Source organism: Paenibacillus elgii NBRC 100335 (genome assembly GCF_004000865.1).
GTDB lineage: Bacteria > Bacillota > Bacilli > Paenibacillales > NBRC-103111 > Paenibacillus_G > Paenibacillus_G elgii.
Genome location: NZ_BIMB01000060.1, coordinates 1 through 43,245, shown reverse-complemented (window position 1 = coordinate 43,245; position 43,245 = coordinate 1). Strand labels below are relative to the sequence as shown.

Here is a 43,245-nt window from a genome sequence, read left to right as displayed (position 1 = left end):
ACAAAAAAAGAACCTCAGTTTGAGGTTCTTTTTTTGTGCTTTCTTTTAGCTGTTGTAGAAAATTGTCGAAGGCGCGATTCATGTGACTCGAAATAAAATTTTACTAGAAATATATTTATTGAAATTATATTTCCAAGCGTCTATAATGAGTTGAGATTGATCGTTTGTCATTATGTGGAAGTTGTTTTGTTTCCAAAACTTAACACGTACATAACGTGGAATGGGGAGGGATTCAGAGCGGACCGAGAATAAAATTCGACGATCACAAGGAAGTTCGATTCATTATCAGGGTGCGGAGGGGATTCGATGAAAGGTAAAGGCCTTTTAATAAGTAAAAATGGAATCGCTTACATAATTATTTTATTGCTCGTTAATATGATGTTTCCTGCGGTACATGGGGATACTAATTTTGCTTATGCGGAAGAGATGAACGGAGCTGCGTCTCTAACGACCAGTTCCTCTGTATCGATTGAGGATTTCGAGAACGGGGCAAACCTTTATGCCTCTTCGGCGAGGGCGAATGCGGTCACTTTGACGATGTCCGGGAGACCGGGGCCCGTGAGAAACGGATACCAATCCGGGGCGCTTGCTTATGATTTTACCGGGACTCTTGGCACCTCTGCCGCCTATATTAATTTCAAAGATGCTGATGGCTCAGCCGGGCGCACGCTGGAAGGGTCTCCACTAAAGCTCGGCATGTGGGTATACGGGGACGGAAACAATCACTGGCTGCGTGCCCAGCTTCAAGATGCTTCCGGTAAAAAGATAACAACCGATTTTACGGGAAGCGGCGGGTTAAGCTGGACCGGCTGGAAATACGTCACGGCATCCGTTCCTGCGGGTATGCAGCAGCCTATAAAGCTAACCCAAATCTATATCGTCGAAACGAGCGACAATAATAAAAACGGCGGCACTTTGTATTTTGACCGGTTGAGCGCTTTTTATACAGACTTAAGTATGTATGCGCTGGATTTGCGCGGCCTGCCGCCGATGAAAAATGGAGATAGCATGCAGGCTAAGGTGTACGGAACGTATAGCGGAAGTACGGAGCCGGTTGAAGTTACGGGCGGGGTCGTTTATGCGAGCAGCGATCCAACCATAGCGACGATCGACGAGTCCGGTTTGGTCAAGGCGCTGCAGCCCGGGTCGACGATGATCTCGGCTACAGCAGCTAACGCGCCGCAAGCACTGTTCACCCTGACGGTGACGACGGAGACTCCGATGCCGCGAAGCATTGAGCTATCGGCGTCCGGCACGTTGGCGGTTGGCGATAGCGATACGGTTAAAGTATTTGCCGCGTATCCTTCTAACAGCGAGCCTATAGAGATCGTCAGCGGCGTTTCCTACCTAAGCAACAATCCTCAGGTAGCAACGATCGACATGACCGGGAAGCTCAAGGCGATGAAGGACGGGGAAGCCGTCATTACGGCAAGCTTCGGCGGCCAGACCTCGAACTACACGCTTACGGTGAAAAAGCCGGTGCCTATTTTGCAAAAAATCGAGCTGGCCGAAATGAAGGCGATGAACGTAGGACAAACGCAGCAAGCCAAAGTAAGCGCTACCTATTCCTTAATGAATGAGCCGGTCGACGTTACAGGCAGTTCGACCTATAAGAGCAGCAATCCCGATATAGCGCGGGTCGATTCGAACGGTACTGTAACGGCATTGAAAGTAGGAGCCACGCGAATTACGGCCAGCTACGGCGGGAAATCCAGCGATAAAATGCTCGTCGTCAACCAACCGACCGCTATGCCGAAACGGGAGCTGAGAGCCGCTTGGATTGCCTCAGTGGAAAATATCGACTGGCCGAAAAAAGGAGTCGTCACACCAGAAGAGCAGAAGCGCGATTTTGCCAAGATGCTGGATGAGCTTCAAGCCCTTGGAATGAACGCCGTGATCGTACAGGTGAAGCCGACGGCGGATGCGTTTTACCCGTCGAATTATGGACCATGGTCGGAATGGCTAACCGGCGTTCAAGGTAAAAATCCAGGGTACGATCCTTTAGCTTTTATGGTTGAGGAAGCTCATAAGCGGAACTTGGAGTTTCATGCCTGGTTCAATCCTTACCGGGTCAGTATGCAGGACCAGATCGATAAGCTGGTGGCGGACCATCCGGCCCGGCAGCATCCGGATTGGGTCGTCGCCTACGGCGGAAGGCTGCTGTATAACCCCGGGATTCCGGCGGTGAAAGACTTTGTCATCGGAAGCGTGCTTGAGGTGGTGAAAAACTACGACATCGACGGAGTTCATATGGATGACTATTTTTATCCATATCCTGCAGCCGGCGTCGATTTTCCCGATGAAGACACGTATCGGCAGTACGGTGGAGGATTCGACAATAAAGCCGATTGGCGGAGAAACAATGTCAATGGACTTGTACAGCAGTTGAGCTCGGCCATCCACCGTGAAAAAAGTCATGTCAAATTCGGCATCAGTCCTTTTGGAATATGGAGAAATAAAGCGGATGACCCTACGGGCTCGGACACGAACGGCTTGCGGAACTATGACGATTTGTATGCGGATACACGAACGTGGATACAGCAAGGCTGGTTGGACTATATCGTTCCCCAAATTTACTGGAACTTCGGTTATTCGCCGGCCGCCTATGAGAAGCTGATCGATTGGTGGACCAAGGAAACGCAAGGGAAGAACGTACACCTGTACATCGGGCAGGCGCCTTACCGGATCGGCTCGGCGGACCCGACATGGCAGAAGCCGGATGAACTGCCTAACCAGCTTGTGTTTAACCGCAACTTTGAAACGATCCGCGGCAGTATGTTTTTCTCGGCCAAAGATTTGCTTGCCAACCCGCTCGGGTTCGGAAACCGCCTGAAGCAAGACGTGTACCCGTATCGGGCGCTCATCCCCGCTATGCCTTGGCTGGATGCACAGGCGCCTGCAGCGCCGGTTCTGCAAGCTGCCGTACGCCAAGAGGGCGGAGTGGAGCTGACCTGGGAAGGCGGAGGTTCACGGGATGAGGCCTATTATGTGGTTTACCGCTTCGAGGGGAAGGAAGTCCCCGGACTGGAGCATCCCGAGGCGATTATGGCGTCGGTACGCAAGGCTGGAAATGCCGCTGTGCAGAAGATCATAGATCCAGTAGCGGCTGACGGAAAAACGTACACTTACGTGGTCACGGCCAGCGACCGATTGCATAACGAGAGCACAGCAAGCAATAAAATAACGGTAGCCAACGAGAAGGACAGGGAAGCGCCTGTCACGACGGCGACGTTGGAAGGGGAGCAGCGCAATGGCTGGTTTATATCCGATGTAACGCTGAAGCTGACAGCAATAGATGAACAGTCAGGCGTTGAACGAACGGAATACAGCCTGAACGGCGGAAGCCAGTGGCAGCTTTACCGGGACCCGCTGCTCATCAGCAAGGAAGGTTCGCACACGGTGTCGTTCCGTTCAACCGATAAAGCAGGCAATACGGAGCTGCCGCAATCGGTTGTCGTCTCGATCGATAAAACGCCGCCGGTTGTACAGTGGACCGGTGCAGGCGAGTATACGGTCGATCAACGGGTACTGGTCGTTTGTACGGCGACGGATACGGTATCCGGCGTCGTGTACAGCTCTTGCGGCGGGCCGCTGGTCGATCAGCCGGGATATATGCTCTCGCTTGGCACAGGTACCGTGACGGCCACGGCCCAGGATCGAGCGGGCCATACGACGGTCACCGCCGCAACGTATACGGTACGGGTTACCTATGGGAGCCTTGGGAACGTGACGCGCCAATTGGTGACAGGACCGGGCGGCCATGGCGTCGTCAATTCGTTGGTGAAAAAGCTCGAGCATAAGCAAATTGACGCCTATATCCATGAAGTTTCGGCGTTACAAGGAAAGAAAATCCCGGCAGAGCTCGGCGATCTGCTTATTCGTTTGGCGCAAGCTTTAAATTGAAAAACAAGGGCATCCGGCATTCAAGAGCTGGGTGTCCTTCCTATTTCTGGGCCTTGAGGGTAGCGAAAAATGTGTTCAATGACCCAGACATAGTTCATTCTGCAGGGAGGAGCGCCTGGGCTTATTTTTTTCCAAATTGCTCAATCTATTGGGTGTTTTTACCTGTAGTCAATCCAAAGTCCCAAAATCGACCAAATTTTGTATTCCAAATATAGCCAAAAGGGTGAGGGTCATATTTTTTTAAAAATCCTCGCGAGCCTTTTGATGAAAGAGCTTTTCTCCATTTTCATGAAAAACAAAAACGCTTTCATTCTTTAAAAAACTATGAATGTAAATTTATGTATATATTAAATAAAGTTTATGCAATAGGTTACATTTAATGGGTAAAACATTTTTAAAATTGTATCTTTTATTACATTAAGAGCCTGTTAAATCCTGTATCCATAAATGAAAAATAATCATTTTTAACTAATCAAATACACAACTCTGTTCCCTCATCGTTCGCTTTGAAAATGTGCCATAATTTATCATAGTCGGGATAAGCGGGAGGAAGCAGACATTGATCGACATACATAGTCACGTTCTTCATGGTTTGGATGATGGTCCTGCCAGCTTGGAGCAGTCGCTTGAGCTCGCTCGCTTGGCTGTTCAAGAAGGAATTTCGACGATTATCGCCACGCCTCATCATCGAAAGGGCAGCTATTATAATCCTGCACAAACTGTCGAAACGGCGGTGTCGTCGCTGCAGGAACAGCTTGTACGGCACCAGATCCCTTTAACGATTTGCAGCGGTCAAGAGATCCATACTCACCCGCAGTGGCTTGACGATCTTTATGCCAATCAATTGTTGACTCTGAACGGTTCGTCCTACATCTTGATCGAATTCCCGTCGTCCAAGCTTCCCGAACGGGTCGAGGAAATCTTTCACGAGCTGTCGATTCGACATCTGACGGCGGTCATCGCCCATCCGGAACGCAATAAGGAAATCGCGGAGCAGCCGGATAAGCTGTTGAAACTGATTGAATATGGTGCTTTGGCGCAAGTGACTTCCCATTCCATAACGGGTTATTTCGGACCTCAGGTCCGCTCGGTTGCTTTAGAGCTATGCCGAAGAAATCTGATACATTTTATCGCGTCGGATGCGCATGATGCCGTTCGCCGCCCGTTTCATTTGCAGCGGGCCTACGGCATCGTGACTGAAAAGCTCGGAGGTGATTATGTGAAGTATTATCAGCATAATGCGGAATCCTTGCTCAAGGACCGGAGCTTTGAAATTTGGAGGCCGGTTCGGCAAGTCCGCAGGAGCTTTTTCTTTACCCAACTACCGCGTTTTTTTAGGAGGAATCGTTCGTTATAAAGAACAATCGGAAAATTCACATCAAACGAAAGCGAGGATCTGTATAACGTGACCATGGATTTCGATTTAAAAGCGGTGATGAGCGTATTGCGCAAGCGTCTGTGGCTGATTGTTCTCGTCGTCGCAGTTAGCTGTACGGCTGCTGGTATCGTGAGCTATTTTTTCATGAAGCCCGTGTATGAAGCTTCGTCGAAGCTGATTATTAACTCATCGCCCGATCAGGCCGGTGTTGTGAAATTGGACTTAAACTCCGTAAATACGAATATTTCGCTTGTCACGACTTACAAGGAAATTATTAAGACCCCGGCCATCATGGACATTGTGGCGAAGGATCATCCCGAGTTCGGGATGACCTCCGAGCAGTTGATCAGCAAAATCAAGCTGAGCTCGGTGAACGAGACCCAAGTGCTCACCATCTCGATTCAAGATTCGTCCTACGAGAAGGCGGCTCATATCGTCAATGCCGTGTTCCAGGTGTTCCAAAGCCAAATTCCGAAGATCATGAAGGTCGATAACGTGATTTTGCTGAACCAAGCCGATCCGGCCAAACAGCCCCGTCCCATTAAACCGGACCCATTGTTAAATATCGCGCTTGGCTTTCTCGCTTCGCTTATGCTTTCCGTCGGACTCGTCTTTTTACTGGAATATATGGACGATACGGTCAAAACGGAAGAGGACGTCCAACGTTATCTGGGCTTGCCGACGCTTGCTTTAATTACCCAAATCGACGAACAGGACCTGGAAACGAATAAAGGCTCCCTGTCTTCCGAGCGAAAGGTCGGTGAACTATCCAATGTCCAAGTCCGCTAAGCGGCGTCCCGTCATTGCACACAGTCATCCGAAATCGCCCGTCTCCGAATCGTATCGGACGCTGCGTACGAATATCCAATTCTCATCCGTCGACCGGCTGTGCAAGACGTTGATGGTGACGTCTTCCAGCCCGATGGAAGGGAAATCGACGACAATCAATAATCTGGCTGTCGTATATGCCCAATCGAATAAGAAGGTGCTGCTGATCGACGCCGACCTGCGCAAGCCGACGGCGCATCATACGTTCCATCTATCCAACCGGTACGGATTGACGGATATGCTTACCTCACAATGCACGCTTGAGATGGCCGTCAAAGTAACGGATATCCCGAACCTGGAAGTGATGACCTCGGGCTCCATTCCTCCGAATCCGTCGGAGATTCTCGCTTCGCAGAAAATGACCGGACTGCTTGAGGAGCTCCAGCAGCGTTATGATATCGTGCTGCTCGATACGCCCCCGGTGCTTGCGGTCAGCGACGCGCAAATTATCGCAACCAAATGCGACGGCGTCATTCTCGTAGTCGATTCCGGGAAAGTCAAACGGGACTTGGTGCAGAAAGCCAAAAATTCGCTGGAGTTCGTGCAGGCTAACCTCCTGGGCGTCGTACTAAACCGAATAGCCCGGCCATCCGGCAATGCCTATTATTACTATGGCAACGAATAAAACCTAAGGGAGGAAGAACGATGAATTATTCCAAAAGAACGGGAATTTTGGTCGCAATCGATCTCGGTATGGTATGGCTTAGCGTCTACTTTGCCTTTTACTTCTCGTATAAAAGCTCCATTCCCGCCGATCAGGTGCAGCTGTGGCTGCTGTATGGGACGATTTCTTCCATCGTCAGCACGGCGTTTATGTTTCTCTTCAAGCTGTACAACCGGATCTGGCAGTATGCGAGTGTCGGCGAGCTGATTTCGATGACGAAAACGGTAGCGGTCAGCAGCTTGGTATCTTACTTGGCGACGAATGCGATCTCGGCCCAGCCGGTTTCGTTCACGATAGCCCTGCATACCGCCGAAACGATGCTGCTGCTGCTCGGTGGAAGCAGGTTCGTGTGGAGAGTGTTCTGCGACAAGTTCGGCGGCAAGCGGCAAGCGCATGGGGCCGACGAACCGAAGAAGGCGCTCATCGTCGGAGCCGGAAGCTGCGGAACGCTGTTTGCCAAGGAGCTGAAGAGCAACGAGGCTTACGACACGATGCCGTTTGCTTTCGTCGATGACGATCCTTATAAGCAAAAGCTTCAAGTGTACGGTCTTCCTGTACTGGGCGGTCGCGAACAGATTCCGGCGATTGTCGAAAAACACGGCATCGACGAGGTCATTATTGCGATGCCTTCGGTGTCCAAGACGCAAATCACGGACATTATCAACATTTGCAAGCAAACGAAAGCCCGCCTGAAAATTATTCCTCATCTGCAGGAAATTATCGCAGGCAAAACGACCTTGAACCAGGTACGCGACGTGCAGGTGGAGGATTTGCTCGGAAGAGATCCGATCAAGACGGATTTGGATGGCATCGCCAATTACGTGGAAGACAAGATCGTCCTCGTTACGGGCGCCGGCGGCTCGATCGGTTCGGAGCTGTGCCGGCAAATCGCTCCTTTCCGCCCCCGGAAGCTGCTGCTGCTGGGACATGGTGAAAACAGCATTTATACGATTGAGATGGAGATGCGCCGGCTCGCGCCGGAGCTCGAATTGGAGACGGTCATTGCCGATGTGCAGGACCGGACGAGGCTGGAGGAAATGTTCAGCCAACATCGCCCGCAGGTCGTTTTCCATGCGGCAGCTCACAAGCATGTGCCGTTGATGGAGCGGAATCCTTCGGAGGCGGTCAAGAATAACGTATTCGGCACGAAAAATGTCGCCGAGTGCGCCGATCAGTTCCAGGCGGAGCGGTTCGTTTTAATCTCCACGGACAAGGCGGTCAATCCGACAAGCGTGATGGGAACGACGAAGCGGATCGCCGAAATGTTCATTCAAAGCTTGGACAAGCAGAGCCAAACGAAGTTCGTCGCCGTCCGCTTCGGCAACGTGCTGGGCTCCCGGGGCAGCGTTATTCCCCGGTTTAAAGAGCAGATTCAGCGAGGCGGTCCGGTGACGGTAACCCATCCGGAGATGGTGCGCTACTTTATGACAATCCCCGAGGCGGTTCAGCTTGTCATTCAGGCGGGTGCCTTTGCCAAGGGGGGCGAGGTGTTCATTCTCGATATGGGCGCGCCCGTGAAGATTTACGATCTGGCGGCCGACTTGATCCGCTTGTCCGGCTTCGAGCCGAATGTCGACATCAACATCGAGTTTACAGGCATGCGGGAAGGCGAGAAATTGTACGAGGAGCTGTTAACGAACGAAGAAGGCATCACCTCGACGATGCATGACCGGATCTTCATCGGCAAGCCGATGAACATCAACCGGACGGAGCTGGAATTCGAGATCCGCAAGCTGGAGAGAGTGCTCGGCAAAGGGCAGCAGGAAATTCGCGAGGTGCTCAAGCATCTGGTGCCTACGTACAGCAACGTTTCCTAATCGGTTCGGAAACGACCGTAGACGTTCCCGGGATTCAGACTAACTGAAGAAGAAGGTATGTATGAAACAGACGACGTTACATCGGACGGAAACGAACGTTTCCCGAATTCTCGCGAAAAGCGGCTCCATCTCGTTCATGATGAATGTGGCCGGCGTCGGGCTTGCCGTGTTGATGCAGGTCGTGTTGGCCAGGCTGCTCGGAGTCGTCAGCTACGGATATTACGCTTTTGTGATGACGGTCATCACCTTCGTAGCTTTTCCCGCCAACCTCGGCTTCGATACGGCGATCGTTAGGTTCGTGTCTTCTTACAAGGCGGACCAGCTATGGGGCGAAGTCAAAGGCTTGCTGCGCCGGGCGAACCAACTGACCTTGCTTGTATCGCTCGTGCTAATGGGAATTAGCGGTGTGGTCATTTATGTGATGTACAGGAACAGCGGAGGCGAGTTCTATTACACCTTTTTGACTAGCTTGCTGATTATCCCATTGATGGCGACGGCGACGTTAAGGCAAAGCTCGCTGCTGGCGCTCAAGGAAGTGCTCGTTGCCCAGCTGCCGGAGAAGGTACTGCGTCCCGTTTTTTGCATCGTCATTTTGTATGCTTACACGGTTCTATTTCACGTCAAAGCTGGCGCATTTGAAGCGATGGTCATCTTTGTCGGGTCGATGCTGCTGTCGTATCTATTCGGGGCCTGGGTGCTTAACCGTAAGCTGACGCCGCATACGAAAGGGCATCCGCACCGGTTCCAAACGAAGCATTGGCTGTCGGAATCGACGTCCTTGATGGTGAATTCGGGCATGTATCTGATTCTGGGTCAGCTTAGCGTCGTCATGATCGGTATGATGCACGGCACGAGCGAGTCTGGTATTTTCTCGGCAGCCGTACGGATCGCGACGATGGTTTCGTTTGCGATCACGTCGATCAATATGATTGCGGCCCCGATGATTTCGGAATCCTATGCCAAAGGCGACATGAAGCAGATGCAAAAGGTATGCACGCTGTCCGGCCGATCGGGGTTTGCCTTCGCCGGTCTGGTGTTCCTGACGATTCTGCTGCTGGGCCAATGGATTCTGGGATTGTTCGGAGAAGAGTTCAAAGCGGGGACAACCGCACTCATTCTGCTGTCGCTGAGCCATCTCGTTCATTCGTATTGCGGGCAATCCGGAACGGTCATGACGATGACCGGGCAGCAGCGCGCGTCCAGCCGGATCTTGATGATTTCGACCGTGCTGAATGTGGCGTTTAATCTGCTGCTGATTCCGAGTCTCGGCATGATCGGTGCAGCCTTGGCGAACTTGCTGTCGACGGCGTTCTGCTATTTCAGCATGATGTTCAAGGTCAAGCGGTCCATGCAGATCGTGACCGGCGTGTGGATGCCGGGACGTACCGGAAGCAAATCATAGCCAAAGGATACAGTCATCCGGGAGGGTAAGATGAGCGCGATTAAAATATTGCATGTTGTCGGAAAAATGGACCCCGGCGGTGTCGAGACACTGCTGATGAACATTTACAGGAACATCGACCGGGAGCGGTTCGAGTTTCATTTCGCGGTCCAGTTGGAAGGCGAAGGGTTCTACGATCGCGAGATTCGCGAGCTTGGCGGGAAAATATTGCTGCAGCCGCATCCCCGGAAAGGGCTTGGCCCGTTTCGGGAGCAGTTCCTGCATAATGTGAGAGAAAATGGTCCTTATTCCGCCATTCACAGCCATATTTTCCAATTCAGCGGGTATGTGCTGAAGCTGGCCAAGGAGATCGGCGTTCCGGTTCGCGTATGCCACAGTCATACGGTGAATGCCGAACAGCGGACGACGCTGTTCCGCACCTTGTACCGCCATTATATGAAATCGCTGATTTTAAAGCACAGCACGCATCTGATCGGCTGCTCCAGGCCGGCGTGCGAATCGCTCTTCGGGGCCCGCTGCTGGAAGGATACCCGCACGGAGCTGCTGCCCAATGCGATCAATCTGCTGCCATACGAGCAGCTGCCCACAGATCGGAGCGGGCTCAGGCAGCGGATCGGCGTGACCGACCCGTCGATACCGGTTGTGGGGCATATCGGCCGGTTCAGCGAAGAGAAGAATCACCGTTTTCTACTGGAGACGTTCTCCTTACTGGTTAAGGAGGTCCCTGAGGCGCAGCTCGTGCTGGTCGGGGACGGAAGATTGCGCGAGGAGATGGAGCGGCTTGCCGAAACGATGGGCATCCGGCGACAGGTCCGTTTCCTGGGCGCCCGCAAAGATATTCCGGAAATTATCGGCGCTTTCGATGTGTTCCTGCTGCCGTCGTTATTCGAAGGTTTAGGCATTGTCGTCATCGAAGCGCAGGCCGGCGGCGTGCCCAGCCTCGTGTCGGAGCATGTACCGGCGGAAGCCGACCTGAGCTTCGGCATGGTGGAGCATCTGAAGCTGCAGCCCGAGGTATGGGTCGACAAGATTACGGGAATACTGGGACGTTCGGCTGCGCCGGATTGGCCGACAAGGCATCGTTTCTTGAAAAAGCACGGCTACGATATCCGCGAGAGCATCCGGCGGCTGGAGAACATTTATCATGCTTGAGCGGAAGGTTAACCTGTCGCCTGCAAGGGATAACCCCTTCGTGCAAACGATGCTGCTCTGGATGTACGCCGTCCTGCTGATGCTGACGACCAAATGGATAACCCAGTGGAACCTCGATGTCGGGCTTGTCTTTTTCTTTGTTTTGCTGCTTCCCTTTTTCGTCATGCTGAAGTGGCCGAATCAACCGGTCGTGCTCTACATCGGGCTTATGGTGCTGCTGATCGGGAAATGGATCTACGCCCTGACGACAGACCCTTTATTCGGTCCGGATGCCAGGGGCTATTTCCGGCAGGTGACGTTTTATCCGCAGCTGGACGATTTTATCCGTTATGCGACGGAGCACATTACGACCAATTGGCTGAATTCTTCGGCGTATCCGGTGTTCGGGCTCATGTACATGCCGTTTTATAAATTTCTGGATTTAGCCGATCCGCTGGTCATCATTACGTTTAATTCCTTTTTGCTCGTGCTGTGCTGCAATATGACGTACCGGCTGAACGACAAGTTTTTCGCGTACGAGCTTTCGGAGCCGGGCAAACGAACGTATAACGCGGTGCTGATTATCGGGCTGCTCGCAAGTCCGGCGCTGATGTATATGTCTTCCGTGTTCGGCAAGGACATCACGTGCGCCTTCCTGGGGCTGCTGTGCACCCAGCTTTTATTAAACCGGCGATACCTTTTGTTTATCATCGTCTTGTTCTACACGTCCATGCTCAGAGATTATTCGATCGTGTATATTTTATCCTTTTGCTTGCTGTTCCGCCGGAACTTCAAAATCGCTTTGTGCATGCTCATCGGTGCGCTGGGCGTGGTGTTCTTGAAGGTGGGGCCGACCGGGCTTCTGAATTCCTTCATGCTGACGGTCTTTCTGTTCATCTCTCCGAATCCGTTCAAAGCGTTCAATTGGGATATGGAGTTTGTGATGCGTACGGCGGAGGCGGTCTATATGATGATTTCGTTCGGGCTGTCCGTGAAGGTGTTTTTGCGCCATAAGGAAACGCGTTCGTTTTTTGCGATGTGCCTTGTTCTGCTGTTCACCTTCGGCTGTACGCTGGTGCTGGTCGGCTTCGTCACCGTGACCGAGCGGAATCTGGAGTACGGGGTCGGGACGATCGGGGATAACATGGTCCGGAAAAAGGTGCCTGTCGTACCCATTCTCTACATGATGAACGCGTATACGCTCGCGTGGCTATTCAGGCCCAAAGCGGCTCATTCCAAGAAAGGAGAGGCTTGCCATCCGAGGAAGAGACAAATTCCATCGCTACAAAGGATTTCTGACCCTGCTTACGGCGCTGTTCTCGATCGTTCCGAAGCCTCTGCTCAAGAGCACGTGGCACGCGACCGATTTGCTGCCGGAGCCCTTGGGGCTCGCAACGCGCTACTGCCTTCTCAAGCGGTTGATTCCGAAGTGCGGCGATAACGTATTCGTCGGCCGGTCCGTTGAGATTAAGCAATGGGAGAAGCTCTCCATCGGCAGCAATGTAAGCATACATAAACAGTGTTATCTGGATGCGGGGGGCGGCATTACGATCGAGAACGACGTGTCGATCGCGCATCAGACCTCGATGATTTCATTCGAGCACGCTTGGGATGACGTCGCCCTGCCGATTCGCGATAACACGGTCAAATACGCGCCGATCACGATTCAGTCAGACGTCTGGATCGGCTGCGGCTGCCGCATTCTGGCGGGCGCGAACATCGGCAGCAGGGCGGTGGTGGCCGCCGGAGCGGTCGTAACCAAGCCTGTGCCACCGCATACCGTTGTCGGCGGAGTCCCGGCAAAACCTATTAAATCTATCTGAGAGGGTCGAGGACCATGAAGGTATTATGGGCGCATGACCATACGTTTTACTTTAACGATTCCGGGAAATTTTTTTCCAGCGGAAAGCTCCCCTACTCGGTGTGGGAACGGTATTTGACCGTATTTGACGAAATTACGGTAGCGTCCCGGGCGAAAAAAATATCTTCGGAAACGGAAATTGTGAATAAAAGCTTATCAAGCGGCAAAAATGTGGAGTTTGTCGTGCTGCCTTCCCTCAGCAATCCGGTGAACAAGCTGACGAAAAAAGGCTATATCGAGCGTGTGCTGACCGAATCGATCGCGCAGTCGGATGCGGTGATCGCACGGCTGCCAAGCGAAATCGGCTCGGAAGCGGTGGCGATCGCCAAGAAGCTCAAGAAGCCTTTTGCCGTGGAAATGGTTGCCTGCGCTTGGGATGCGTTGTGGAACTACGGCAATCTGCAAGGGAAGGCGTATGCGCCCATTGCGACGCTGAAGACGAAAGCGCAGGTGAAGGAAGCGCCGTTTGCGATCTACGTGACAAAGCAATTCTTGCAGCATCGGTATCCGAATACGAGCGGGTATACCGAAGGCTGCTCCGATGTGGAAATTCCGGATCTGTGCCCTGAGGTGCTTGACCGTCGGCTCCGCAAGATCGAGGCCGGGGCAAAGCCCGTTATCCTGGGGCTAATCGGCAATCTGAACGGCAAAACGAAAGGCATCGCGACGGCGCTGGAGGCGTTGGCCCGGGTGAAGCCGAAGCTGCCGGCCTTCGAGTTCCGGGTGCTCGGCGGAGGCGACAAGGAGCCGTGGGAAGAGCTGGCAGCCAAATTCGGCTTGCAAGAGCACGTCCGGTTCGACGGCGTTCTGCAGAGTGGCGATGCCGTATTCGAGTGGCTGGATCAAGTGGATCTTTACTTGCAGCCGAGCTTCCAGGAAGGCTTGCCGAGAGCGACGGTCGAGGCGATGAGCCGGGGATGTCCGGTGATCGGGTCGACAGCCGGGGGCATTCCGGAGCTTATCGATCCGCGGTATCTGCATAAGCCCGGCAATGACAAGCATCTGGCCCGGCTGATCGAGCAATATATCTCCGATACGCGCTGGATGGCCGAGCAAGCGCAAGCAAACTACCGGAAAGCGGGGAATTACACGAAAAACCAGCTGGATCAGGAACGGCAGGAATTCTGGGAGAAGTTTTCTCAATTCGTAAAAGAAGGGAAGACGCAGCGATGAAAATTTTAGTCACCGGGTCCGCAGGTTTTATCGGGTATCATCTATCGGCGAGGCTGCTTCAGGAAGGCTTCTCGGTGGTAGGAGTAGACTGCTTGAACGATTATTATGATGTCAGGCTGAAGGAAGACCGGCTCAAGGGATTGCTCGAGTATGACGCTTATGCTCATTACAACTTCGACCTGCAGGATCAAAAGTCGCTCGATGCGTTGTTCGCTTCCCATGATTTTGCGGCGGTCGTTCATCTTGCAGCCCAAGCGGGCGTGCGGTATTCCATGGTCAATCCGGGGGCGTACATCGACTCTAACATTACCGGCTTCATGCATATGCTGGAGAGCTCCCGCAAGCATCGCATTCCGCATCTCATCTATGCGTCCTCCAGCTCGGTCTACGGGGCGAATGTGAAAATGCCATTCTCCACGACGGATGCGGTCAATCATCCGGTGAGCCTGTATGCGGCCACGAAAAAAGCGAACGAGCTAATGGCCCATACGTACAGCCATCTGTACGGATTGCCGACGACGGGCTTGCGCTTCTTCACGGTGTACGGGCCTTGGGGCAGACCGGACATGGCGTATTTCTCGTTCACGAAGGCGATTATGGAGGGCAAGCCGATTCAAGTGTTTAACGAGGGCCAGATGATGCGCGACTTCACTTACATTGACGATATCGTGCAAGGTATCGTGCGTCTGCTCTTCCGTCCACCGGTGTACAACGATAACTGGAACCGGATGGAGCCGGACCCGTCCTCCTCGTACGCGCCCTATAAAATTTATAATATCGGCAACAATCGGCCGATTCCTTTGATGAAGTTCATTCATACGATCGAGGAATGTCTCGGCAAAGAGGCAGTGATCGAATTCAAGCCGATGCAGCCCGGCGACGTGCAGGCGACGTATGCCGATATCGACGAGCTGGCGCGCGAAGTCGGCTTCACGCCCAAGATCAGCATCGAGACTGGAATTAAGGCGTTTACCAATTGGTATTGCCAATATTATCGAGAGGTAACCGTATGAAGAAGGTCGCTCATATTTGCACAAGCGCCATCTCCCATAAAATTTTGGCGGACAAGATGGCGGTGCTGCAGAAGGCGGAATATGAGGTTCATCTAATTTCGTCTCCCGACGGCTATGACGAGGAGTTCATGAAACGATACCGCCTGAAGCTCCATTTCGTGCCGATGAACCGGAAAATTCATGTTTTGGATGATCTGCGTTCGATCCTTCAGATGCGTTCGCTGCTTCGGCGCGAGCGGTTCGATATCGTTCATACGCATACGGCAAAAGCCGGACTGATTGGCCGGGTGGCCGGGTGGTTGGCCCGGACGCCGATGATCCTGCATACGAGCCACGGACTGCCGTTTTTCGACGGACAGAAATGGGTGACCAGCTTCATCTACCGCAGCCTGGAGAGGCTGGGTGCGCTGTTCTGCGACGCGCTTTCCTCGCAAAACCGCGAGGATATGGAGAAGCTGCGGGAACTGGCGCCGGGCAAGCCGGTCTACTACGAAGGGAACGGCGTCGACTTGAACCGGCTGGACGAGTTCCGCTACCGTATCGATCAGGCCGAGCTGGACCGGGTGCGGCAGGAGGCGCTCATCCCCGAAGGAAAAAAAATCATCCTGATGGCGGCCCGGCTGGAGCCGGTAAAGGATCATGCCTTTCTGCTGGAATCGCTTCGACTGTTAAAAGACAAGCATGGGGACGACTTCTGTTGCGTCCTGGCCGGGAAAGGTCCGCTCGAGGCGGAAATCCGAAGGAAGATCATGGAGCTGGGTCTCGAGGAGGACGTGAGGCTGATCGGGCATCAGAGCTATATTTACCCTTGGATCAAGCTGGCGGATATCGTCGTGCTCTCTTCCGAGAAGGAAGGAATCCCCCGCTTTCTAATGGAAGCGATGGCTTTCTCCAAACCGGCGATAGGCAGCGACGTTCTCGGAACGAGGGAGCTGGTGAAGCATAACGAAACCGGATTTTTGGTCCCTTATAAGCAGCCCGAGCCGTTTGCTGACGCTCTGCACAAGCTGCTCGGAAGCGACGAGCTGCTGAAGCAATTCGGCAGTGAAGCGCGCAGCGTGATCGAGCGCGAATTTACGGAGCAGGCGGTCGTTGGGCGGCTGCACCGGATGTACGGGGAGATCGAGCAGAAGAAAACGGCCCGTAAACGAAAATCCGTACAGCGCATCAAGCGCGTGTTCGATTTCACCGCTGCTCTGACGGCGGTCATCGCGTTCGCTCCTTTGTTCGTTCTTGTCGCGCTGCTGGTCCGCCTGAATCTAGGCTCGCCGGTGCTGTTCCGACAGCAGCGTCCCGGGCTTCACGGCAAGCCGTTCCACGTGTATAAGTTCCGCACGATGAACGACCGCAAGGACAGCAAGGGCGAGCTGCTGCCGGACGCTGAACGGCTGACCACCTTCGGCAAGCTGCTGCGCAAAACAAGCATGGACGAGCTGCCTCAGCTGTTCAACGTGCTGCGCGGAGATATGAGCCTGATCGGGCCAAGACCGCTCCTGATGGAATATTTGCCGTTATATACGGAAGAGCAACAGAAGCGGCATTGGGTCCGTCCCGGCATTACCGGCTGGGCTCAGGTGAACGGAAGAAACGCGATCTCCTGGGAAGAGAAATTTGCGCTGGACGTATGGTACACCGACCACCCGTCGCTGATGCTGGATGCAAAAATCCTATGGATGACGGTGAAAAAAGTATTCCGTGCCGACGGCGTTCAGCAGGCGGGACATGCCACGACGACCAAATTTACAGGCAACCGGAAGGTGGAGGGATTCTAGCATGAAGAAGCTCGTCCTGATCGGCGGAGGCGGTCATGGAAAGGTCGTCCTCGATGTGATGCGGGCCCAGGGGGAATATGAACTGGCCGGAATCGGCGACGACAAGTATACGCACAGCTTTAGGCAGGACGGCATCCTTCACGGTCCGGTTGCGGACATGGCGGAGCTGTTGCGGGACGACGATTGCCGGTTGTTTATTGCCATCGGCAACAATCGCACTCGCCGGGCCGTCATGGAACGGATCGGGTACTCCGAATCCCGCTACGCGGTGTTGATTCATCCGAGGGCGACGCTCGGAAGCGGGGTGACGATCGGCGGCGGTTCGGTCGTCATGCCGGGTGCCGTCATCAATCATGGTGCCAGGATCGGCGCCCAGTGCATCATCAACACCGGCGCCGTCGTCGAGCACGAGAACGTTCTCGGAAGCTTCGTGCATATTTCCCCAACCGCAGCCTTGGCCGGGGATGTCACGGTAGGGGACGGAACGCATATCGGGCTTGGTGCGAAAGTGATCGAAGGATTAACGATAGGTGGCTGGACCACGCTCGGAGCGGGAGCGGTTGCCGTTCACGACATTCCGGCTCAATGCACGGCTGTAGGCGTACCCGCCAAACCAATCAAATACGCTGATCAACCGGATCAGCTTGCTCAGAGGAGGGCGTAGCGAAATGTCGCTGAATCAAAGGATTTACCTGTCTCCCCCGCATATGGGGCAAGAAGAGCAGCAATGGGTGCAGCAAGCTTTCGCCACCAACTGGATCGCGCCGTTAGGGCCGAACGTCGATGTCTTTGAGAAAGAGATTGCCGGGTATGTCGGAGCCAGCGGAGCTTTGGCACTCAGCTCGGGTACGGCGGCCATCCATCTGGCTTTGCGCTTGCTTGGAGTCGGCGCCGGAGATACGGTGTTTTGCTCAAGCCTAACGTTTGTCGCCAGCGTAAATCCGGTGGTGTATCAAGGGGCGGAGCCGGTCTTCATCGACTCCGAGCCGGAGAGCTGGAATATGTCTCCGCAAGCGCTGGAGCGCGCGCTGTCCGAAGCCAAGCGTGCCGGGAAGCTTCCGAAGGCGGTCGTTGTCGTCAATCTGTACGGGCAAAGCGCAGATATGGACCCGCTGCTTGATTTATGCGACCAATACGGCGTTCCCGTCATCGAGGATGCCGCCGAATCGCTGGGCGCGACGTACAAAGGGCGGGCGAGCGGAACGCTGGGCAGGTTCGGGGTCTACTCGTTCAACGGCAACAAAATCATCACGACCTCCGGCGGAGGCATGCTGGTGTCGGACGATCTCGAAGCTTTGGAGAAGGCCAGATATTGGGCGACCCAGGCCCGGGACCCCGCACCGCATTACGAGCACAGCGAGGTCGGGTTCAATTACCGGATGAGCAACGTGCTCGCAGGCATCGGCATCGGTCAGCTTCATGTGCTTCCGGAGCGAGTCGAAACGAGACGCGCCATCTTTGCGGCCTATGCCGAAGCGTTGGGCTCCATGGAGGGCGTCGAATTTATGCCGGAGGCGTCCTTCGGTTCAGCGACCCGGTGGCTGACGACACTGACCGTCGACCCGCAAATTGCGAGAACGACGTCGGGGGACATCATCCGGGCGTTGGCGGAGGCGAACATCGAGTCTAGACCGGTGTGGAAGCCGATGCATCTGCAACCGCTGTTCCAAGGCTGCGCCTATTATCCGCATCAGGAGGGGCATAGCGTATCCGACCGGCTGTTCGAGCAGGGAATTTGCCTGCCTTCCGGCTCCAGCCTGACCGAAACCGAGCAAGCGAAAGTGATTGAGATCGTCAAAACACTCGTATGCGGAGGTATGACTCATGAAATTGCGTAAAGCGATCATTCCTGCAGCGGGACTGGGAACGCGCTTCCTGCCTGCAACCAAAGCTCAGCCGAAAGAAATGCTGCCGATTGTGGACAAGCCGACGATTCAATACATCATCGAAGAGGCGATTGCCTCCGGGATCGAAGATATTCTGATTATTAGCGGGCGCGGAAAGCGGGCGATCGAAGATCACTTCGACAAGTCGTTCGAGCTGGAAGAGACGCTGTCGAAGAAGGGAAAGAACAAGGAGCTTGAGCAAATTCAAGCGATATCCGAGATGGCGAATATCCACTATATCCGCCAAAAAGAGCCGAAGGGTCTCGGTCACGCGATCTGGTGCGCACGCAGCTTTGTCGGCGACGAGCCGTTTGCTGTTCTGCTCGGCGACGACATCGTGCAGTCCAGCGAGCCTTGCCTGAGCCAGCTCATTCGCGTGCATTCCCGGTATTCTTCTTCGGTGGTCGGCGTGCAAAAGGTGAACGACGAGGACGTGTCCAAATACGGGATCATCGCTCCCCGGGGCTCGTCGATCGAGCCGGAGGTGTTCTTCCTGGAGACGCTGGTCGAGAAGCCTTCGAAAAAAGCAGCTCCTTCCAACTATGCGATCATGGGCCGGTACATTTTGACGCCGGACATTTTCGATATTCTGGAAAGTCTCCCGGCCGGTGCGGGCGGCGAAATCCAGCTGACGGACGCGCTCAAGCGGTTGAACGAGAAAAGACCGGTCATCGCCTACAATTTCCAAGGAGCCCGGCACGACGTTGGGGACAAATTCGGCTTTATCAAAGCGACGCTGGACTTCGCGCTGCAGCGCGACGATTTGCGCAATGACGTGATGAACTATATCCGGACGCTCTATGAAAGCGAACCTTCATTTTATAGTAAGGTGGCGAAATAAGTTATGCACAATATAACAGTGATTGGTACGGGATACGTTGGTCTGGTGTCGGGAACGTGCTTTGCCGAAATGGGCAACCGCATCATCTGCTGCGATGTGAACAAGGACAAAATCGCCATGCTGCAAAACGGCGAGATTCCCATCTACGAGCCGGGCTTAAAGGAGCTTGTCGCGAAGAATGTGGCGGAAAACCGCCTCTTCTTCACCTCCGAAGTCGGCGAAGCCATCGAAGATTCCGACATCATTTATATTGCGGTCGGCACGCCGATGGCGGAGAACGGCGAAGCGGATATGCGCTACGTGAAGGAAGTGGCCAAGACGATCGGTAAGCATTTGAACACGTACAAAATTATTGTCAACAAAAGTACGGTGCCGGTCGGTACGGGAGAGCTTGTGCGGACGATCGTCGCCAATAATAGGGTCAATGAGCGCATTCATTTTGACGTCGTGTCCAACCCTGAATTTCTGCGCGAGGGCTCGGCGATTGCGGATTGCATGAACATGGATCGGGCGGTCATCGGGGCGACGAGCGACAAGGCGGCCAAGGTCATTGCGAAGCTGCATGAACCGCTACAAACCAAAATTTTCATTACGGACCTGCAAAGCGCGGAGATGATCAAATATGCGGCCAACGCCTTTCTGGCCACGAAAATTTCGTTTATCAACGCTATCGCCAATCTGTGTGAACGGGTTGGGGCCGATGTGACCCAGGTGTCGGAAGGCATGGGGATGGACAGCCGGATCGGCGGGAAATTTTTGCAGGCCGGTATCGGCTACGGCGGCTCCTGCTTTCCGAAGGATACGTTTGCGCTCGCCCATATGGCGGACCAGGCCGGGTATGATTTTACGCTGCTGAAATCCGTCATCGCGACCAACGAGGCGCAGCCGTACGTGATGCTGAAGAAGCTGCAGGATTTGTTCGGCGACTATGCCGGAAGGCGGATTGCGGTGCTCGGGCTTGCTTTTAAACCGAATACGGACGATATGCGCTGCGCTCCGTCGCTAGTCATTATCGACGAACTAGTGAAAAAAGGCGCAGTCGTGCAAGCGTACGATCCGATCGCCATTCCGAACGCCCGGGCGCTGCTGCCTGCCGAGGTGACCTATTGCGACAGCGTCGAGGCGGCGGTGACGGATTGCGACGTCTGCCTGATTTTAACCGAGTGGGATGAAATTGCAGGCATGGATCTTGCTTCCGTTCGCAAGCTGCTGAAATATCCGTTCCTGATCGACGGGCGCAATTGCTTCTCTTTGCAGGAAATGTACGAACACGGCTTTGTTTACCATTCGGTTGGCAGGCCGGCAGTATTGACGGCTAGGAGTGAATCCCATCCGGTCAATTACTAAGCTCCTTTCCCTAGTTCCTGTGTTGCTGTGGACGCTGCTTATTTTTCACTTCTCTTCCCAGTCTTTCCATGAGCAGAGTATACAGCCAATTTTACATAAATGGTTCACGAAGGAGGGGATGCTTAGCGTCGTACCTGAAATGACCATTCATTATCATCATTCTACGATTGTAGCCAGGAAGCAGCCGTTTGAATTTGTCGAGTTTTTGTTTCGAAAAGGTGCGCATTTGTTCATGTACGCGATGCTGGCGGTTTGTGCTTTGTTCGCGTTCGTTCAAGCCCGATGGAAGCTTGGCTTCAAGATTTTACTTGCGATCGTTTATGTGATTGGCATAGCTTCGGCGGATGAATGGAATCAAGCGAGAAGTGTAGAGCGTACCAGCGCAATGCAGGATATTGTATTGGATTCAATCGGCGGATTCCTTGGTTTAGTGGTTCTCATCCTATGCCTGGCGATGTTCCGCAAAATCAGACGGAACATTACGCTGCGAAGAGGGGAGGTTCCATGAAGGCGAGAATGAAGAAGGCTTTAGTAGTCGGGACGGTGGTTATATTGCTGCTGCTTGCCGGCGGGTATTGGGCGCTTCATATGGTGCAGGAACGGATGATGGCGGCTCTTGCGAGTCTGGCAGAAGAAGCGCCGGCGGGGAAGCGGCCGGTGAACAATCCGGAGAAGCGGACGGAACCGGCGCACCAGGCTCCGGCCTCCGAGCAGCCTCCGGTACCGCAGCAGAAGCGGGTGGACGCCTCGAAGCCAGCCTCTGGGCAGGATGCCGTCAGGACGCCGGTACCGTCGGGGAAAGCTGAGCAGGCTCAGACGCCGACACAGACCCCGGCCACAGTTCCGCAGGCAGCAGACAAGCCGTCCGACCCGAAGTCGGGCAGCAGCACAGGCTATAAGGCGGAAATATCCGCAGGCAAGGCGAAGGAAGTGCAGGACCAAATTTCGCTGACCGAGCAAGTCAAAGTTACAACTGTGCTGCTTAAAAAATTAGATGGAAATGATTTAAAACAATTACAAAATATGTTCGATAAAGGCGTTTCCTTGGAGGAAAAAAGGAAGGCCAAGGCCACGATCTTGGAAAAGCTTTCGGAAGAGGAATACGACGAGCTGATTGCGATTGCTTCGAAATACGGTTTAAGCAAGGGCAAAAGCTACGAGGAGTCTCTTCGGGAGAAAAAATGAGCTCTGCATAACTTTATAAGACTAAAGGAGAGAAAGCTATGAACAAAAGGAAAACCATGTCGAAGTTTCTTGCGGTCGTGATCGCGGCAGCTTTGACGACACCGGTACTGTCTGCGCCGAAGGCCGAAGCGGCATCGCTTACGTTCGAGAACCAGTCGCCGCTGGTTAACTTCAACGGACCTACCGTGGTCAATCTGAATGTGTTCCTCGGCGAACAGTTCAATCTGGACAAATGGTTCGAGACGAATTTTGGCAACTGGGGCACTCCAAAACCGCCGAAGAAAGATAAGGACAAGGATAAGCAGGAAAAGGAACGATTGGAGAAAGAAAAGCAGGAGCAAGAGAAGCAGGCGAAAGAAAGACTGGAGAGAGAGAAACAGGAAAAGGAACGGTTAGAGAAAGAGAAGCAAGAGAAAGAAAAGCAAGAGAAAGAAAAGCAGGAGAAAGAGCGGTTAGAGAAGGAAAAGCAGGAAAAAGAAAAGCAAGAGAAGGAAAGACAGGAGAAAGAGAAGCAAGAGAAGGAAAAGCAGGATAAAGAGAACGGTAAGGGCAATGGTAACGGAAACGGTAATGGCAACGGTAATGGGAACGGCAACGGAAATGGTAATGGCAACGGAAACGGCAATGGCAACAAAGATAAAGAGTATAAGGAAATCACGAAAAATGCGACTCAGCAGCTCATCCATCTCCGCAATGAAAGCAAGCAGGAATTGATGGGGATCGCCATTCAAGCCAAGATGGCGAAAAACTCCAAGGAAAGAGCAAGACTGTACCAGCAGGGAGAAAGCACGTTCAACGCAAAAACAGCGCAATTCAACGCCATTATTGACAATGTAAGAAGTGAGCTGGAATCCAAAGGCTTCAGCACGGATATCGTCAACGAATATCAAGACGAGTTCAACAAAGAAGTTCAATTGGGACAAAGCTTGCTGCAAAATCTCGCGAAATAAGATTCGGGAAACCGGCGATTGCCTTCGGGCGTCGCCGGTTTTTTTGCCTCCTGTTGGAAAACAGCCTCATCTTAGGTATGAAATGTCAATGGGAACTGCATACTACAGGTAGTTCACGATAAGGAGGGAATTACAATGAGCCAAGTGAATGATCATGCAGGTAACGCCGAACTGGAGGATCTGGGCACTCATGCGGCTGGGGCTACCGACCTGCATCAGACGCGGACGACCGATCAGGCGGTACAGATCGATCCGCCGGTTGCCGGAAGCCCGGGGCCGATTGACCGCCGTGAGGAACGCTTCGACGTGCAGAAGAACGAAGGTTCCGTTTAGCCTGGCAGCGTGAATAATGAAAGAACGAAGAACAGCGTACCGGAACATGCCGGGCCTGTTCTTTTTGCGTTACTCCTCGTCGGCAAACAGCTCCTTAAGCATACGCTCCCGGTTATGCAGAAATTGCTTCATAATGATATAATGATCGGTTTCTTCCACATTTATGTGCTCGATTCCGTCCGGCGTCAAATAATAAGCGAGCGCGTCTGGATAGCCCATCAGAATGGGCGAATGCGTCGAGATGATGAACTGCGAGTTCTTTTTGACCAGCGTGTGGATGCGGGCGAGCATGGACATTTGCTTGAGGGGAGACAACGCGGCTTCCGGCTCGTCCAAAATATACAGCCCGTTGCCTCCGAAACGGTGAAGGAAAGCCGCAAAAAACGATTCGCCGTGCGACTGCTCGTGCAGTGACTTGCCCCCGTAGAAGTCGATGATTCGACCTCCCCCCAATGGCTCGCTATCCAACTGGTCGATATTGGTCGCCAGGTTGTAGTAGGTTTCCGCCCGGAAGAAGAAGCCGTCCTTCGGCTTGCCGATCCCACGCACCAGACGGATATACCTGTGCAGATCCGAGTGGGATTCGTGCGTGGCGAAATTGAAATTCAAGCTGCCGCCTTCAGGATTGAAGCCCCAAGCAACGGCTAGTGCTTCGAGCAGCGTGGACTTGCCCATGCCATTCTCCCCGATGATGTACGTAACCTTGGGATGGAAACGCAACGTAGTCAACTGGCGTAAAGCCGGGAGCTGAAACGGATACTTGGCGAAAGACGGCACGTTCTCCCGCAGCAGCTCCATGCTTCTCACGAACGGATCTTTATCGTATATCCCCATAAGGTAATGCCTCCTTCCGGCTTGATCGTTATCTCTATTATACAGAAAAGCCGGCTGCCGCGTTACTATCGTAAGCTTGGAGGTACCGGTGCAACGAATCGGCCTCGCTGGACGGCATAGTTCGCCGAACTCTTTCGTTTTGGTAAAAAATGAGGTTTTCTGGAACAAACCGCCGGTTCGATACGTCCAATACAACGTGAGTAGATCGAGCCGAAACGGAGTGTGAGCTTAGAGATGGCGAATCGGACGAAAACCGTTCGGATAGCGATAGGATTGGGCCTACTGTTAGTGATCATCGCCGGAGGCGGGCTGTGGTGGTACAGCAATTACAAGAGCACCGCCATGCCGGGGAAAATGAAGCCGCTGCTGCAAGTAAGCTCCGTCTCCCAGATCGAAGATGCTTACGATGTCATTGTGACCGGCACCGATCCAGAAGGCGTGGCGGCCGCCGTCTCGGCAGCGCGCAACGGCCTGTCCGTGCTGCTGGTTGACGGGCGGAACCGTGAGATTCTTGGCGGCTTGATGACGCTTGGCTGGTTGAACAGTCTGGATAACAATTATTCTCCCGAGTCTTCGCTTGTTCCGGGCAGGCATAATTTTTTGAACAAAGGGATTTTCCAGGAATGGTATGACCGCATCGAAGGCACGTCGTTCGATGTCGTCACGGCTGCCAATGCGTTCTACGAGCTGGTCCGACAAGAGCCGAACATCGATCTTCTTATGAAGGTGAAGACGATGGAGCCCATTGTAACCGTCGGTCAGGACGGCATGCGCAAGGTTACCGGCGTGCAGGTGATCCGGCAGGACGGCAGTCGGCATAATGTAAAGGCCAAAGCCGTGATCGACGCGACGCAGGATGCGGACATTGCCGCGGCCGCAGGTGTAGCGTTCACAATAGGGAGAGAGGACATCGGCGATCCGAAATCCCAGATGGCGGTCACGCTTGTGTTTAAGCTGAGGGGCGTTACGCAGGAGGTATGGGAATCGTTCGGCAGGCACAAGGATACCGGTATTGACCGGATGAGCGGATGGGGGTTCCCCGAAATGTGGGAGTATCCATCGAGCAACAGAGACAAGGTTCGCATGCGTGGCCTCAATATTGGGAGACAAAATGACGGGACGATTCTCATCAACGCGCTGCAAATTTTCGGTATCAATCCGTTGGACCCCGGGTCGGCCGAAGAAGCCTTTGAAATCGGAAAGAAAGAAATTCCGCTTGTGGTCGATTATATGAAGAAAAATTTCAAAGAATTCGCCGATCTCGAACTAGCCGGAACGGCACCGGAGCTGTACGTGCGGGAAACCCGGCATATGAAGGGCATATACCGTCTGACCATGACCGACGTGCTCGATAACCGCGATCAATGGGACCGCATCGCTTTCGGCTCTTATAAAGTCGATATCCAGAGCACGAACTACCAAGACCGCGGTGCCATCATGATGAATCCGGTGCAGTATGCGATTCCATTCCGCAGTATTTTGCCCCGCGAAGTGAACGGGCTGTTGGTTGTGGGCCGTTCGGCCAGCTTCGATACGCTGCCGCATGGCAGCGCGCGCGTCATCCCTGTTGGTATGGCGACAGGACAGGCGGCCGGAGCCGCGGCCAAGCTGGCAATAGACAAGGGGCTGTCGTTCCGTGAGCTTTCCGAGTCCAAGCAGGACATCGCAGCGCTGCAAGAAAGACTAAACAAGCAAGGGATGGAGCTGAAACCACTCCGCATCCAGCCTCCCGCTTATACGAAGCATAAAGCCTATGCCGGGCTGAAAGCGGCGGTGAGCATGAATTTGACTGTGGGCGGTGACAAAAACGAAGGGTTTGATTTGGACGGTGACTCGAACGCGCAGCGGTTCGTCTACCAACTGAACGGCGTAGGGAGATTGCATTCGGCCTATTTTAAAGGAAAGGCCGCCGATTCTCTTCAGGGGATGAGCAATCCGGCTGAAGCGTCGCTTACGTTGGAGCAAGCGGCGGCTGCCCTCGGCTCGGCCATGGGCTTACCCCAGAATCCGCGGACGACCATGCAGGAGCTGCTCGACCGGGGCGTGGTGAAGAAGGATACGGTTTCGGCCATCCAAGACCCGAAGCGGCTCACAAATGGGGAAGCCTACATGCTGATCCGCGATGTGGTTGCGAACTATGCGGGCAAAACATACGATTAATAGATGTAGGAACTGAAAAAAGCAGCCGTCCCGTTTTAAAGGGAGACGACTGCTTCTTTCGTTTGGATGAGAATCAAGCTTGATTATGGATTAAGTACGTAAACCTGCACATTCTGCATACCGAAGAGGCTGGCTTGAGCGCGGCTTTCGGGAAGGAAAATATCGATCCTGTTACCTTTGATCGCGCCTCCGGTATCCGTCGCTGTGGCGTACAAGCCGTTAGCGGGCAGGCCCATATAGGAGTAGCCTTTGATCAATACCTTGGAACCGAGCGGAATGACCGAAGGATCTACGGCGATCGTCCCAAGACTCAAGGGGTTGCCCATAAAATCGACCGCGCCATATCCGCCGTTCTCTCCAGGAGCAGCGGTGTAGGCTGTCGCTTTGACTTCGATCATTTTGCTATAAGCCGGTGCGGGCGCTTGGAAAGCGGTCTGAACGGCTGGACCTGGGCGATACCAAGCGGGAGCGTGATAGTTGCCGTCGGCGCCGAGTATCGCGATGCGGTTTTGGTTGTCCCACTGTGTCTGGATCTCGAACGAATCCGAGATCAGCCGGACCGGAACATAGACGCGGCCATCGACGAGTTCCGCGGCGCTTTCGATTTTCTCGTGCTGCCCGTTGACCATCACCGACTTATTGCCGGTTTGCAGCGAAAGCGTATTTTTATTGTCCTTGATTGTAATTTTGACTTCGGAACCGGCAGGCTCCCAATTGACTTGGTAGCCGAGTTTGTCCGCGACGACGCGCGCCGGAACTTGAAGCTTGTGATTCTCATCCACAAAAGGCTGGGCATCCGGAAACTGCACCAGCTTGTCGTTCACCTGAACCTTGATATCCTCCGCCAGACGTACCGGTTCATCGGCATAAGCAGCCGGAGCGCAGACGGGCAGTATCGCGGGCAGTGTGAACAGGCATGCAAGAAGCACGCTTTTTAAACCAAACTTCATATTCTGTTTTCCCTCCTGTTAGCCTCCGAGGTTAGTTGTCGGGTTCGGGAAGAGGTATGCTCCCTAGCCTGCGAACCTTGCGGTTCTGCGGCATTCACCCCATGTATTGCGTCCCCCGTACGTACACAAAATTTGCTGTGCGATTCGGCTTTTAGAATTTACCACAGGCTTGTTACCGTTATCAATACATAAAATCATCCAGTAGCTGCCGGAAAATAGCAGAAGCTTTTTCCTCCCGGGTAGGAATGCGGTACAATAAAAGAGTGTTCGGAGGCATCAGCCGATTTGGGACGGTCTTGGTCCCGAGAGAGGAGCAGTGCTATGTATAAGCGGGATTATATTTTGCGGATGATCGAACAGGCGGCGGAAGCGCTGCATAAAGTGATGTTTCTTCGGCAGAATCAACAGCTGCGGGAAGCGATGGAGCTATTGAACCAGGCGATGCGGCAACTGCTCGGCGTCGGCTCGAAGCTAATCCATGCGCTGTCGGTCAAAGATCTGCTTGCTCTGCTGTCCAAAGACGGCGAGGTCGATCAGGGGAAAGTGCTTGTATGCGGGGACATGCTCAACGCGGAGGCGGCTTTGTACGCGGACTTCGGAGAAGAAGCGGCCGCCAGAGCGGCCGGGGCCAAATCGCTGGAGCTTCTGCTGACGGCCAGAGAGCTGGATGCGCGCGATGAACTGCGCGAGGAATTCGCAGATCGGATCGAGTCCGCGCTTGCCTTGGTTGGACGGGCTCCTATGTCTGCAAGCCTGCTGAAGGTGCTTATCCCTTATTATGAAGCTGGCGGTCGATACGGGCAGGCGGAGGATGCGCTTTTCCATTTACTGGACGAGCTGGAGCGGACGAAGGAAACCGCGGAGCGGCTCGAACAGCTCGAATCCGGCATTCGGATGTACGAACGATGGCTGGGCTTGGATTCGGCAGCGCTGGAGCAGGGCAATTTGTCGAAAGAAGAAGTGGAAGACGGGCTGAACGAGCTGATTCGCATAAAAAAGAGCATTTTGGAGCAAGGATAAGCCGTGCGCTGTTTTGTGCGAAAATGCGAACTATTTCTGTTTTGAGCAAAATAATGTTCGTCTTTTGGAGTTGACATGCGGTGTTAAAGACTGTTAAACTAAAGAGGATGAAAGCCTTAAAAAATCGAATAGTCTCGTATAATGTCGGGAATATGGCCCGAAAGTTTCTACCCGAAAACCTTAAATTTTTGGACTACGAGTGAGCGAAGTTTCAGGGGTCGGCATAAGCATGCCAGACCTTAGCTTGCGCTTGTGGAGTATTCTTGTCGTCCTGCCGATAGACTGCGCTTGTCAGTACTATCCAATGGGCGTTTTGTTTTTTTTGCTTCTATAATATAGGGTCAAACATCGATGCGACCGACACGGAGGTTACCAATGTCTGTTCTTGTTGGAGTCATTATGGGCAGCCAGTCCGACTGGGAAACGATGAAGCATGCTTGCGACGTGCTGGACGAGCTCGAAGTGCCTTATGAAAAGAAAGTCGTCTCCGCTCACCGGACGCCCGACCTGATGTTCGAGTATGCGGCATCGGCGGCGGACCGCGGATTGAAGGTCATTATTGCGGGAGCCGGCGGCGCGGCGCATTTGCCGGGCATGGTGGCGGCGAAGACGGTACTGCCGGTCATCGGCGTGCCGGTGAAGTCATCGACGCTGAATGGCCTCGATTCGCTGCTGTCCATTGTTCAAATGCCGGGCGGCATTCCGGTCGGCACCGTGGCGATCGGCAATGCCGGCGCGACGAATGCGGGACTGCTGGCTGCTCAAATGCTTGGAGCTTTCGATCCGGCGCTGCAGCGCAAAGTCGCGGAGCGCCGTGAAAAGATCGCGCAAACCGTTATTGAAAAGAGCGTGCTGGAATGACGCGGCAGACTGAACAAAACCGAACGTACGATCCATCGAAAGTATTGCCCCCCGGCGCTGCCATTGGCGTGCTTGGAGGCGGACAGCTCGGACGGATGATGGCTTTGGCGGGAAGCGCCATGGGCTACCGGTTCGTGACGCTGGACCCGACGCCGGATTCGCCTTGCGGCCAAGTGGCCGACCGGCAAATCGTCGCGCCTTATCATGATGTCGATGCCGCGCGGCAGCTTGCGGAGCTGGCTGACGTCATCACGTACGAGTTCGAGAACGTGGACGCCGATGTCACCAAGCTGCTGATGGCTGAGTCGTACGTGCCGCAGGGCAGCAAGCTGCTGTACACGACGCAGCATCGGCTGCGCGAGAAGCGGGCAATTGAAGCCGCAGGCGTCAAGGTCGCGCCGTATGCCGAAATCGGCAGCGCGGAAGAGCTGCGCGAAGCGGTCCGCCGCTTCGGTACGCCGTGCGTGCTGAAGACGGCGACGGGCGGATACGACGGCAAAGGGCAGTGGGTCATCCGTTCGCTGGACGAAGTGCAGGAGGCGTACGATACGCTAAGCCGGGCCCGGACGGAGCTGGTGCTGGAGCAGTTCGTGCATTTCACGAAAGAGCTGTCGGTCATTGCGGCCCGCAGCCCGCGCGGAGAGGTAAAAGCTTTTCCCGCTGCGGAGAATGTGCATGTGAACAACATTCTGCACTTGTCCGTCGTACCGGCGAGAGTGCCGGAAGAGGTGCAGCGGGAAGCAGAACGGATGGCGCTGCGGATCGCCGAGGAGCTGGATGTGATCGGCCTCATCGCCGTCGAGCTGTTCCTTACTGCGGATGGCGAGCTGTTCGTCAACGAGCTGGCGCCGCGGCCGCATAACTCCGGGCACTATACGATGGAGGCGTGCCGAACTTCGCAGTTCGAGCAGCATGTGCGGGCGATCGCGAACCTGCCGCTTGGAGATCCGGCGCTGATGACACCGGTCGTCATGGTCAATGTGCTGGGCGAGCACGTGCAGCCCCTGCTGGACTGGATCGTCCGTCCGGAAGCGGAGCAGGTGCCGGGCGTGACGGCGAAGGTGCATTTGTACGGGAAGCAGGAAGCCAAAGCCGGCCGCAAGATGGGCCATGTGAACTTGCTCGCGGCCTCGCATGAGGCGGCATTCGATTGGATAGAGGCTTCAAAAATATGGGACGCTATATAAATAAGAACGGTTTGGAATCAAAACCCGGTGAAAAAAAACGGATGGAGCGGATCGTTCTGGAGAAGCGTAGCGGTCGCCTTTGTCCCTGGATTCTAACAACTTAAGGGGTTATACAATCAAAAGAATCCGGGGACAACAGCGATCGGAGGAACGATCCGCTCGCGCAGCGACTATTTCACCAAATAAAGCAAACGGATTAAAGCGGAGGATGGAGAAACCATGATCGAACGTTATACGAGATCCGAGATGGGCGGCATTTGGACGGAAGAAAACAAATTTAAGGCATGGCTCGAAGTCGAGATTCTTTCCTGCGAAGCGTGGGCGGAGCTGGGTGTGATCCCGAAGGAAGATGTCGTCGAGCTGCGCAAAAACGCAAGCTTCAACATCGACCGCATCTACGAAATTGAGCAGGAGACGCGCCATGATGTGATCGCCTTCACGCGTGCGGTATCCGAGACGCTCGGACCGGAGCGGAAATGGGTGCACTACGGCTTGACTTCTACGGATGTAGTCGATACGGCGCTTGGTTACTTGCTCAAGCAAGCAAACACGATTCTGGAGAAGGACCTGCTGAACTTCATCGAGATTTTGAAGAACAAGGCGGTCGCTTACAAAGATACGCCGATGATGGGACGGACGCACGGCGTGCATGCCGAGCCGACGACATTCGGGCTGAAAATGGCGCTGTGGTACGAGGAAATGAAGCGCAATCTGGACCGTTTCCGCTTTGCGGCGGATGGCGTGCAGTTCGGCAAAATTTCCGGCGCGGTCGGCACGTACGCGAACATCGATCCGTTCGTCGAGGAATATGTGTGCGGCAAGCTCGGCACGAAGCCGGCGCCGATCTCCACGCAGACGCTGCAGCGCGACCGTCACGCGGAATACATGGCGACGCTGGCGCTGATCGCGACCTCGCTCGACAAGTTCGCGACGGAAATCCGTGGGCTGCAGAAGAGCGAATTCCGCGAGGTGGAGGAGCCGTTCGCCAAAGGGCAAAAAGGCTCGTCCGCGATGCCGCACAAGCGCAATCCGATCGGCTGCGAAAGCATTTCCGGACTGGCGCGGGTCATCCGCGGCCATATGGTTTCCGCTTACGAGAACGTGACGCTGTGGCATGAGCGCGATATCTCGCACTCTTCGGTCGAGCGGATCATTTTGCCGGATGCGACGATCCTGCTCAACTACATGCTGAACCGCCTTGGCAACATTGTGAAGAACCTGACGGTGTTCCCGGAAAACATGAAGCGCAACATGCAAAGCACATACGGCGTACCGTTCTCCGGCCGCGTCATGACGAAGCTGATCGACAAAGGCTTCAGCCGTGAGCAAGCGTACGACACGGTACAGCCGCGCGCGATGCAGGCTTGGGAAGAGCAGCGCTCGTTCCGCGACATTATCGAGAATACGCCGGCGATCCGGGAGCATCTGAGCCTGGAAGAGATCGACGACGCGTTCAACCCAAGCTGGCATTTGAAGCATGTCGATACGATTTTCAAGCGTCTCGGCTTGAGCTGATCTAAACGGGGGAGGCCTGATGAAGCGATGAGTGGAACGACGACAACGGCCATTTCGAGCGCCGAGCCTTACGTGAAGGCGCCGCTGCTCTACAAAGGCAAGGTCCGGGAGCTGTACGATCTCGGCGAGCACTACCTGATCGCGGTCACCGACCGCATCTCCGCGTTCGACTGGGTGCTGAGCCCGGCGGTGCCCGACAAAGGCAACGTGCTGAATTCGCTCAGCCGCTTCTGGTTCGAGCAGACGGCAGGCATCCAGCCGAATCATCTGGTGCACGCCGACGTGGATCGGCTCGGGGAGCTGGTCACGGACCGCGAGATCATGAAGGACCGGTTCATGGTCACGAAAAAGGCGCAGCGGATCGACATCGAATGTGTCGTGCGCGGCTATATTACTGGCGGCGGCTGGCGGCAGTATCAGAAAACCGGCGAAGTGAATGGGCACAAGCTGCCTGCGGGCATGCGGAAGAACGAGCGGTTTCCGCAGCCGATTTTCACGCCTGCCGCGAAGAACGACGTCGGCCACGACGAGGACATCACGATCGAGCGGATGACCGAGCTGGTCGGTGCGGAGCTGACGCAGCAGCTTCAAGAGATTAGCATCCGGCTGTACGAGTTTGCGCGGGAATTTTGCGAGGCGCGCGGCATCATTCTGGCGGATACGAAGTTCGAATTCGGTCTTATTGACGGCGAAATCATCTTGATTGACGAAATTTTCACGCCGGATTCCTCCCGTTTCTGGGACAAAAGCAAGTACGAGCTCGACATCGAGATCGACGGCATGGACAAAGAACCGGTCCGGACGTATTTGTCCGGCACCGATTGGGACAAAAACAGCGAGCCGGACCCGCTGCCTCCGCATGTGGTGGAGGAGACTTCCCGGCGTTACCGCGATATCTATAACCGTTTGGTGCAAGGGTAAGCTGGCTTGCCGGGGCGGCAAGCCGCCGCTCCGCGGATAACGCGCTTCAGGATAGGCCTAAAATGATTAACTTAATGTGGGAGGTACTTTTCCTAATGTTCAAAGCAACGGTATACGTAACGATCAAGCAAAGCGTTCTGGATGTGCAAGGAACCGCCGTACAGGGCGCGCTCCACTCGATGGGCTTCGACGAAGTGGACAAGGTGAGAATCGGCAAATATTTGGAAGTGGAACTGAACACAAACGACCGGGCTGCGGCGGAAGAGCGGTTGAAAGCGATGTGCGAAAAGCTGCTCGCGAACACCGTCATCGAGGATTACCGCTTCGAGCTGGTACAGGGTTAATCAAAAGGAGGCGCGCGTGATGAATTTCGCGGTGTTGGTATTCCCCGGCTCCAACTGCGATATCGACTGCTACAAAGCGGTAGAGGATACGATCGGACAGCCAGTGGATTACGTATGGCATACGGAAACGGACTTATCGAAATATGATTGCATTCTTATTCCCGGCGGCTTCTCGTACGGCGACTACCTGCGCTGCGGCGCGATAGCCCGTTTTGCCCCGGTGATGAGCGCTTTGGTGAAAGCGGCAGAGGAAGGAAAATACATTCTGGGTATTTGCAATGGTTTCCAGATTTTGTTGGAATCAGGTCTGCTTCCAGGAGGCATGCTGCACAACCGGTCGCTGAAATTCCGCTGCCACGCAGCCATGCTGCAGGTGGAAAATACGAACACGCCGTTTACTTCGGACTATGCGAAGGGCGAGCTGATCAATATTCCGATCGCCCACGGCGAAGGCAACTATTATTGCGACGAGGCGACGCTGGCGGAGCTGAAAGCGAATAACCAGATCGTGTTCCGTTATGAAGCGGGTAACAACCCGAACGGCTCGGTCGACGATATTGCCGGCATTTGCAACCGTGCGGGCAACGTGCTGGGCATGATGCCGCATCCGGAGCGGGCAGTACACGAGCTGCTCGGCTCGGCGGACGGACGGAAGATGTTTACATCGATTTTGAGCACCTGGAGGGAGAAGCATGGCGCAGCAGCTATCGGCTAAGGAACCAACGGCAGAGCAAATTGCCGAGCAGCAGATTTACAAGCAGTTCGGCGTATCGGATGCGGAGTATGACAAAATTTGCGGGTTTTTGGGCCGGAAGCCGAACTACGTCGAGATCGGCGTGTTCAGCGTCATGTGGTCCGAGCACTGCTCCTATAAAAACTCGAAAGCGGTTCTCCGCAAATTCCCGACAAGCGGACCTCGTGTCCTGATGGGACCTGGCGAAGGCGCGGGTATCGTCGATATCGGCGACAACCAAGCGGTTGTGTTCAAAATCGAAAGCCATAACCACCCTTCGGCGGTCGAGCCTTACCAAGGCGCGGCGACGGGAGTCGGCGGCATTATCCGCGACATTTTCTCGATGGGCGCAAGACCGGTGGCGGTCTTGAACAGCTTGCGTTTCGGGCGTCTTAGCAATGAGCGCGTCAAATATTTGTTCGAGCACGTCGTTTCGGGCATCGCAGGGTACGGGAACTGTATCGGGATTCCGACGGTCGGTGGCGAAGTCATGTTCGACGAGAGCTACGAAGGCAACCCGCTCGTCAATGCGATGTGCGTCGGTCTGATTGATCACGACAAGATCCAAAAGGGCGTTGCCAAAGGTGTCGGCAACCCGGTCTTCTACGTCGGCCCGGCGACGGGACGCGACGGCATTCACGGCGCGACGTTTGCTTCTGAAGATTTGACGGCGGAATCCGAAGCGAAGCGTTCGGCGGTACAGGTCGGCGATCCGTTCATGGAGAAGCTCGTGCTGGAAGCGTGCCTTGAACTGATCAATTCCGGCATCGTCGTTGGCATTCAGGATATGGGCGCCGCAGGCTTGACCTGCTCCAGCTCGGAGATGGCGAGCAAGGCCGGCAACGGTATGGAGCTGTACCTGGACGAGGTGCCGCAGCGCGAGGAAGGCATGACGCCTTACGAGATGATGCTGTCCGAGTCGCAGGAGCGGATGCTGTTCGTTGTGAAGCCGGAGCATGAGGCTCAGGCGAAAGCGATTTTCGAGCGTTGGGGGCTGCACTGCGCGAAGGTAGGCAAAGTGACCGACGACGGCAACCTGAAGCTGTATCATAAAGGCGAGCTGGTCGGCGACATGCCGGTCAAAGCGCTCGTAGACGATTGCCCGATGTATCACAAGCCTTCTGCCGTACCTGCTTATTATGAAGAGAACGGCAAGATCGATACGCTTCGTTACCCGGAAGTGACGGATTTGAACGGCGCGCTCAAGCAGGTGCTGGCTTCCCCTACGGTAGCGAACAAAGAATGGATTTATAACCAATACGATTACATGGTGCGCACCAGCACGGCGGTTCAGCCGGGCTCCGACGCGGCGGTCGTGACGATTCGCGGCTCCCGCAAGGCGCTGTCCATGTCCACGGATTGCAACGGACGCTTTGTATATCTCGATCCGGAAGTCGGCGGACGCATCGCCGTGGCGGAAGCGGCGCGCAACAACGTTTGCTCCGGCGCGGAGCCGCTGGCAATTACGGACAACCTCAACTTCGGCAGCCCGGAGAAGCCGGAAATTTTCTGGCAGCTGGAGAAATCCGTCGACGGCATGGCCGAAGCTTGCCGCAAGCTGAATACGCCGGTCATCGGCGGTAACGTCAGCTTGTACAACGAGAACGCCAAAGGCGCGATTTATCCGACGCCGGTCGTCGGGATGGTCGGCTTGGTACATGACACGGACCATATTACGACGCAGGGCTTCAAGCGCGAAGGTGACGTGATCCTGCTGCTGGGCGAGACAAAAGCGGAGCTGGGCGGCAGCGAGTTCCAATATGTCGTGCACGGTGTCACGGAAGGCCGTCCGCCGCAAATCGATCTGGATGTGGAAAAAACGCTGCTGGATGCCGTGCTGTCGGCGATTCAGCAAGGGCTTGTCGCATCCGCGCACGACTTGTCCGAAGGCGGACTGGCCGTCGCGCTGGCTGAGAGCTGCATGAGCGGCCGTCTCGGTGCGAAGGTGAACTTCGCTTCGGAGCTGCGCCCGGATATCGCGCTGTTCAGCGAGAGCCAATCCCGTATTCTGCTAAGCGCCGCTCCGGACAAAGCCGAAGCGCTGCAAAAGCTTTTGGCAGAGCGCGGCGTGCCGGCGCAAGCGCTCGGTACGGTCGGCGGCAGCTCGCTGCAGCTTCAAGTCAATGGAAAACCGGTTATTGATGCATCTGTGACGGAACTAGAAAAGGTTTGGAAGGATGCGATTCCATGTCTGATGAACAGCTGATCGGCGGACAGGGACAAGAGGCAGCGAAAATCGTTCGTTCGGCATCCGGAGAGGCTACGCCGCTCTGGACCGGACGCTACTATAACGAAGGCCATACCGGCCAAGACAGCTTTATGGACAAGCTGGGGGAAGAGTGCGGAGTTTTCGGCGTATTCGGGCATTCCGAAGCCGCTTCGCTCTCGTACTACGGCCTCCATGCGCTGCAGCACCGCGGACAGGAAAGCGCGGGCATCTGCGTAGCGAACGGCGAGTCGTTTCATTATCACCGCGGCATGGGGCTTGTGAAGGAAGTATTCAACAACGACAACCTTGCCCCCATGACCGGGAGCGCTTCGATCGGACATGTGCGTTATTCGACGTCAGGCGAAAGCAAGCTGGCCAACGCGCAGCCGCTCGTATTCAAATACCGTGGCGGCGATCTGGCGATTGCTACGAACGGCAACTTGACCAACGCGCCGGAAATCAAGGAGCAGCTGGAAAAAGAAGGGTCGATTTTCCAAACGACCAGTGATACGGAAGTCGTAGCGCACTTGATCGCCCGGTCGAAGCAGAACGATATCGTCTCCGCCGTGAAGGAGACGCTGCTCCGGGTAGAGGGCGCGTATGCGTTTATGTTTTTGACGAAGGATAAGCTGATCGTCGCGCGCGACCCGCACGGCCTGCGGCCTTTTGTGATTGGCCGTCTTGGCAACGCGTGGCTGTTTGCTTCCGAATCCTGTGCATTCGACACGGTCGGCGGCAAGTATTACCGCGACGTCGAGCCGGGCGAGCTGCTGGTGCTGGACTTCAAAACCGGAGCAGTAACGGAAGACCGGTTCTCGCCGATCAAGCAGCGCGCAATCTGCGCGATGGAATATATTTATTTTGCCCGGCCGGACAGCGACATCGACGAGACGAACATCCACTCCGCCCGCAAGCGGATGGGACGCCAGCTGGCGATCGAAGCGTTCGTCGACGCCGACATTGTCACCGGGGTGCCGGATTCCAGCATTTCCGCCGCGATCGGCTATGCGGAGCAGACGGGCATTCCGTACGAGCTCGGTCTGATCAAAAACCGCTACACCGGCCGGACGTTTATCCAGCCGAGCCAGGAGCTGCGCGAGCAGGGCGTCAAGATGAAGCTGTCGGCGGTGCGCAGCATCGTCGAAGGCAAGCGCGTCGTCATGATCGACGACTCGATCGTGCGCGGCACGACCTCGCTGCGCATCGTTAACCTATTGCGCGAAGCTGGCGCGAAGGAAGTGCACGTGCGGATCAGCTCGCCGCCATTTGCGAACCCGTGCTTCTACGGCATCGACACGCCGAGCCGCAAAGAGCTGATTGCCGCAGTGAAATCGGTGGAGGAAATCCGCGAAGCGATCAACGCCGATTCGCTGCATTTTCTCAGCCATGAGGGGCTGCTCACGGCCATCGGCCGTCCAAACGTAGAAGTCAACCGCGGGCTGTGCACGGCCTGCTTCGACAATCGCTACCCGACGCCGGTTCCCGACGAAGCCGCTCTTGGCTGCGGCTGCGATTGATTGCGGCGAGGCCGCCCGCATGCTTTTGACCTAACCCGGCGGTCCCAGGAAGCCCGGACCGCCTTTTTTACGATAGCGCAGATTTTCCCGCGCAAAATTATTTGACCAAGCGCTTAGGGCAAAGGTTCGTGTGTCTGCCGGAGAGTTTACGTGCCGCCTTTGAAAACGGGTTATTCCCACTGCGAATATGAATGAAGATAACCCGTTTTCAAGAGCGGCCGCAGGCAGACAGCACGAACTGGAGCCGGAACGAGCGCAGCCAACCACTTTTGGGGAGGAACAATCCAAGTGTCCGATGCATATAAACAAGCCGGTGTCGATATCGCGGCCGGCAACGAAGCGGTAGAGCGCATGAAAAAGCACGTCAAGACGACCTTCCGTCCGGAAGTGCTGACAGACCTCGGCGGCTTCGGCGCGCTGTTCGGCCTGAACAAGGACAAGTACGAAGAGCCGGTGCTCGTTTCCGGTACGGACGGTGTGGGCACGAAGCTGAAAATCGCTTTTGCGATGGACAAGCACGATACCATCGGCATCGATGCCGTGGCGATGTGCGTGAACGATATTGTCGTACAGGGCGCGGAGCCGCTCTTTTTCCTCGATTATCTCGCCTGCGACAAGGTCATTCCGGAAAAAATCGAAGCGATTGTCAAAGGCATCAGCGACGGCTGCGTGCAGTCGGGCTGCGCGCTGATCGGCGGCGAAACGGCGGAAATGCCGGGCATGTACAGCGAGGGCGAGTACGATATCGCGGGCTTTACGGTCGGCATCGTCGACAAGAAGAAAATCATCGACGGCTCCACGATCCGTCCGGGCGACGTCGTCCTGGGCCTCGCTTCGAGCGGCGTTCACAGTAACGGCTTCTCGCTCGTGCGCAAGCTGCTGCTGGAAGACAAGGGCTACACTCTGCACGATACGATCGACGAGTTGGGCGGCCGTCTGGGCGACACGCTGCTCGTGCCGACGAAGCTTTACGTCAAACCGGTGCTGGCGGTGCTCGAAGAGGTATCGATTAAAGGGATGGCGCATATTACCGGAGGCGGCTTCCTGGAGAACATTCCGCGTGTGCTGCCGGAGGGCGTCAATGTCGAGATCGATTACGGCTCTTGGCCGATTTTGCCGATTTTCCAGTTGATGCAGTGGGAAGGCGGCATCAGCAACAACGATATGTTCCGGACGTTCAACATGGGGATCGGCATGGTCGTCATCGTGGCGGAGGAGCAGGCTGCACGGGCTGCCGAGCTATTCGCGCAGCATGGCGAGAAAGCCTATACGCTCGGCCGCGTAACGGCAGGGGAGCGTAAAGTTACATTTACCGGGGCGGTCGTATGAGAACCGAACCGTTGCGTATTGCCGTATTCGCCTCGGGCAGCGGAAGCAACTTCCAAGCGATAGCGGATGCGGCAATGGCAGGCCGGCTCGATGTGCGCATCGAGCTTTTGGTCTGTGACCGGCCGAATGCGGGGGTAGTCGAACGGGCCAAGCAGGCCGGCGTGCCTGTTCATACGTTTCGTCCGAAGGACTATGATTCGCGCGAAACGTATGAGCGGGAAATTTTGACGATGTTACAGCAAAAGCAAGTCGAGCTTGTCGTTCTTGCCGGGTATATGCGCATTGTGACCAAGGTGCTGGTGGACGCATATTGGGGACGCATGCTGAATGTTCACCCGTCGCTGCTGCCGTCGTTCCCGGGTCTCGATGCCATAGGGCAGGCGCTGCGGCATGGGGTCAAGGTGACCGGCGTGACCGTTCATCTTGTCGACGGGGGCCTGGACAGCGGACCGATTTTGGCGCAGCGCGCCTTGGACATTGAACCTGGAGATACGGAGGCTTCCGTCGCCGAACGAATTCATCGCATTGAGCACCGATTGTACCCCGAAGTGATACAGGCGATTGCCACGGGAAGCATCCGCTTGGAGGATGCCGCCAACAAATATAAGGAGGACGGGACCGCACCATGAGCCAAACGACGAATCAAACGCAAGTATTGGAGCTCCGTTACGGAATGAACCCGCATCAAAAGCAAGCGAAGCTGATCGGGGAAGGGACGCTGCCGATCAAAGTTGTGAACGGCGACCCCGGCTTCATCAATCTGTTAGACGCTTTTAACGGTTTCCAGCTCGCAAGGGAGCTGCGCCGCGCAACGGGGCTGCCTGCCGCCGCTTCGTTCAAGCATGTAAGCCCGGCGGGAGCAGCCGTAGCTGCGCCGCTGACGCCCGAGCTGAAGAAGGCTTACTTCGTGGAAGGCTTGGAGCTGTCGCCGCTGGCAACCGCTTATGCACGGGCACGTGGTGCCGACCGCATGTCCTCATTCGGCGATGCCGCCGCGCTCAGCGATATTGTAGACGCCTCGACGGCACAGCTGTTGAAGCGGGAGGTGTCCGACTTGGTCGTGGCCCCGGGATATACCGACGAAGCGCTGGAAATTCTCCGCGCCAAGAAAAACGGCGGCTACCTGATTCTCCAAATCGATCCGGATTACGTTCCGAATCCGGTCGAAACCCGTAAGCTGTTCGGCATGACGCTCCAGCAGGAGCGAAACGATGCCGTCATCGATGAAACGGCGCTGGAACGCATCGTTACAGACAACAAAGAGCTTCCGGAGAACGCGAAGCGCGATCTTCTCATTGCGCTCGTGACGCTGAAATATACGCAATCCAACTCGATCTGCTACACGCTGGACGGCCAAACGATCGGGATTGGCGCTGGCCAGCAATCGCGCATTCACTGCACCCGTCTGGCGGGAGACAAAGCGGACCGCTGGTTCCTTCGCCAGCATCCGACGGCGCTGAACATGGCTTTCCGTCAAGGGCTCTCCCGCGCGGAGCAAAACAACGCCATCGATTTGTGGCTGGAAGAAGAGCTGACACCGGTGGAGCAGGCGGCTTGGGAAGCTTGCTTCGAGCAAGTACCGGCGCGTCTGACGCGCGAAGAGAAGCGCGAATGGCTGAACAAGCTGCAGGGCGTTTCCTACGGCTCCGACGCCTTCCTGCCGTTCCGCGACAATCTGGACCGTGCGAGCCGCAGCGGCGTCAAATACGTCGTGCAGGCAGGCAGCTCGATGCGCGACGAGGAAGTCGTGAAAGCGGCCAACGATTACGGCATGGTAATGGCTTATTCGGGAGTCCGTTTGTTCCACCATTAAGAAGCGAAACGGGCATTGCACAACAATGACCAAGCTTATGCTTACGAAGCGAGCATTGCTTCGCAATGCTCTGAGGAGGAATACTCAAGTGTCGACGAACAGAGCCGCGCAAGCGGAGCAATATTTTCAAAGTTTGCGGCAAAATGTATACCCGGGCCGCGGCATCGTGATCGGGCAAACGCCGGACGGTACCCGACTCGTGCAGGTGTACTGGATCATGGGGCGCAGCGAGAACAGCCGCAACCGCGTATTTATCCAGGAGGCCAACGGATTTGTCCGCACCGAAGCGAAGGACCCGGCGAAGCTCACCGATCCGTCGCTCATCATCTACTACCCGGTGAAGCACGCGAACGGCGCGCATATCGTCACGAACGGCGATCAGACCGATACGATTCACGAGGCGCTGCTTTCCGGCAGCACGTTCGAAGCCGCGCTGGCCACTCGGACCTACGAACCGGACGCACCGAATTTTACGCCGCGAATCAGCGGTTTGGTCGATGTGAACGATGGGCAATTTGCCTATAAGCTGTCGATCCTGAAATCGAACGGCAATACGGAGGATCAAACCCTTCGTCATACGTATACGTACGAGAAGGCGCTGCCGGGCTACGGCCACTGCATCCATACGTATGCCGGCGACGGAAGCCCGCTGCCTTCGTTCCAAGGCGAACCGGCGCTTGTGCCGATTGCCAGCGACGACATCTGGCTGATTGCGGATGCCTACTGGCAGGCACTGAACGACGAGAACCGCATCTCGCTGCTCGTCAAAACGATTCAGATCGGAAGCGGAGAGACCGAGCTGCTGATCGTCAACAAAGAATAGGAGGAGCCTCAACGTGCGGATACTGGTTGTAGGCGGCGGCGGCCGCGAGCATGCGATATGCTGGGCGCTGAAGAAAAGCCCCAAAGTCACGGAGCTGTACTGTGCGCCGGGGAACGGGGGCATCGCATCGGTTGCCGAGTGCGTCCCGATTCAAGTGAACCAATTTGAGGAAATTGCGCAGTTTGCGATCGACCATACGATCGATCTGGTCGTTATCGGTCCGGACGATCCGCTGTCCGAAGGCATCGTCGACCATTTGGAGGCGAAAGGTCTGACCGTATTCGGACCCCGCCAAAATGCGGCGATTATCGAAGGCAGCAAAGTGTTCACCAAGCAGCTGCTGAGAAAATACAACATCCCGACGGCCGCTTACGAATCGTTCGAGCGGTACGAGGACGCGGTCGCATATCTGCGCCAGCAGCAAGCGCCGATCGTCATTAAAGCGGACGGCCTCGCGGCAGGCAAAGGGGTCGTCGTGGCACAGACGCTGGACGAAGCGGAAAAAGCGCTGCATGACATCATGGTCGCCAAGGTGTTCGGCGAATCCGGCAACCAAGTCGTGATCGAGGAGTTCCTCACCGGTCAGGAAATGTCGATTCTCTCGTTCGTCGACGGCGAGACGGTGTGCCCGATGGTACCTGCTCAGGACCATAAGGCTGTCTACGATAACGACAAGGGACCGAACACCGGCGGTATGGGCACCTACAGCCCGCTGCCGCACATCCCGCAAGCCGTGATCGACGAGTCGATCGAGACGATCATTAAGCCGACGGCCAAAGCGATGGTTGCCGAAGGGCGGCCGTTCCGCGGCGTACTGTTCGCTGGCCTGATGCTGACGCCAAACGGACCGAAGACGATCGAGTTCAACGCCCGCTTCGGCGACCCTGAGACGCAGGTCGTGCTGCCGCGGCTGAAAACGGATTTGCTGGATATTTTCCTTGCCTCGGTCAACGGAAGGCTGGATCAGATGGAGATTGAGTGGAGCGAGGAAGCGGCCGTTTGCGTCATTTTGGCGTCCGAAGGCTATCCGGCCTCGTATCCGAAAGGGCTTCCGATCGAAGGCTTGGAGGACGTGCAAGAGTCGATCGTATTCCACGCGGGAACGGCCGTCAAGGAGGGCGCAATCGTGACCAACGGCGGCCGTGTGCTTGGCGTGACCGCGCTTGGCCGCGATATTGCCGAGGCCCGCGCCAAAGCTTATGCGGATGCCGACTGCATTCGTTTCCAAGGCAAGCACAATCGTACGGACATTGCGAAGAAAGCGCTCGTGTAAAATATCGAACCGGGGTAAGGAAGCGATTCCTTTGCCCCGGTTTTTTTGCGTGCGGCGAAGCCTTGTCTACTTACGGCCGCTTCCTTTAATCATGATTTTGTCCCAATTTCGATAAACGTACAAAACAGCCCCTATCGCTCCGACTACCAAAATACCTGACAGCCAATAGTGATGCACGTAATAGGAAAAAGCGCGCAATGCTATTCCTCCCAGTCCATTTTTGAATTAGTGTTCCCCTAACCACAGAAAAATAAAGCGCCTGACTCCATTTT

The 43,245-nt window shown here is 55.2% G+C and carries 37 protein-coding genes and 2 riboswitches; of the genes, 35 read left to right on the top strand and 2 right to left on the bottom strand.

Annotated elements, in window-relative coordinates:
* The first annotated feature begins 558 nt into the window (after positions 1–558).
* The 20 genes from PEL01S_RS29565 to PEL01S_RS29470 all read left to right on the top strand — a co-directional run bounded on the left by PEL01S_RS29565 (position 559) and on the right by PEL01S_RS29470 (position 23,484).
* A complete protein-coding gene (locus PEL01S_RS29565; RefSeq protein WP_255320174.1) occupies positions 559–3,903 on the top strand; it encodes a family 10 glycosylhydrolase in 3,345 nt (1,114 codons plus the stop codon).
* 559 nt (positions 3,904–4,462) lie between these two features.
* Complete coding sequence (locus PEL01S_RS29560; RefSeq protein ID WP_127462788.1) at positions 4,463–5,260, top strand: tyrosine-protein phosphatase; 798 nt, start codon at positions 4,463–4,465, stop codon at positions 5,258–5,260.
* A 54-nt stretch (positions 5,261–5,314) separates the two neighbouring features.
* Positions 5,315–6,070, top strand: a complete 756-nt coding sequence (locus PEL01S_RS29555) for a YveK family protein (protein WP_174807029.1) — start codon at positions 5,315–5,317, stop codon at positions 6,068–6,070.
* Positions 6,054–6,734, top strand: a complete 681-nt coding sequence (locus tag PEL01S_RS29550) for a CpsD/CapB family tyrosine-protein kinase (protein WP_108535139.1) — start codon at positions 6,054–6,056, stop codon at positions 6,732–6,734. Before PEL01S_RS29555 ends, PEL01S_RS29550 begins: the two co-directional genes overlap by 17 nt.
* A gap of 20 nt (positions 6,735–6,754) precedes the next feature.
* Positions 6,755–8,590: a polysaccharide biosynthesis protein gene (locus PEL01S_RS29545; protein WP_010497675.1), complete on the top strand. Its 1,836-nt coding sequence runs from the start codon at positions 6,755–6,757 to the stop codon at positions 8,588–8,590.
* Between the two features lie 61 nt (positions 8,591–8,651).
* Positions 8,652–9,992: a flippase gene (locus PEL01S_RS29540; protein ID WP_063184393.1), complete on the top strand. Its 1,341-nt coding sequence runs from the start codon at positions 8,652–8,654 to the stop codon at positions 9,990–9,992.
* 30 nt (positions 9,993–10,022) lie between these two features.
* Complete coding sequence (locus tag PEL01S_RS29535; RefSeq protein ID WP_127462786.1) at positions 10,023–11,144, top strand: glycosyltransferase; 1,122 nt, start codon at positions 10,023–10,025, stop codon at positions 11,142–11,144.
* Positions 11,137–12,564 carry a hypothetical protein gene (locus PEL01S_RS29530; protein WP_127462785.1) on the top strand — a complete coding sequence of 476 codons (1,428 nt, stop codon included), beginning with the start codon at positions 11,137–11,139 and terminating at the stop codon, positions 12,562–12,564. The genes PEL01S_RS29535 and PEL01S_RS29530 overlap by 8 nt, the downstream gene beginning before the upstream one ends.
* The gene (locus PEL01S_RS29525; protein ID WP_239550998.1) at positions 12,506–12,946 is read left to right on the top strand and encodes an acyltransferase; all 441 of its coding nucleotides are present in this window, start codon (positions 12,506–12,508) and stop codon (positions 12,944–12,946) included. Before PEL01S_RS29530 ends, PEL01S_RS29525 begins: the two co-directional genes overlap by 59 nt.
* A gap of 14 nt (positions 12,947–12,960) precedes the next feature.
* Positions 12,961–14,157, top strand: coding sequence for a glycosyltransferase family 4 protein (locus PEL01S_RS29520; RefSeq protein WP_108535133.1), 1,197 nt, complete (start codon positions 12,961–12,963; stop codon positions 14,155–14,157).
* On the top strand, positions 14,154–15,170 hold the full coding sequence (locus tag PEL01S_RS29515; protein WP_127462784.1) for an NAD-dependent epimerase: 1,017 nt from the start codon (positions 14,154–14,156) through the stop codon (positions 15,168–15,170). Before PEL01S_RS29520 ends, PEL01S_RS29515 begins: the two co-directional genes overlap by 4 nt.
* Entirely contained in the window at positions 15,167–16,942 is a 1,776-nt protein-coding gene (locus PEL01S_RS35620) for a sugar transferase (RefSeq protein ID WP_063184388.1), read from the top strand. The genes PEL01S_RS29515 and PEL01S_RS35620 overlap by 4 nt, the downstream gene beginning before the upstream one ends.
* A 1-nt stretch (position 16,943) precedes the next feature.
* Positions 16,944–17,606 (top strand): acetyltransferase, encoded by a 663-nt coding sequence (locus tag PEL01S_RS29505; RefSeq protein WP_127462783.1) that lies wholly within the window; start codon positions 16,944–16,946, stop codon positions 17,604–17,606.
* A 4-nt stretch (positions 17,607–17,610) separates the two neighbouring features.
* The gene (locus PEL01S_RS29500) at positions 17,611–18,780 is read left to right on the top strand and encodes a DegT/DnrJ/EryC1/StrS family aminotransferase (protein WP_275586998.1); all 1,170 of its coding nucleotides are present in this window, start codon (positions 17,611–17,613) and stop codon (positions 18,778–18,780) included.
* Positions 18,767–19,669, top strand: coding sequence for a UTP--glucose-1-phosphate uridylyltransferase GalU (galU, locus tag PEL01S_RS29495; RefSeq protein WP_010497664.1), 903 nt, complete (start codon positions 18,767–18,769; stop codon positions 19,667–19,669). Before PEL01S_RS29500 ends, galU begins: the two co-directional genes overlap by 14 nt.
* Before the next feature lie 3 nt (positions 19,670–19,672).
* Positions 19,673–21,016: a UDP-glucose 6-dehydrogenase TuaD gene (gene tuaD, locus PEL01S_RS29490; RefSeq protein WP_127462782.1), complete on the top strand. Its 1,344-nt coding sequence runs from the start codon at positions 19,673–19,675 to the stop codon at positions 21,014–21,016.
* Entirely contained in the window at positions 20,991–21,524 is a 534-nt protein-coding gene (locus PEL01S_RS29485) for a VanZ family protein (protein WP_082867061.1), read from the top strand. The genes tuaD and PEL01S_RS29485 overlap by 26 nt, the downstream gene beginning before the upstream one ends.
* A complete protein-coding gene (locus PEL01S_RS29480; protein WP_127462781.1) occupies positions 21,521–22,201 on the top strand; it encodes a hypothetical protein in 681 nt (226 codons plus the stop codon). The genes PEL01S_RS29485 and PEL01S_RS29480 overlap by 4 nt, the downstream gene beginning before the upstream one ends.
* Positions 22,202–22,239: 38 nt before the next feature.
* Entirely contained in the window at positions 22,240–23,151 is a 912-nt protein-coding gene (locus tag PEL01S_RS34670) for a hypothetical protein (protein WP_163767485.1), read from the top strand.
* Positions 23,152–23,286: 135 nt separating this feature from the next.
* On the top strand, positions 23,287–23,484 hold the full coding sequence (locus tag PEL01S_RS29470) for a hypothetical protein (RefSeq protein WP_108535119.1): 198 nt from the start codon (positions 23,287–23,289) through the stop codon (positions 23,482–23,484).
* A 69-nt stretch (positions 23,485–23,553) separates the two neighbouring features.
* On the opposite strand, the gene PEL01S_RS29465 is transcribed toward PEL01S_RS29470, so the two are convergent.
* Positions 23,554–24,318 carry an AAA family ATPase gene (locus PEL01S_RS29465; protein ID WP_127462779.1) on the bottom strand — a complete coding sequence of 255 codons (765 nt, stop codon included), beginning with the start codon at positions 24,316–24,318 and terminating at the stop codon, positions 23,554–23,556.
* A 234-nt stretch (positions 24,319–24,552) separates the two neighbouring features.
* Here PEL01S_RS29465 and PEL01S_RS29460 point away from each other — a divergent pair, with 234 nt between their 5' ends.
* On the top strand, positions 24,553–26,478 hold the full coding sequence (locus tag PEL01S_RS29460; RefSeq protein ID WP_127462778.1) for an FAD-dependent oxidoreductase: 1,926 nt from the start codon (positions 24,553–24,555) through the stop codon (positions 26,476–26,478).
* Between the two features lie 83 nt (positions 26,479–26,561).
* Here the strand turns inward: PEL01S_RS29460 and PEL01S_RS29455 are convergent, their stop codons facing one another.
* A complete protein-coding gene (locus PEL01S_RS29455) occupies positions 26,562–27,428 on the bottom strand; it encodes a stalk domain-containing protein (protein ID WP_127462777.1) in 867 nt (288 codons plus the stop codon).
* Between the two features lie 5 nt (positions 27,429–27,433).
* A riboswitch (cyclic di-AMP (ydaO/yuaA leader) is annotated at positions 27,434–27,588 on the bottom strand.
* 161 nt (positions 27,589–27,749) lie between these two features.
* On the opposite strand from PEL01S_RS29455, the gene PEL01S_RS29450 reads away from it, so the two are divergent.
* The 14 genes from PEL01S_RS29450 (at position 27,750) to purD (ending at position 42,973) form a co-directional block, all read left to right on the top strand.
* Complete coding sequence (locus tag PEL01S_RS29450; RefSeq protein ID WP_127462776.1) at positions 27,750–28,448, top strand: DUF6483 family protein; 699 nt, start codon at positions 27,750–27,752, stop codon at positions 28,446–28,448.
* A gap of 114 nt (positions 28,449–28,562) precedes the next feature.
* Positions 28,563–28,664, top strand: a riboswitch (purine riboswitch).
* Positions 28,665–28,823: 159 nt separating this feature from the next.
* Positions 28,824–29,309: a 5-(carboxyamino)imidazole ribonucleotide mutase gene (purE, locus tag PEL01S_RS29445; protein WP_036687439.1), complete on the top strand. Its 486-nt coding sequence runs from the start codon at positions 28,824–28,826 to the stop codon at positions 29,307–29,309.
* On the top strand, positions 29,306–30,496 hold the full coding sequence (gene purK, locus PEL01S_RS29440; RefSeq protein ID WP_127462775.1) for a 5-(carboxyamino)imidazole ribonucleotide synthase: 1,191 nt from the start codon (positions 29,306–29,308) through the stop codon (positions 30,494–30,496). The genes purE and purK overlap by 4 nt, the downstream gene beginning before the upstream one ends.
* Before the next feature lie 219 nt (positions 30,497–30,715).
* A complete protein-coding gene (gene purB, locus PEL01S_RS29435) occupies positions 30,716–32,011 on the top strand; it encodes an adenylosuccinate lyase (protein ID WP_127462774.1) in 1,296 nt (431 codons plus the stop codon).
* 27 nt (positions 32,012–32,038) lie between these two features.
* The gene (locus PEL01S_RS29430; RefSeq protein ID WP_127462773.1) at positions 32,039–32,932 is read left to right on the top strand and encodes a phosphoribosylaminoimidazolesuccinocarboxamide synthase; all 894 of its coding nucleotides are present in this window, start codon (positions 32,039–32,041) and stop codon (positions 32,930–32,932) included.
* Positions 32,933–33,027: 95 nt separating this feature from the next.
* Positions 33,028–33,276, top strand: a complete 249-nt coding sequence (purS, locus tag PEL01S_RS29425; RefSeq protein ID WP_063184372.1) for a phosphoribosylformylglycinamidine synthase subunit PurS — start codon at positions 33,028–33,030, stop codon at positions 33,274–33,276.
* Between the two features lie 19 nt (positions 33,277–33,295).
* Positions 33,296–33,991, top strand: a complete 696-nt coding sequence (purQ, locus tag PEL01S_RS29420) for a phosphoribosylformylglycinamidine synthase subunit PurQ (RefSeq protein ID WP_127462772.1) — start codon at positions 33,296–33,298, stop codon at positions 33,989–33,991.
* Positions 33,969–36,215 (top strand): phosphoribosylformylglycinamidine synthase subunit PurL, encoded by a 2,247-nt coding sequence (gene purL, locus PEL01S_RS29415; RefSeq protein ID WP_127462771.1) that lies wholly within the window; start codon positions 33,969–33,971, stop codon positions 36,213–36,215. Before purQ ends, purL begins: the two co-directional genes overlap by 23 nt.
* On the top strand, positions 36,197–37,735 hold the full coding sequence (gene purF / locus PEL01S_RS29410) for an amidophosphoribosyltransferase (RefSeq protein ID WP_204343371.1): 1,539 nt from the start codon (positions 36,197–36,199) through the stop codon (positions 37,733–37,735). The genes purL and purF overlap by 19 nt, the downstream gene beginning before the upstream one ends.
* A gap of 288 nt (positions 37,736–38,023) precedes the next feature.
* Positions 38,024–39,064, top strand: coding sequence for a phosphoribosylformylglycinamidine cyclo-ligase (gene purM / locus PEL01S_RS29405; RefSeq protein ID WP_127462770.1), 1,041 nt, complete (start codon positions 38,024–38,026; stop codon positions 39,062–39,064).
* Positions 39,061–39,693, top strand: a complete 633-nt coding sequence (purN, locus tag PEL01S_RS29400; RefSeq protein ID WP_127462769.1) for a phosphoribosylglycinamide formyltransferase — start codon at positions 39,061–39,063, stop codon at positions 39,691–39,693. Before purM ends, purN begins: the two co-directional genes overlap by 4 nt.
* Complete coding sequence (locus tag PEL01S_RS29395) at positions 39,690–40,877, top strand: phosphoribosylaminoimidazolecarboxamide formyltransferase (protein WP_127462768.1); 1,188 nt, start codon at positions 39,690–39,692, stop codon at positions 40,875–40,877. The genes purN and PEL01S_RS29395 overlap by 4 nt, the downstream gene beginning before the upstream one ends.
* An 88-nt stretch (positions 40,878–40,965) precedes the next feature.
* Positions 40,966–41,700: an IMP cyclohydrolase gene (locus PEL01S_RS29390; protein ID WP_127462767.1), complete on the top strand. Its 735-nt coding sequence runs from the start codon at positions 40,966–40,968 to the stop codon at positions 41,698–41,700.
* A 13-nt stretch (positions 41,701–41,713) separates the two neighbouring features.
* Positions 41,714–42,973, top strand: a complete 1,260-nt coding sequence (purD, locus tag PEL01S_RS29385; RefSeq protein ID WP_127462766.1) for a phosphoribosylamine--glycine ligase — start codon at positions 41,714–41,716, stop codon at positions 42,971–42,973.
* Positions 42,974–43,245 lie beyond the last annotated feature (272 nt).

Excerpts from the sequence above, each read along its gene's own strand:
- purL (WP_127462771.1), top strand. The coding sequence starts at position 33,969 with ATGGCGCAGCAGCTATCGGCTAAGGAACCAACGGCAGAGCAAATTGCC.
- PEL01S_RS29515 (WP_127462784.1), top strand. The coding sequence starts at position 14,154 with ATGAAAATTTTAGTCACCGGGTCCGCAGGTTTTATCGGGTATCATCTA.
- purB (WP_127462774.1), top strand. The coding sequence starts at position 30,716 with ATGATCGAACGTTATACGAGATCCGAGATGGGCGGCATTTGGACGGAA.
- purS (WP_063184372.1), top strand. The coding sequence starts at position 33,028 with ATGTTCAAAGCAACGGTATACGTAACGATCAAGCAAAGCGTTCTGGAT.
- purE (WP_036687439.1), top strand. The coding sequence starts at position 28,824 with ATGTCTGTTCTTGTTGGAGTCATTATGGGCAGCCAGTCCGACTGGGAA.
- PEL01S_RS29505 (WP_127462783.1), top strand. The coding sequence starts at position 16,944 with ATGAAGAAGCTCGTCCTGATCGGCGGAGGCGGTCATGGAAAGGTCGTC.
- PEL01S_RS29520 (WP_108535133.1), top strand. The coding sequence starts at position 12,961 with ATGAAGGTATTATGGGCGCATGACCATACGTTTTACTTTAACGATTCC.
- PEL01S_RS29555 (WP_174807029.1), top strand. The coding sequence starts at position 5,315 with ATGGATTTCGATTTAAAAGCGGTGATGAGCGTATTGCGCAAGCGTCTG.
- PEL01S_RS29395 (WP_127462768.1), top strand. The coding sequence starts at position 39,690 with ATGAGCCAAACGACGAATCAAACGCAAGTATTGGAGCTCCGTTACGGA.
- PEL01S_RS29530 (WP_127462785.1), top strand. The coding sequence starts at position 11,137 with ATGCTTGAGCGGAAGGTTAACCTGTCGCCTGCAAGGGATAACCCCTTC.
- PEL01S_RS29550 (WP_108535139.1), top strand. The coding sequence starts at position 6,054 with ATGTCCAAGTCCGCTAAGCGGCGTCCCGTCATTGCACACAGTCATCCG.
- purK (WP_127462775.1), top strand. The coding sequence starts at position 29,306 with ATGACGCGGCAGACTGAACAAAACCGAACGTACGATCCATCGAAAGTA.
- PEL01S_RS29535 (WP_127462786.1), top strand. The coding sequence starts at position 10,023 with ATGAGCGCGATTAAAATATTGCATGTTGTCGGAAAAATGGACCCCGGC.
- PEL01S_RS29540 (WP_063184393.1), top strand. The coding sequence starts at position 8,652 with ATGAAACAGACGACGTTACATCGGACGGAAACGAACGTTTCCCGAATT.
- purQ (WP_127462772.1), top strand. The coding sequence starts at position 33,296 with ATGAATTTCGCGGTGTTGGTATTCCCCGGCTCCAACTGCGATATCGAC.
- purF (WP_204343371.1), top strand. The coding sequence starts at position 36,197 with ATGTCTGATGAACAGCTGATCGGCGGACAGGGACAAGAGGCAGCGAAA.
- purN (WP_127462769.1), top strand. The coding sequence starts at position 39,061 with ATGAGAACCGAACCGTTGCGTATTGCCGTATTCGCCTCGGGCAGCGGA.
- PEL01S_RS34670 (WP_163767485.1), top strand. The coding sequence starts at position 22,240 with ATGAACAAAAGGAAAACCATGTCGAAGTTTCTTGCGGTCGTGATCGCG.
- PEL01S_RS29500 (WP_275586998.1), top strand. The coding sequence starts at position 17,611 with ATGTCGCTGAATCAAAGGATTTACCTGTCTCCCCCGCATATGGGGCAA.
- PEL01S_RS29460 (WP_127462778.1), top strand. The coding sequence starts at position 24,553 with ATGGCGAATCGGACGAAAACCGTTCGGATAGCGATAGGATTGGGCCTA.
- PEL01S_RS29480 (WP_127462781.1), top strand. The coding sequence starts at position 21,521 with ATGAAGGCGAGAATGAAGAAGGCTTTAGTAGTCGGGACGGTGGTTATA.
- PEL01S_RS29430 (WP_127462773.1), top strand. The coding sequence starts at position 32,039 with ATGAGTGGAACGACGACAACGGCCATTTCGAGCGCCGAGCCTTACGTG.
- PEL01S_RS29465 (WP_127462779.1), bottom strand. The coding sequence starts at position 24,318 with ATGGGGATATACGATAAAGATCCGTTCGTGAGAAGCATGGAGCTGCTG.
- PEL01S_RS29455 (WP_127462777.1), bottom strand. The coding sequence starts at position 27,428 with ATGAAGTTTGGTTTAAAAAGCGTGCTTCTTGCATGCCTGTTCACACTG.
- PEL01S_RS29450 (WP_127462776.1), top strand. The coding sequence starts at position 27,750 with ATGTATAAGCGGGATTATATTTTGCGGATGATCGAACAGGCGGCGGAA.
- galU (WP_010497664.1), top strand. The coding sequence starts at position 18,767 with ATGAAATTGCGTAAAGCGATCATTCCTGCAGCGGGACTGGGAACGCGC.
- tuaD (WP_127462782.1), top strand. The coding sequence starts at position 19,673 with ATGCACAATATAACAGTGATTGGTACGGGATACGTTGGTCTGGTGTCG.
- PEL01S_RS35620 (WP_063184388.1), top strand. The coding sequence starts at position 15,167 with ATGAAGAAGGTCGCTCATATTTGCACAAGCGCCATCTCCCATAAAATT.
- PEL01S_RS29470 (WP_108535119.1), top strand. The coding sequence starts at position 23,287 with ATGAGCCAAGTGAATGATCATGCAGGTAACGCCGAACTGGAGGATCTG.
- PEL01S_RS29545 (WP_010497675.1), top strand. The coding sequence starts at position 6,755 with ATGAATTATTCCAAAAGAACGGGAATTTTGGTCGCAATCGATCTCGGT.